Consider the following 53934-nt stretch of genomic DNA (forward strand, 5'->3'; position numbering starts at 1 on the left):
CTGCACCGCTCCCCAGGGCATCCGCACCACGGGCAACCTGAGCATCCAGGCGGTGCAGCCCGACGTGGTGGCGGGGTGCGTGGTGCGGGCGGGAGACTGGATGCTCCTCAAGGGCAACACCTTTGGCAGCCAGGCGGACTGGGATGCGGGCACCAACTACGCCCTCTTCCCCCCGGACCTCCCCGCGGAAGACCCCGAGATCACCCAGGCGGAAAACCCCGCCACCCTGATGTTCCGGGTGCCCCAGGGGGCGCAAAGCGGGATCCTGCGCGTGCACGTGGAAGGCGTAGGGGATGCGGAAATCCCGGTCAACGTCCAGGCCCTGGGGGTGCAGATGGCCGTCCCGGGGTGCGAGGTACCCGCACCCCCGCCGCAGCCCAACTAAGGCCGTAGGGCCCACCCTCCCCGCCAGGGCGGGGAGGGTTTACTTGAGGTGGCTTAAGAACTCTTCCCGGGTCTTCTGGCTTTCGCGGAAGACCCCCAGCATGGCGCTGGTGATGGTCCGGGAGTGCTGCTTCTCCACCCCCCGCATCATCATGCACAGGTGGACCCCTTCCACCACCACCCCCACCCCTTGGGGTTCCAGGACCTCCTGGATGGCCTCGGCCACCTGGACCGCCAGGCGCTCCTGCACCTGGAGCCTGCGGGCAAACATGTCCACGATGCGGGCGAACTTGGAAAGGCCCAGGATCTTGCCGTTGGGGATGTAGCCGATGTGCACCTGGCCGAAGAAGGGGAGGAGGTGGTGCTCGCACAAGGAGTAGAACTCCACGCCCTTCACCACCACCATCTCGCTCCCCTCGGCCTGGAAGACCGCCCCGTTCACGATCTCCTTCAGGTCCTGGCGGTAGCCCCGGGTGAGGAAGGCCCAGGCCTTGGCCACCCGTTCGGGGGTTTTCCGGAGGCCCTCCCGGGCGGGGTCCTCGCCGATGACGGCCAACCACTCGGCGGAAAGGTGCTGGAGGCGCTCCAGGTCCACCTCGGTTGCGAAGCTCAGACCAGTTTCTTCGATCTCCACCATCTTGCGGCTCATGGTACTCCCCCCTGGATCCGCCACCTGTATCCCCACCCTCATTCCGGCTGGAGGAGGCCCTGGGCGAGCAGGAAAGCGGCCTCCTCCTCCGCAAGGGGAAACCCCTGGGCCACGCGCCGGAGGGCCTCGAGGGCCTCCTTCCGCCCCCGCTTGAGGCTGAGGTGGAGCTCGCTAAAGGGGTTCAGGGCATCCTGCCCCCGGAGGGTGAGGCGGTAGCGCCTCGGGGGCTCCACGGGAGAAAGCCCCTTGCGGTACCGCTCCGCCAGGGCCTGGTACCGCGGGGCGTTGCCGGGAGGGGTGGCCGGGCCCTTCACCCGGGCGGGTACCCCCAAGGCCAGCATCCCCTCCGGCACCTCCATCCCCGGGGGAACCACCGCCCCCGCCCCCACCACGGCCCCCTTGCCGATCCGGGCCCCGTTCAGCACCACCGCCCCCATGCCGATCAGGGCCCCCTCCTCCACCACCGCCCCGTGGACCACCGCCCGGTGGCCCACGGTGACGCCCGGGCCCAAAAGGCAGGGGAAGCCGGGGTCGGCGTGGAGCACGGCCCCGTCTTGGACGTTCGTCCCCGGGCCCACCACCACCCGCTCCAAATCCCCCCGCACCACGGCCCCGAACCAGATGGAAGCCCCCTCCCCCACCTCCACCTCCCCCACCAGGTAGGCCCCGGGGGCCAGGAAGGCGGTGGGGTGGACCCTGGGGGTCTTCTCCTCAAAACGGTAGACGCTCAAGGGCCACCTCCAAAAGCCGTAGGTCCTCGGGGAAGGCGAGGAGGCCCCTGGCCTCCTCGGGGGCAAACCAGCCCACCCCGGTCATGCCCCCTTCCAGACGGGGCTCCCCTTCCCCCCGCATGAGGAACCAGTGCACCTCCCGCTCCACCCCCTTGGCGTTCACGTAGCGGGTGGGGAAAAGGGGACCAAGGACCTGGGCCTCCACCCCGGTTTCCTCCAGGACCTCCCGCACCGCCGCCGTTTCCAGGGCCTCGCCCGCCTCGGGGTGCCCCTTGGGGAAGACCCAGAAGCCCATGCGATCCCGGAGGAGGAGGACCTCCCGCCTGGCGTTGAAGACCACGCCCCCCGCCCCTAGCTCCATCCGTACCTCCCCTTGAGGTAGGCCAGGGTGGCCTCGTCCACCTCCGGCCCCCCCCGGTAGCGCTCCTCCAGGTTCTCCATGCCGATCAGGGCCCAAAGGGCCCGTTCGGTCTCGGGGTCAAAAATCCCGTGGGCCTCCCCCGAGTAGAGGCCCAGCCCCCTCAGCACCCCCTGGAGCCAGCGCACCTCCTCCGCGGTGAGGGGGCGCCTCTCCTTGGGGCGCTCAAAAAGAAGGCGGTGAAGGGCGAGGAGGCGGAAGAGCTCCTCCACCGGCTCCGGGTGGTCGTCCGCCCGGAGGTCCACGTACCGGTCCCAAAGCCCGCCGTACCCCTTCCCCTCCCCCACCACCAAAAGGGCGGCGGACTGCTTGCCCCGCCTGTCCCCCCCAGCCCTCTCCCCTGCCCTCAAGGCCAGGAGAAGCCGCTCGGGAAAGGGGGCCTTTTCCCGCAAGAAGGTTTCCACCATGGCCTCCACCACCTGGGGGCCGGTGAGGAGGTTCCCCTGGGCGGCGAATCCCTCCCCCGCCACCCCCCCGGCCCAGGGATGGCAGTCCGCCCCCGTGAAGGTGAGGGCCTCCCCCCGGGCGCTCACCAGGCCGAACTGGCGCCGTTCCAGCTCGGGGTCGGTGCGGCGGAAGGCCTCCAGAACCCCTTGGGGGCTGGCCCCGGCCTCCAGCAAGGCCAGACCCTGGGGCCCGAAGCGGGGGTTGGCGTAAGACTGGGTGGCCACCGCCCCCACCCCCGCCCGGGCATGGGGGACCACGGCCCCCACCGCCAAGAACTTGCTGGCCACGGCCACGCCCAGGTCGCCCGTATCCGGGTCCCGGGCCACCAGGGAGAAGGTGGCCACCACCATGCCCTTATCCTACGCCCCTCCCCGTGGTAAAGTGGGGGGATTGGGTGCGCCCATGGAGATTAGAAACATTGCCATCATAGCCCACGTGGACCACGGCAAGACCACCCTGGTGGACGCCATGCTTCGCCAGGCCAAGGCCCTGGCCAAGGCCGAGGGGGAGCGGATCCTGGACTCCCATGACCTGGAACGGGAGCGGGGCATCACCATCCTGGCCAAGAACACCGCGGTGGAGTGGCAGGGGGTCAAGGTGAACATCGTGGACACCCCGGGCCACGCGGACTTCGGGGGGGAGGTGGAGCGGGCCCTTTCCCTGGTGGATGGGGTCCTGCTCCTGGTGGACGCCGCCGAGGGGCCCATGCCCCAGACCCGCTTCGTGCTGCGCAAGGCCCTGGAGGCCGGCCTCAAGCCCATCGTGGTCCTCAACAAGGTGGACAAGAAGGAGGCCCGCCCCGACGAGGTGCTGAACCTGACCTTTGACCTGATGGTGGAGCTGGGGGCCACGGAAGCCCAGCTGGACTTTCCCTTCCTCTACGCCGTGGGCCGCGAGGGCCGGGCCTGGCGGGAAACCCCCCGGGAGGACCTGGCGGAGCTTTTCGCCACCATCCTGGAGCACGTGCCCCCACCCCGTTGGCAGGAAGGCCCCTTCCAGCTCCTGGTGGCCAACCTGGACCACTCCCCCTACCTGGGGCGGGTGGCCATCGGCAAGGTGACCCGGGGGCGGGTGCGCAAGGGGGAAACCCTGGCCATCCTGAAGGAAGGGCAGGAGCTCCTGGCCAAGGTGGCCGCGGTCTACACCCACCGGGGGCTGGAGCGGGTGGAGGTGGCGGAGAGCCTGCCTGGGGACCTCGTGGCCCTGGCGGGCCTCGAGGGGGCGGAGATCGGGGACACCCTGGCCTCCCCCGAGGCCCCCGAACCCCTCCCCCGCCTCCGGGTGGACGAGCCCACGGTGGCCCTCACCCTCACCGCCAACACCTCCCCCTTCGCCGGGCGGGAGGGGAAGCACGTGACGGGGCAGAAGCTGAAGGAGCGCCTGGGGCGGGAGCTGCGCACCAACGTGGCCCTGCAGGTGGAGGAGGTGGCCCCGGAGGTCTTTGAGCTCCGGGGCCGGGGGGAGCTGCACCTGGCCGTGCTCCTGGAGACCATGCGCCGTGAGGGGTACGAGTTCAGCGTGGGCCAGCCCCGGGTGCTCCTCAAGGACGGCCTCGAGCCCTACGAGCTCCTGGTGGTGGAGGTACCCCAGGAACGCTTTGGGGCGGTGATGGAAGCCCTGGGGGCCAGGCGGGCGGAGATGGCCCACATGGAGGTGGGGGAACGGGTGCGGGCGGAGTTCGTGGTGCCGGCCCGGGCCCTTTTCGGCTTCCGCAGCCTTTTCCTCTCCCTTACCGGGGGGGAGGGGCTCATGAGCCACACCTTCCACGGCTACGGCCCCGAGGCCGGCCCCATTCCTAGCCGCACCACGGGCAGCGCCGTGGCCATGGAGGCCGGGGTGGCCACCGCCTACAGCCTGAACCGCCTGCAGGAGCGGGTGCAGTTTTTCATTGAGCCGGGAACCGAGGTCTACGTGGGGATGATCGTGGGGGAGCACGTGCGGGAAAACGACCTGGACGTAAACGTCACCATCGGCAAGAAGCTCACCAACGTCCGGGCCGCAGGCTCGGACGAGAACATCCGCCTCATCCCCCCGCGGAAGCTCTCCCTGGAGGAGGCCTTGGGCTTCCTGGCCGAGGACGAGCTCCTGGAGGTAACCCCCAGGAGCCTGCGCCTGCGCAAAAAGGTCCTGGACCCCTCGCAGCGCAAGCGCCTGGTTGGCAAATGAGGGCGGAGGGGCCTAGGCCCCTCCGCCCTTACCCTATCCCTTACTCCTCCTCCCGCTCCCCGTAGGTTTCCAGGGCCTCTTTCCACGCCTGGCTGATCTCCTTGGCCTGCTCCTGACCCATGGTGGACCTCCTTAGCTTCCAGGCTAGGGGGAAACCCGGGGTTTTCGTCCGGGCTAAAGCCCAGACCCCTACACCCGCGGGCGGTGTAGGGAGGGAAAGGGTACACCGGTCAGGTCTGGAGCAGGGCCTCGGCCTCGAGGCGGGCCAGAACCCGCTCCAGCCTCCCCCCCCGCCAGCGCTCCACGGCGTAGGCGGCCAAGGGAAAGCGCTCCCTTAGCCGGCGGATCAGCCCCGCGGCGTCCTCAGGCCGCCCCCCCTGGAGGACCAGGAGGTACCCGCCCTCTAGGCGGAAGGCCAGGTCCCCCCGGCGGAGCTCCTCCTGCAGGCGCTCCGGGGGAACGGCCAGGCTGAGGTACACCAGGACCAGGGGCCGCCTCAGGGCCAGGCCCTCCAGGGCCCCCGCCAGCCGGAGGAGGTCCTCCCGCCCCCCCACCCCTTCCAGGGCCGGAAGCAGGGGGGCTTCCTTCCCCGTGCCCAGGAAGAAAGCCCCGCCCAAGGCCAAGGCCCCCAGCACCCCCCCTAGGGCGGTGTAGGCCGGGGCCTCCCCCCCGGTGAGGGCAAGGGCGCTTTCTAAGGAGAGCTGGAAGGCGAGCAGGCCCAGGCCCAGGACCAGGGCCAGCTGCACCCCGTAGGCCACGGGGAAGCGGGAGTACAGGCTCCCCGCCCCCGCCAGGAGGAGGGCGGCCAGGAGAAGCCCCAGCCCCCGGTCCACCTGGCCCAAGGGCTCCCCGCCGACCAGGGGCCAAAGCCCCAGGAGGAAGAGGCCCCAAGGCAGCAAGAAAAGCCCGCGCATGCTCGCCTAAAGCCTACCATGCCTCCCCTTACCCTGGGCTTAGCATGGAAGGGATGGAGCCCCTGGCGGAGCGCCTCCGCCCGCAAAGCCTGGAGGAGGTCCTGGGCCAGCCCCACCTCACCGGGGAGAAGGGCCTCCTAAGGCGGATGCTGGCCGGGAAGCGCCTGGCCTCCATGGTCCTCTTCGGCCCTCCCGGCACGGGCAAGACCACCCTGGCCCGCCTCCTGGCCCAGGGGGTGGGGCGGCCCTTCCTCCACCTCTCCGCGGTGGAGGCGGGGCTCAAGGAGGTGCGGCTGGCGGTGGAGCGCGCGCGGCAGGAGGGGGGTCTAGTCCTCTTCCTGGACGAGGTCCATCGCTTTAACCGGGCCCAGCAGGACGCCCTCCTGCCCCACCTGGAGTCGGGCCTCCTCACCCTGATCGGGGCCACCGCGGAAAACCCCGCCTTTGAGCTCACCCCCGCCCTGCGCTCCCGCCTGCGCTTCTTCCCCCTAAAGCCCCTGGGGGAGGAGGACCTCCTCATCCTCCTCCGGCGGGCCCTCCAGGACCCACGGGGCCTTCCCGGCACCCCCTACGAGGAAGGGGCCCTCCGCCTCCTGGCCCAGGCCGCGGGTGGGGATGCCCGCTTCGCCCTGAACACCCTGGAGCTGGCGGCGGCCTTTGGCCGGGTGGACGGGGAAACCGTGCGCCTAGCTCTAGGCAGCGAGCGCTTCGCCATGGACCGGGGTGGGGACGGGTTTTATGACCTGGTCTCCGCCTTGCACAAAAGCCTAAGGGGAAGCCACGTGGACGCCGCCCTCTACTACCTGGCCCGGCTCCTAAGGGGCGGGGCCGACCCCCTTTACCTGGCCCGCCGCCTCATCCGGGTGGCGGCCGAGGACGTGGGCCTGGCCGACCCCCTGGCCCTGCGCCTGGCGGTGGCGGCCAAGGAGGCCTACGAGGCCCTGGGAAGCCCAGAAGGGGAGCTGGCCTTGGTGGAGGCCGCAGTCTACCTGGCCCTGGCCCCCAAGTCCAACAGCCTCTACGCCGCCTGGAAGCGGGCCGTGGAGGCCGCCGAGGCCCACCCAGAGGCCCCGGTGCCCAACCATCTCAAAAACGCGCCCACGGCCCTGGCCAAGGCCCTGGGCCACGGCCAGGGGTACGCCTACTACCACGAGGACAAGGAGGGGAGCTTCGCCCAGAGGTACCTGCCGGAGGGCCTCGAGGACCTCCGCCTCTTCCAGGCCACGGGGGAGGGCTGGGAGGAAAGGGTGCGGGAACGGCTAAAGGCCCTCAGGGAGCGGTTTGCCCGTGGAAACCCAGGGCCAGATAAGGCCCCCTAGGGCCATAGCCCCCCTCGAGGGCCCACCCCTCCCCCCAGTACCCCAGGGTGAGCTGGGGGGAAAAGGCCCCCCAGGGCAGGAGGTGAAGGCGGGGAGAGAGATAGAAACCCTCCCCCAGCCGCCAGAGCAGCCCCGCATCGGCCGAGGTTTCCGTCAGGCCCTGTTGCAAGTCCCCCCAAAGGGAAAGCCCTCCCTCCAGGCTCACCCCCTCGGCCAGCCTCACTTTCATCCCCAAGCGGAGGGGCAACTGGAAGGCCAGGCTGAACTCCCGCTCCCCATCCCCTATGGCATAGCCCAGGTAGGGAAGCCCCCACACGGGGTAGGGGCTCTGCGTGGGGGCTGGGAAAAGGCTTCCCCCCAGGGTAAACCGCTGCCCCCGCACCGGCTCCGGGGGCTGGAGCACCGCCATGGGCACGCACCCGACCAGGAAGGCGGCTAGGCCTAGGACCCATACCCTCATCCTTCACCCCCTAGAGGCGCACCGCCGCCGAAAGGCTGAAAAGGGCGGCCCCTTGCCCGCCCCCCCGGGGGTTGAAAAGCACCCCCACCTCTCCCAAGAACCCTTCCCCCGCATAGCCCAGGGTGGCCTGGTAGATAAAGCCAGAAATGTTTAGCTCCTGGTAGGCAAAGCCCAACCAGTGCACCCGCGGGGAGAAGTAAAACCCCCCTAGGCCCAGGAGGAGGCCTGCGTCCGCGGCCAGGGGCAACCCTTCCTGTCCGACAAAGGGGGGTAGGGTGAGGCCCAGGTCCAGGGAAACCCCTGGGAAGAGGGCCTGCTTGAGGCCCGCCCTAAGGCCGAGCTGAACGGAAAAGCTGTACTCGGTGCTCCCATCCCCTTGGGCATAGGCGGCGTAGGGCACCAACAAGGCTCCCCCCTCTGCCCCCACAGCGCTCAGGCCCAAGGCCAGGCTCCGCCCCGCCACGGGCTCCGGGCTCCGCAACACCGCCACGGGGAGGCACCCGGCCAAGAGCCATGCCAAGGCCACCCAAAGGAAGCGCATGCCCTTTCACCCCCTTTGGCCCCAGTATAGCCCTTCAGCCCTTAAGCCCCTCCTCAAAGGTGGCCACCACCCGCCTTTCAAAGGCCAGGTACAGGAGGGCGATGGGCAGGACGGAGAAAAGGGCCGCCGCGGAAAGCAGGCCCCAGTCCGTGGGGTGTTTGCGCTGGAGGTCGGTAAGCCAGGTCTGCAGGGTCCAGAAGCGGGGGTCGGAAACCACCACCCGGGGGTAGAGGACCAGGTTCCAGTGGGCGGCAAAGGCCAAGACCCCGGCCGCCACCAGGGTGGGGCGGACCAGGGGAAAGAGGATGCGGAAAAGCAGGACCCGGTGCCCCGCCCCATCCAGCCTGGCCGCCTCCAAAAGCTCCTCCGGCACGCCCCGCATGGCCTGGTACACCAGGTAGACGATGAAGGGGCTGGCGGCAAAGGGGAGGACCAGGGCCCAGAGGGTATCCAGGAGGGAAAGCTCCTTCAGGATGCCGTAAAGGGGCACCAGGAGGAGCTCCGCCGGCACGGCCATGAGCACCAGGTAAAAGGGCAAAAGCCCCAGGCCAGCCCGGAGGGCGTAGGCCCCTAGAAGGGCGGTGATAAGCTGCAAGAAGACCACCCCCGAGGAAAGGGCCAAGGAGAAGAGGAGGCGGTCCCAAAACCCCTCCTTGCCCAGGGCGCGCACGTGCTCCAGGCTGAAGCCCACCCGGGAGAAAAGCTCTCCCGAGTAGACCGCCTCCTTGGGCATGAAGGCGGCGTAGGCCATCCAAATAAAGGGTAGGGCGATGAAGAGGAGGACGGCGAAGACCAGGAGGTGCCGCACAAACCGGCCCACGCCCCCACTATACCGGCGTAAGATGCCCCCATGAAGCCCCTCGCTGGCCTCAAGGTCCTGGACCTTTCCCGGGTGCTGGCCGGGCCCCTCTGCACCATGATCCTGGCCGACCTGGGGGCGGAGGTGGTCAAGGTGGAACCCCCCTGGGGGGACGAGACCCGGGGCTGGGGACCGCCCTTTGTGGCAGGGGAAAGCGCCTACTTCCTCTCGGTGAACCGGGGCAAAAAGAGCCTGGCCCTGGACCTCAAGGCCAAAGAGGGCCAGGAGGCGGTGCGGCGGCTGGCGGCGAGGGCCGACGTTCTGGTGGAGAACTTCAAGACCGGGGACCTGGCCCGCTTCGGCCTGGACTACGGGAGCCTGAAGGCCCTCAACCCCCGCCTGGTCTACCTTTCCCTCACCGGCTTTGGCCAGACCGGCCCCCGGGCCAAGGAACCCGGTTACGACGCCGCCCTGCAGGGCTATACCGGGATCATGTCCGTCACCGGGGAGCCCCATGGCCCCCCCATGAAGGTGGGGGTGGCCTGGATCGACGTGATGACGGGGATGATGGGGGCGGTGGCGGTCCTGGCAGCCCTCTGGGAGCGGGAGCGGAGCGGACTTGGCCAGCACGTGGACCTCTCCCTCTTTGACGTGGGCCTCTTCGCCCTGGTGAACCTGGGGGAAAGCTACCTGCTCACGGGAAGGCCCCCTGCCAGGCTGGGGAACGCCCACGCCCAGATCGTGCCCTACGGGGCCTTCCCCGCCGCGGACGGGTGGCTGGTGCTGGCGGTGGGCAACGACGAGCAGTTCGCCCGGCTTTGCGGGGCCTTGGGGCTAGGGGAGCTGGTCGAGCGCTTTCCCACCAACGCCAGCCGGGTGGAACACCGGGAAGCCGTGGTGGAGGCCCTGTCCCAGGTCCTCCGGACCCGCCCCCGGGCCTACTGGCTGGAGAAGTTTCAGGGCATAGGCGTACCCGCCGCCCCGGTGAACGACCTAAAGGAGGCCTTCCAAGACCCCCAGGCCCAGGCCCGGGAGGCGGTCTGGACCCTACCCCATCCCCTCCTGGGGAGCCTCCCCACCCTGGCCAACCCCTTGCGCTTCCTCTCTCGCACCCCCGCCTCCCCCTCCCTGCCTCCGCCCCTCCTGGGGGAGCACACGGAGGAGGTCCTCCTCGAGGCCGGCTTCACCCCGGAGGAGGTGCGGGCCCTTGTGGAAAAGGGGGTGGCGCGCAGGCGCTAAGGTGGGGAGGGAGGGAAGAAAAAGCCCTCTGGAGAGGGCCTTTGGCCCCTACGGCCCTCTGGGGCCAGGGGCCTCCCCTTGTGGATAACCTTGTGGATAACGCCCCCGGCTACCCAGCGGCACCCGACCCGTGGCGCTTAGGGCTGCTTCCTTCCGGACCTGACCCGGTTCACGCCCGGACCGCCGCGCTGGACCGGGGGCTTGGGTAGTATAGCACCCATGGAAGCCCTGAGGCTAGAGGGCATCGGCAAGCGCTACGGCCGCAAGCCCATCCTGGAAGGGGTGAGCCTCTCCGTGCGCCCGGGGGAGGTCTACGCCCTGGCCGGGCCCAACGGTTCGGGGAAGACCACCCTGATCCGGCTCGTCACCGGCCTGGCCTTTCCCAGCCAGGGACGGGCCCTCCTCCTGGGGGAGGACGTGCACAAGACCCCCAGCGCCAGGCGCCACCTGGGGGCGGTGGTGGAGGCCCCAGCCGCCTTCTACCCCTACCTGACGGGGCGGGAAAACCTAAGGATGCACGCCTACCTGGCCGGGGTGAAGGAGGAGGGGCGGTTGGCCGAGGTCCTGGCCCGGCTCCGGCTCCTGGCCGTGGCCGACCAGAAGGTGGGGGGCTACTCCCTAGGGCAGAGGCAGCGCCTGGGCCTGGCGGCGGCCATCCTGCACCGGCCCAAGGTCCTGGTCCTGGACGAGCCCACCAGCGGCCTGGACCCCGAGGGGGTGGAGCTGGTCCATGGCCTTCTCAAGGAGCAGGCCCAGGAAGGGGTGGCGGTCCTCCTTTCCACCCACCACCTGCAGGAGGTGGCCCGGTACGCCCACCGGGTGGGCATCCTGGGGGGTGGGCGCCTCCTGGACGAGGTGGCCTTAAGCGGGCGGGAAGCCTACCGCCTCGAGGCCGAACCCCTAGAAGGGGCCCTGGCTCTCCTCAAGACCCTACCCCAGGTGGCCGCGGTGCGGCTCCAGGGCGGGGCCATCCTCTTTGAGGGCAGCCCCGAAGGGGTGCTCCAGGCCCTGTTGCGGGAGGGGTATAGGGTGCGGGCCCTGCACCCCCAGCGGTTTGATCTCATGGCCTACTACCAGGAACGGGTGAAACATGCTTAGGCTTTGGCGCTTTGAGGTGTACAAGCTCTTCCGGCTGCGCTCGGTGGCCCTGGGGCTCCTGGCCGCCTTCCTCCTGCCCTTCCTTTGGGCGTTGGCCCCTGGGCTTAAGGAGGTCTACGGCCTGGTCCTGGCCTCGGGCTGGCAGGTGGTTTCCCTAAGCCTCCTGGCGGGGATGGAGTTTCTCTTCCCCTTCCTGGTGGTCATGGCCGCCAGCGAGTCCTTGGGAAGCGAGGTGGCCCAGGGAACCTTGAAAAGCCTCCTCCTCCGCCCCCTGCCCCGGACGGGCCTCCTCCTGGCCAAGCTGCTGGCCATCCTCCTCTACCCCTTTGTCCTCCTGGCCACCAGCTTTCTCGGCGGCCTCCTGGCGGGCCTTCCCCACGGCCTGGGCCCCTTCTTCGGCGGCACCGGCCTGGGAGAGGGAGGGTTTGCCGGGGTGGGGCTCCTGGGGCCCGGGCAGGCCCTGGCCGAACTCCTTAGGGCCCACCTCCTGGCGGGGGCGGTCCTCCTCCCCTTGGCCGCCCTGGCCCTCCTCTACGGCACCCTTTTCCTCTCCACCACGGCCAGCGCCCTGGCCGCCGTGGCCACCCTGCTCCTCATGCGCCTCCTGGTGGCCTTCCCCGCCCTCACCCCCTTCCTCCTCACCACCTACCTGGACCTCCACCTGAGGCCCGGGGCGGCGGGGCTGGGCCTTTCCCTCCTCCTCATCTACACCCTGGGCTTTGCCTTCCTGGCGGCCTTGGTGTTTGAGCGCAAGGACCTTTAGGGCAGTTCGGGAAGACCCAGGAACCGCCCCCCTTGCCAAAGGGGCTCCCCGTCCAAGAGAAGCCTGCCCTCCTCCAGGGAAAGCACCAGGTCCCAGTGGAGGGCGCTCTGGTTTTTGCCCCCGGTTTCCGGGTAGCTCCGGCCCAGGGCCAGGTGGACCGTGCCCCCCATCTTCTCGTCCAAAAGGATCAGGCCCGTGGGGCGGGTGAGGCCGAAGTTGGTGCCGATGCCCACCTCCCCCAGCCTACGGGCCCCCTCGTCGGTTTCCAGGGCCTGGCGCAGGTAGGCCTCCCCTACCTCAGCCCGGGCCTCCACCACCTTCCCCTCCTGGAAGCGGAGGTACACCCCTTCCACCCGTCTGCCCCCCACGAAGGCGGGAAGGTTGAAGCGGACCTCCCCTTGGGCGCTCTCCTCCAGGGGCCCCGTGAACACCTCCCCCGAGGGCATGTTGCGCCGCCCGTCGGAGTTGATCCAGGTCCTCCCGGCCACGGAAAGGCGGAGGTCCGTACCCGGGGCCAGGATCCTGAGCTCCCGGGCCCGGGAAAGCCTGGCGATCAAGGCTTCCTGGAAGCGGGCCAGGGCCCGCCAGGCGGCCACGGGGTCCTCCCGGTCCAGAAAGAGGGCCTGGGCCACATAGGCGCGGAACTCCTCCGTGCCCATCCCCGCCCCCACGGCGTAGCCCACCGTGGGGTAGAGGGTGAGGGTCCAGCGCTTCCGCAGGCGAACCTCAAAAAGGGGACGCCAGGCCCGCTGGTGCCTCAAGGAGGGTTCCGGGTCCAAGGAAGCGCCCTCTAGAGGGTTCTCCGCCGAGAGGATGCGCAAGAACTTGTCCGCCCTCTCGTAAAGGGCCCATTCCACCTCCGGGATCTCCTCCAGCCAGCGCCCGCCGTGGCGCAGGAAGTCCTGGGCCTCCCCAGGGTAGGCCAGCCGCAAAAGGGGGTAGGCACCCCGCTCCAGGAGGACCCGCTTCAAGGGCCGAAGGAGGGGCAGGGCTGGGGTTTCCGCCTCCACCAACACCGTTTCTCCCGGGAGAACTTCCAAGCAGTAGTCGGCCAGGAGTTGAGCAAAGCGCGCTTCCACCCTGCTATCATAGGGCCAGGATGGCCGAACCCAAGATCACGCCCCTGGCCCGGCGGCTGGCCGAGGAAAACGGCATAGACTGGCGCAGGCTCCAGGGCACAGGCCCCGAGGGCACCATCGTGGAGCGGGATATCCTGGCCTTTCTGGCCAAGGTGATGGCCGGGGAGGTGGACCTTCCCCCCATGCCCGAGGAGCCCCCTCCCCTGCTGCCGGAGGAGGAGCTCAAGCGGGCCCAGGCCGCCCTGAGCCGCGAAGGGGTGGACCTGACCGAGCTGATCCCCGAAGGCCCCAAGACCCCCACCCTCGAGGTCCAGGTGGAGGAGACCGCGGAGCTGGACCTGGAGCCGGTCCTCCTGGAGGATCTGGATCTGGACCTGGACCTGGAGGAGGGAAAGCCCTCCCTGGCCCCCGAGCCCCTGGCCGAGGAGTGGGAAGAGGAGCTCCTGCAAACACCCCCACCCCCCCCGGAGGAGGTTCTGGAAAGCTTCCTGGAGGACGCCCCCCAAGGCCCGGCAACCCCCCTTCGGGAGGACCTCCTGTCCGAGGAGGAGCTCCTGGCAGGCCTGGAGGAGGTAGAGGAGCAGGCCCCCCCGAGCCTCCTGGAAGAGCCCCTGGAGGCCGCCCTGGAAGAGCCTCCCCCGGCCCAGGCCGTGCCCCAGACTTCTGGCCTGGCAGCGGTGGCCTCCACCCCTCCCCCCACCCAGCCCCTTTGGGTCTGGCGCCGGCGGGTGGCCCTGGAGGCCCTGGAGGCCGCCCAGGAGGCCTTCCAACGGGTCCATGGCCTCCCCAAGACCCCCCTGCCCTTCCTCCTCAAGGCGGCGGAGCGGGCCTTGGCGGAGCTGGAACTCCCCTACCGGCCCCTTCTGGGCCAGGTGACGGGGGAAGGGGTACGGGGCCTGAGGCCGGCCCCCAGCTTCCTGGCCCTTTTCCGGCAGCGGGAGGGGGAGGCGGGGGAGGGCCTCCTCTGCCTAGCCGGGGAGGAGGAGGTCCACACCGGCCGCCCCAGCCTCTTCCTTTCCCCAGAGGGGGTGCTTTCTGCCTCGGGGCTGGAAGGGGCTGTGGCGAAGAAGCTCCTGGAGCGGGTGGCCCTGTACCTGGAAAACCCCGTCCTGCTCCTGGCCTAGCGCCGCCGCTTGCGGCGGCTTCCGGGCAGGGTCTCCGGGGCCTTTAGGCCTTGGAGGCGGGCCTCGAGGGCCCTTAGCTCATCCCGCAGCCGGGCCGCCCGCTCAAAGTCCAGGGCCTCCGCCGCCTGCCACATGAGGAGCTCCAGCTCCCCAATCCGCTCCTTGAGGTCCTCCTCCGGCACCTCGGCCCCCACCGCCTCGGCGTACCCCTCGGGGCGGATGAGGGGGCGCACCTCCTTGCGCACGGTCTCAGGGGTGATGCCGTGCTCCCGGTTGTAGGCCTCCTGGAGGGCCCGCCGGCGGTGGGTTTCCCGGATGGCTCGCTCCATGGCCTCGGAAACCTGGTCCGCGTAGAGCCAAACCTCCCCCCTGGCGTTCCGCGCCGCCCGGCCGATGGTCTGGATGAGGCTCCGCTCGCTCCTCAAAAAGCCCGTCTTGTCCGCATCCAGGATGGCCACCAGGGAAACCTCAGGGAGGTCTAGCCCCTCCCGCAGGAGGTTGATCCCCACCAGGCAGTCGTAGTGGCCAAGCCGCAGGTCCCGCACCAGGGCCTGGCGCTCAAAGGCGTCCAGCTCATGGTGGAGGTAGCGGGCGCGGATCCCGTGCTCCACCAGGAAGCTCGTAAGCTCCTCGGCCATGCGCACCGTGAGCACCGTGACCAGGGTGCGCTCGCCCCGGGCCGCCCTTTCCCTAATCCCCTCCATGAGGTCCAGGATCTGGTTCTCCGTGGGCTTCACCACCACCAAGGGGTCCAGGAGGCCCGTGGGGCGGATGATCTGCTCCACCATCCTGCCCGAATGGGCCAGCTCAAAGGGCCCCGGGGTGGCGGAGACGAAGACCACCTGGGAGACCCGCTCCAGGAACTCCTCAAAGCGCAAGGGGCGGTTGTCCAGGGCCGAGGGCAGGCGGAAGCCGTAGTCCACCAGGGTCTTCTTGCGCGCATAGTCCCCCCGGTACATGCCCTGGAGCTGGGGCACGGTCACGTGGGACTCGTCCAGGAAGACCAGGAAGTCCTCGGGAAAGTAGTCCAACAGGGTGTAAGGGGGCTCCCCCGGGGCCTTGCCCGTGAAGTAGCGGGCGTAGTTCTCCACCCCCGGGCAGGTGCCCATGACCCTAAGCATCTCCAGGTCGTAAAGGGTGCGCTCCTTGAGGCGCTGGGCGTAGAGGACCTCCCCCAGGGCCTCAAAGTAGCGCACCCTTTCCTCCAGTTCCTTCCGGATCTCCTCCAGGATCCCCTGCAAGCCTTCCGGGGAAAGGTAGTGGGTGGCGGGGAAGAGGACGAAGCCGGGAAGCTCGCGAAGCCTCTCCCCCGTGACGGGGTGGACCTGGAGGATGCGCTCCACCTCGTCGCCAAAAAGCTCCACCCGGATGGGCTCGGTATCGTAGGCGGGGAAGATCTCCAGCACCTCCCCCTTGGCCCGGAAGCGGCCTGGGGAAAGGTCTATATCGTTCCGCTCGTAGCCCAGCTCCAGAAGCCTCTCCAAAAGGGCCTCCCGGGGGTAGAAGGCCCCCCGTTCCACCACCAGGTTGCGCGCCCGGTACTCCCGCGGGTCCCCCAGGCCGTAGATGGCCGAGACCGAGGCCACCACGATCACATCCCGCCGGGTGAGGAGGCTCCGGGTGGTGGAGTGGCGCAGGCGCTCGATCTCGGGGTTGATGGAGGCATCCTTCTCGATGTAAAGGTCCTTCCCCGGCACGTAGGCCTCGGGCTGGTAGTAGTCGTAGTAGCTGATGAAGTACTCCACGGCGTTTTCCGGGAAAAGCTCCCGGAACTCCGCCGCCAGCTGGGCGGCCAGGATCTTGTTGGGGGCGAGGACCAAGGCCGGCCGGCCCAGGGCCTCGATGACCTTGGCCATGGTCACCGTCTTCCCCGTGCCCGTGGCCCCCAGGAGGGTGAGGAAGCGCTCCCCGTCCCTAAGGGCCTCCACCAGCTCCCGGATGGCCTTGGGCTGGTCCCCCTTGGGGGGGGGGCCTAGGTAGCGGAAGGGCATCCCCTTCAGTTTAGGGGGGAGGAAGGGGAAAGGAAAACCCCCGCCCTTCCAGGGCGGGGGCTGACAGGCCAGCAACCTAGAAGTTCACGGTGTACTGGATGCGGAAGACGCTACCGAAGTTACCGGTGAGGTTGCGGTTGAAGACCTCGGAGAGGAGGTTGCCCAGCTCCTGGTCCTTGAAGACCCCGTAGATGAAGGCGAGGTCCCAGTAGTTCCAGGTCACGTAGAGGCCGGAGAGGGTCCTGGTCCCCGCCTGAGTCGCGGTGGTGTAGAGCTGGTCCACAGCTGCGTTGAAGGCGTTGTCCGCATCGGCCGCGTTGTAGAGGGCCAAGCCTTGGGCAGTGTACTGGGCCGCCTTGACCTCCAGCACGCTCTTGTCAAAGAGGAACTGGCCAAACCTTACCCCGAAGCCGTACTTGAGCTCGCTGATATTGGTCTGGCTTTCCCTGTAAGCAAGCTCACCGGTGAGGCTGGGGTTCAAGGGCAGGCCAGCCAGGTTGATGCCGCCCCGGATGCCACCCTTGAGGGTCTGGCCAGCCGCAGCGTTCTGGAGGTTGGAGTCGTTGTAGCGGAAGACCACCCTGTCCACGCTGATGGGACCAAGGGCCAAGCCGCCAAAGTCCCCGAAGGCGGCAAGGCCGTCGTTGGCCCCGCCCAACAGGGTGCGGTTGGTGTAGGAGAGGGTCAAATTGAGGCCCTGGATGAAGGCGTCCTTGGCCTTGCCGTCGTGGCTCAGGGTAGCCACGATGGCCGTGGCGTAGTCGGTGGCGGAGGCAGGGCCAGGAACACCGGTGAAGTTGTAGGTGCTGGGGAACCATTCGCCAGCGGTGTTGCTGGCCAAGGTCCCCCGGGCGCTCAGCTTGAAGCCAGCGGGCAGACCCAGGTCGGCGCTAGCCCGGAAGGCGCTGGCGCTGGGGGTACCGAAAGCGGTGTCCATCTGAGCGTTGTAGAGTAAGCCCAGGTTGAGGCCCAGGATGGGGAGCCCAGCCTCCACGGTGAAGCCGCGCTGGCCCCAGCGGAAGGGGTTATCATTGTCCAAGCTAAGCCCGGCGGGGTCTGGTGCTGCCCCAGCATCAAAGCCCCGGACGTTGGCCTTAACCGGACCCAGCTCCGCCCGCAGGTAAGCCCCTTCCTTATATGTAGCGGAGAAGATGTTAGCCCCGTAGCGGAAGTACTCGCCGGAGAGCTTGGCAAAGCCAAGGTCCAGGCTACCATCCGCCCCGGCCACTTCCTCAAAGGCTACGTCATGCTGGGCGTAAGAAAGCCCGAAGGAGAGGCCTTGCAGGGGAGAAAGGGCCAGCCGGAGGGCCTTGAAGTAATCGAAGTCCGCCGTAACGGGATTCCTCTCGCCGTAAGCCGCGGTAAGGGTACCTCCCAGGGGCAGGCCCCTCAGGGTGGCCACGAAGCCGTGGCCGAGGCTGTTGGACTCGTTATCCATCACGTACTCGGTGAACTTGGTGTTCACCGAACGGCCGAAGACGAAGGTCAGAGGCTGGTCTTCCGCAACCCTCAGGGTGGTGGAAACCCTATCCACCACTAGGTTGAATGTGGAAGCAGCAGCACCAGAAGAGGGGTTGGTCCAGCTACCCCTAATGCTGAACTGCACCAGGCCTGGGTAGGCATTAGCCCCACCAGAGGAGCGGGCATCTAGGGTCCCTGTCTGGAGCCTGAGGCTCAGTTCAGCATTCGTAGCACCAGAAACAGGCGCCTTGGGGAAGGGAGCCGTTAGGTCTGCCTGTTCGACCACGTTTCCGTCATTATCGGCGTCGCCAGTGCTGAGGATGGTTCCCGGGATCAAGCGGTCAACATCGTAGTCGCTGCCCCCGTTGAGGTTGAAGTTGCCGTCCCTAGCCTCATAGCGCAGGCCCAAGCTCCCGCTGATGGTGAGGCGGTTCCGCTCCAGGGTGGAAACCCGGCCAGAGACCCCATTCAGGTCGGTCTGGAGCTTGCCAACGGTGCCCTCGAGCCTGGACACCTTATCGGCCAGGTTGACCAGGTCGGAGCGCAGGGCGGCCACGAACTCCTGCACCGCGGCCACGTCCTCCCGGGTGGCGAACTCCTCAAAGTCAATGGCCTGGAACTGGGCCCGCAGGTCCGCTAGCCCCTTCTCCAAGGCCGTGGCCCGGTCCTGCAAGGTGAGGACATCCTGGTTGAGGAGGACGGCCAGCTCGTTCAGGGCCTGGATGGCCTGGGTGTTCCCCTCCACCAGGCTGGAGAGCACCGCCAGGTCCCCCTTCACCCCCTCCACGTCCTGGGCCAGGGCATCCAGCTGCTCCGCCAGCTGCTGGGCCTGGGCCAAGGCGGTGTCGGCGGCGATGGAGGCGGCCTCCACCCGGTCGGCCAGGTCTTGGAGGGCGGCGGCGTCCATGCCGGGCTCAGGGGCCGGCTGGGCCTTGAGCTCGGCGATCAGGGCCTCGAGGCGGGCGATGTCCTCCTTGGTGGCGGCGCTGTCCTCCAGGGCCGAGACCCGCACGCCCAGGGCAGCCAGCTCCGCAGCCAGCTCCTGCACGGCGTTCTTCAGGGCTTCAAGCTCCTCGGCGGAGAGGGCCTCCATGGTGGGGGACTCGCCCTTGGCCTTCAGCTCCTCCTGGATCTGCTGCAGGAGGCGGTAGATGATGAGGGCGGCCTGGTAGCGGGTGAGCCCCTCGTTACCCCGGAACGTACCATCCGGGAAACCCACAATAATACCCTTGGCCGCCAGGGCCTCCACGGCCTCCTTGGCCCAGTGCCCGGCGGGCACGTCAGAGAACTGGGCCAGACCGAAGCCCATGGAGAGCACGGTCAAGAGCCCGGCCAACAGCATGACTAGCTTTTTCTTCATATGCCTTAGCACCCCCTTCAGGGTCGGGAGGGGCGGCTGGGGGCGAGTTGCCGCGTTTCCTCTTCCCGCCGGACCCTTCCCGGGATGCAAGGGGGGTTTCCGCCCCAAAGGGCCAGGTTTTCCCTTGCATCCGCCGGTATCATAAAAGGCTCACGCGCAGGCTGTCAAGCCCTAAGGGCTTGGGTTTGCTATACTCGCCCAGGGGGTGGGAGCCTGCCAGGATAAGGTCTAGGCCGGAAGGCGGGAAGCGCAGGGGGCCCCATGGGGGCCCGACGAGGTGGCGGACCCCAGGAAGGGGATTACCGGCCCAAGCCGGGAAAGGTCGAGGGTATCCGCGGATGCCGCCCGGGGTGTGCCCGCCCCGCCCGCCTGCGAAAAGCCCGGAGGGAAAGCCCCAGAGGAGGGGACAACCGAAGGGCAGGGCGCTGCCAAGGGGAAGGCGCTTTGGAGCCCCAGGGGCTCTTATGGGGAATATATGTGCGGAATCGTCGGGTACGTGGGCTTTCGCAACGCCACGGATGTGCTGGTGGATGGCCTTAGGCGGCTGGAGTACCGGGGGTACGACTCCGCGGGGGTGGCGGTGAGGACCCCGGCGGGGCTTGGGGTGGTGAAGCGCTCGGGGAAGCTTTCCGCCCTGGAGGAGGCCTTGAAGGCCCAGCATCTGGAAGGGCCCTTGGGCGTCGGCCATACCCGCTGGGCCACCCACGGGGCCCCCACGGACCCCAACGCCCACCCCCACACCACGGAGGACGGGAAGATCGCCGTCATCCACAACGGCATCATCGAGAACTACCTGGAGCTCAAGGAGGCCCTCCTGGCCCGGGGCCACCGTTTCGCCTCCGAGACGGACAGCGAGGTGCTGGCCCACCTGGTGGAGGAGAAGTACCGGGGGGACCTCCTCGAGGCCCTGCGGGAAGCCCTGAAGGAGGTGCGGGGGGCCTACGCGGTGGTGGTGGTCCACGAGGACCGGGAGGAGATTGTCGCTGCCCGCACGGTAAGCCCCCTGGTGATCGGCTTAGGGGAAGGGGAAAACCTCCTGGCCTCGGACGTGCCCGCCCTTCTCCCCTACACCCGCCGGGTGATCTTCCTGCACGACGGGGACCTGGTCCGCCTCACCCGGGAAAGGGTGGAGATCCAAAACCTGGCCGGCGAGCCCCTGGAGCGCCCGGTGGTGGAGATCGACTGGACCCTCGAGGCCGCGGAAAAGGGCGGCTTCCCCCACTACATGCTCAAGGAGATCTACGAGCAGCCCTGGGTCCTGGAAAACACCCTGGGGGGCCGCCTGCGGGAGGAGGATGGGGACGTGGACCTGGGCCTGGCGCTGGACCCCAAAGGGGTGGAGCGGGTCCACTTCGTGGCCTGCGGCACCGCCGCCTACGCGGGGTGGTACGGCAAGTACCTCATGGAGATCCTGGCCCGCGTCCCCGCGGAGTGGGAGGTGGCCAGCGAATACCGCTACCGCGACCCGGTGGTGGACGGGAAAACCCTGGCCGTGGCCATCAGCCAGTCCGGGGAAACCATCGACACCCTGGAGGGGATCCGCGAGGCCAAGGCCAAGGGGGCCAGGACCCTGGGGGTCATCAACGCCAAGGGCTCCAGCCTCACCCGGGAGGTGGAGGACGTCCTCTACATCCACGCCGGGCCGGAGATCGGGGTGGCCTCCACCAAGGCCTACACGGCCATGCTGGCGGCCATGGCCCTCCTGGCGGTGCGCTTTGGCCGGGCCCGGGGCACCCTGAGCCGGGAGGCGGCCCAAGGGCTCATCCGGGAGATGCGCAAACTCCCCCGCCTGGTGGAGGAGGTGCTGGAGAAGCGGCCCCTGGTGGCCCACATCGCCGAGAAATACCACCAGGCCCAGGACTTCCTCTTCCTGGGGCGGCACGTCCAGGCCCCCACCGCCTACGAGGGGGCCCTGAAGCTCAAGGAGATCAGCTACATCCACGCCGAGGCCTACCCCGCCGGGGAGATGAAGCACGGGCCCATCGCCCTCATCGACGAGCACCTGCCCGTGGTGGTCCTGGCCACCCAGGGCCCCCTCTACGAAAAAACCCTGGCCAACATCCAGGAGGTGCGGGCCCGGGGCGGGAAGGTGATCGCCCTGGCCACCGAGGGGGATAGGGAGATAGGCAAGCTGGCCCAGGACGTGATCTACCTCCCCGAGGTCCATCCCCTCCTCTACCCCATCGTGAGCGTGGTGCCCCTGCAGCTTTTGGCCTACGAGGTGGCCGCCCTCCTGGGCCGGGACGTGGACCAGCCCCGGAACCTGGCCAAGAGCGTGACGGTGGAGTAAAGGCTAGATTAGTTCCAGGAAAGCTCCCACCAGCTCCGGGTCCAGGGCCTTGCCGGCCAGGGCCCGGAGCTCGGCCTTGGCCTCCTCCTCCGTCCAGGCCCGCTTGTAAGGGCGGGGAGAGATCAGGGCGTCGTAGACGTCCACCACGGCAAAGATGCGGGCCTCGAAGGGGATGGCCTCCCCCTTGAGCCCCCGGGGGTAGCCGGAACCGTCCCAGCGCTCATGATGGTACAGGACCACGTTCAGGGCGGTCTTGGGCAGGAAGGGGAGGCTTTTCAGGATCTCCAGGCCCACCTCGGGGTGGGTCCGCACCACCCGCCACTCGGCGGTGGAAAGGGAGGCGGGCTTGCGCAGGATCTCGTCGGGAAGGGCCAGCTTGCCCAGGTCGTGGAAGTAAGCTCCCAGGCGCAGGCCCTCGAGGTCAGGAAAGCCCACGCGCTCCCCCAGGCGCAAGGAGAGCTCCGCCACCCGCTCGGTATGCCCCTGGGTTTCCAGGTCCCGGTACTCCAACACCCGGGAAAGGGCCTTCAGGGCCGCTTCCCGGGTGGCCTTCAGGGTCCTCAGGTGGAAAAGGCGCTCCAAGGCCTCCTCCAGCCGCCGGGCCACCAGCTTGAGAAGGGCCTCGTCCTCCGGGCGGTAGGCCACCGCCTCCCCAAAGGAACCCAGGGCCAGGACCCCGTACCGCCGCCCCTCCGGCCGGAGAGGGACCAAGAGGGCCGAGCGGAGGCCCCTTTCCGCATAGGGCTTCAGGGCCCCGGGAAAGCGGGCGTAGTCTTCCACGTACACCGGCCCCTCCCAGAGCCGGGGATGGCCCAGAAGCCCCTCCCCAAAACGCACGGGGTGCTCCACGTAGAGCCGGGGAAACTCCGGCGGGTAGCGGCCGGAAAAAACCGCCGGTCGCACCGTACCCTCCTGGAAAAGGTACAGGGCCCCCCCGTGGTACGGGGTGAGGCGGAGGAGGGTTTCCAAGGCCTCCTGGGCCATGACCAGGGGGTCCCGGGCGGCCTCGAGGGAAAGGGAAAGCTGCAGCAGGGCCTGGGCCCGGGCAGCCTCGGCCTGGGCCCGGCCCAGGGCCTCAATCCGGTCCAGCACCACCCCCGCGGCCTCGGCCAGGGCCTGGATCCAGAAGCGCTCCTCGGGGAGGATCTCCCCCACCCCCCCGGCGGTATCCATGGAAAGGACGCCGATGGGCTGCCCCGCGGCGTTGCGCAGGGGCACCCCCAGGTAGACCCCCGACTGGGGGTGTCCCGAGAGAAAGACCACCCGAGGGTCCTGGCGCACATCGGCCAGGTACACGGGCTCCCCCCCTTCCAGGACCGCCCAGGAAATCCCCCGGCCCCGGGGAAGCCGGAGGCCCACCTTGTCCCGGCTAAGCCCCGCGGCCGCCACCAGCTCCAGGGCGTCCTCCAGGGGGCGGTAGAGGAAGAGAAGGACGGAAACCGCCCGGGTGGAGGCCTTGGCGGCCTCCACCACCGCCTGGTAGACGGCCTGGGGGCGTTCCAGGGGAGCCAGCAAGCGCCAGGCCTGGACCAGGGCCTGCAAGCGCCTTAGCTCCAAAACCTCGGGGGTCATGACGCTCCCTACTCTACCAGACGGGAAGGCGCAGAAAGGGGGTGGAGGCGCAAGCGGCCTTGGGCCTCAAAAGCCCGGCGCCAGGGAAAGCCCAGGCCCTCCAGGTCTACCCGATAGCCCTCCAGCGCCCAGTAGGGCCATAAGGCCACCACCCCCTGGGCCTCCTCCGGCAGGGGTTCGGCGAAGCGGGCCCGCACGTGGGGCCGGCCCACCTCCCCCCACCAGTAGGCGAAGTAGGCCTCGGCCAGCCGCTCCAGACGGCCCTGGCTTTGGGAAAGGAAAAGCCCCCCTTGGGCCAGGGCGCTTCCCAGGTTGTTGGCCGGGGTGCCCCAGCTGGCGTAGGCCGCCAAGCGGCCATAAAGGCCGAGGTCCTGCAGGTAGGCCATGAGGCCCGGGTCCCCCCGGTTCACCCGGGCGAGGTCCGCCAGGGCCACGGGGAAGCGGGCCATGAGGCCCAGGAGTTCCCGGGCCGCCCCCCGGGGATCCTGGCCCCCATAGGCGTAAAGGACCAGGTCCGGTCCCTCGGCCAAGGCCACCTCCTGGGCCCCCGCGCTCCGGAGGAGGCCGGCCACGGTTTCCCGCAGGGGCAGGGCCTCGTAAGGGGTGACCCGCTCCGCCCCAACCCCCCTGTAGACCACCCCCACCCGTAGCCCGGGGCGGAGAGCCCGGAGGAGGAGGACCTGCCCCGCCTCGTCCGCCCCAGGGCGGCTCGGGTAGGGAAGTTCCCGGGCTTCCCGCGGGGCGGGGGAGTCCTTGAGGGCATCGTCCCAAACCGCCTCCAGGTACAACCCCTCCAGGAGGGCCCCAGGGGCCAGGCGGCGGAGCACCTCCAGGTTCCGCTCCCTCCGGCTGGCATCCCAACGGGGCACCACCCCGAAGAGGAAGACCTCCCCCCCATGGCGCCCCCTCCAGGAAAGGAGGGGTTCCAGACGGGCCAGGGCCTCCTCGGGGTAAAGAGCCCGGTGGCGGCTTGGGAGGAGCCCGCCATAGGCGAGGGCGTCCAGGCTGGCCACCAGGCGCTCCCCCGGGGTGGCGAGGAGCCAGGCCCTAAGGAGGGCCTCGTCTGCCCCCTCCGGACCCCGGTAGGCCGCCCGTGGGGGGCAGAGGACCAGGCCCCAGGCGCAAGGGGCCCAGTTGGGCGGGCGGTCGTCCAGGGGAAGGTACAGGGTCTGGCCTAAGGCCAGGCCCAGGAGGAGGACCAGGGCAGAAAGCCGGCTGGCCACCGCGCTTAGGGCCGTACAGGTTCGCTGTGCTCCGCCAGGTACTTCTCCGCGGTCATGGCCGCCCGGGTACCGGCCCCCACACTGGTGGTCAGCTGGCGGTAGATGGGGTCGGCTACGTCCCCGGCGGCGAAGATGCCGGGAACCGAGGTGTAGACCTCGTCGCGCACGGCCACATACCCATCCGGCCTGAGCTCCACCACCCCCTTGAGGAAGGCGGTGTTGGGCTCGTGGCCGATGAAGACGAAGACCCCGTCCGTGGGGTAGACGTACTCCTCCCCCGTTTTCAGGTTCTTGAGCCGGACCCCGGTCACGCTCTCCTCCCCCAGGACCTCGGTCACCACGTGGGAGAAGAGAAAGTGCATCTTGGGGTTCTGGAAGGCCCGGGCCTGGGCCACCTTGTTGGCCCTGAGCTCGTCCCGGCGGTGGACCAGGGTCACCTTACGGGCAAACTTGGTGAGGAAAAGCCCCTCCTCCACCGCGGCATCCCCCCCGCCCACCACCACCACCTCCTTATCCCGGTAGAAGAAGCCGTCGCAGGTGGCGCAGGTGGAAACCCCCCGGCCATAAAACCGCTCCTCCCCCGGAACCCCTAGCTTCCTGGGGTTGGCCCCGGTGGCGATGATGACCGCCCGGGCCAGATAGGTGCGCTCAAAGCCCCGCACCAGGAAACCGTTTTCCCCGGGCTCTATCCCCAACACCTCGTCCATGACGATCCGGGCCCCGAACTTCTCCGCCTGCTGGACCATGCGCCCTGCCAGCTCCGGGCCAGAGATGCCTTCGGGGAAACCGGGGTAGTTCTCCACCTCGTCGGTCTGGGCGATCTGGCCCCCGGGCAGGCCCTTTTCCAGGATCACGGTCTTGAGCTGGGCCCGGCCCGCGTAGATGCCAGCGGTGAGCCCGGCGGGGCCACCGCCGATGATGACCACGTCGTAGCGCTCTTCCTTGGCGCCGCTTCCCGCAAGCCCGGTGAGGGTGAACTCCATCTTGGCCTCCTTCCTTTAGGCTACACCCCCTATACCTACCGGGGGTATATGGCCCACCCAGTCTGGGCAAGGCCGCCGCCCCTTGTCAAGGGGCAAAAGCAATCCGAGCCGCTCCTGGTGACCCCAGGGGGATTCGAACCCCCGTCTCGGCCTTGAGAGGGCCGTGTCCTAGGCCTCTAGACGATGGGGCCATGCGCGGCTCGGACTGCTTCTGGTGACCCCAGGGGGATTCGAACCCCCGCCGCCGCCTTGAAAGGGCGGTGACCTAACCACTAGTCGATGGGGCCAAAGTTTGGCTGGGGTGCGTGGACTCGAACCACGACCGGCGGATCCAGAGTCCGCTGTCCTGCCGTTAGACGACACCCCAGCGGCGGGTGCCCGATCCCTCGGGCAGAGGTTATGGTACACTCTGAGGGGCAGATTGGCAAGCCCCTCGGGTGTCCTATGGAGGAAAGCCTTTTGCAAATCCTAAGCCGCTATATCTCCCCCCGGGCGGCGGAAAATCTGGTGCGCCGGGCCGTGGCCCAGCATCCCCCCGCCACCCCGGCGGACTGGGTGCGGCTTTTGGAAGGGGTGCTTTGGCCGGAGCTCAGGAACCTCCTTCCCTTCCGGGAGATGCCCCCTGAGCTGAAGGCCTGGGCCCGGGAGCTCAAGAACCTGGCGGCCTCGAGGGCCCTAGAGGAAGTGGCGGAAGAGGAGGAAGAGGAAGCGGGGGACCTCCTCCAGGAGGCCGTGGACCTGGAAGACCCCTCAGCCCGGCAGGCCCTGGCCCGGCGGCTGGCCCGGCTGGAAGGGGTGGTGGGGGTGGTGGTGGCGGGGCGAAGCGGCAAGGAGGAGCTCTTCGCCGGGGAAGCGGTTTCCCTGGATTTGGCCCATCTCCTTTTGGGCCGCCAGGGTTATGGGGCCTTCTATGCGGTCATGGAGAACACCGTGGTGGTCCTGAGGGCCTTGGGCCAGGGCCATGTGGGACTTCTGGCCCGCAAGGAAAGCAACATTGGCCGCCTGCTCCACGGGCTTAGGCGGCTTGCCCCCAGTGCGGAGGTCAACGGATGAAGCGGAGCCTGTTCCTGCTCTTGTTCGGGCTTTGGACCTTGGCCGCCGGGCTTCCCCAGGCCTACGACCGCTTGGCGGAAGCCTTAGCCCAGGTGCGCCTGGGCAACCCCACCCAGGCCCTGGCCGCCTTGGACCGGGCCCAGGGGATCCTCCGCCAGGAAGCGGAAGGCCTGCCCCCGGTCTTGCGGGATGCCGCCCTGGCCAACCTCCAGGAGGCCCGGCAGGCCGTCCTACGCCGAAGCCAAGTGGACCTCGAGGCCCGCCTCCTCCTGGTGCGCCACCTGGTGGGAAAAGCCCTTTATGACGGCTTCTTCCAGGCCCCACCCCAGGAAAAGCCTCCCTACCTGACCCGCCTGGCCCGGGCCACCGGCCTGCCCGCCGCCTTGGTCCAGGGGATGGGTAACCTTTCCCCCGAGGAAGCCCGGCGCAGGCTGGAGGGCCACTACCTCCAGGGCATGGCCGAGGACCTGGCCCGGGCCCTGGACGCCACCTCCCGCCCCCAAGCCTACCTGGCCCTGGCCCGGGCCTACGCCCGGTACCTGGTGATCCAGGACAGCCCCCAGAGCACCCTCAAGGCCCAGGACTTCGTCCAAACCTTGGCCAAGGTTTCGGGTGGGGAGGCCTTCCGACCCGAGGTAGGGGAGCTGCAAAAGAAGGTGGCCGCTTGGCGGCAGGCCCTTGTCCGCCAGACCCCCCCTGTTTCCGCCGCTCCCGCCTCCCCTACCCCCACCCCCTCCGCGTCCAACCCCACTCCGGCCTCCCCGTCCCCCAGCAGCCCCCCTGCCCCTACGCCGAGCCCCAGCCAGGTCCGGTTGGCGGAAAGCCTATTGCCTCAGGAAATCCGTGAGGAAACCAGCCTGTTGCGGCTGGACCCGGAGATCGCCACCAAGGTGGGGGAAGCCCTTCAGCGGCTGGCCATCCCCAGCCTGGTGAACTGGCTGGACCTCCTGGACGAGGTGCGGAGCAGCCTGGCCCAGGCGCAGCTCTACACCGAAACCGGCCAGTACCAGCGGGCCCGGGCCCAGCTGGCCTACGCCTATAGCCGCTTCCGCCTCAAGGTTTATCCCGTGGTGGGGGCCTACGCTCCCGAGCTGGCGGAGCGCACGGACCGGCTCTTCCTCCGCATGCAAGAAGCCGTAGGGTTGCGCACCGTGGACTTCGCGGTTTTGTTGGGAGAAATCCAGGAAATAGAGGAACGCCTCCTAGGGGGGTCCCTGGGCTTCTGGCACGCCCTGCAGGTGCAGATTCAGCTGTTTCTTTTGGGCATCCCCCGGGCGGTGTTTTTCCTCTTGGCCGCAGCCCTGGCCTTCTTCCCCCTCTACCTGATCCGCCTGACCTTCGGCGGGCGCAACGTGTACTGGAACCTCCTGGGCCTGGCCTTCCTCTTCCTGGTCCTCCCCATCATGACCGAAGGGCTCTCCTACATGGGTTCCATCCTAGCTGAATATGGCGGCCTACCCATCCTAGGCCTTTTGGCCAACCTCTCCATTGCCCAAGCCCTGGTGGCCTACCTGGCCTGGGGGCTTTCCGCCTTCCTGGTGGTGGCCTTCGCCGGGGCAGGCCTTAGGGGCATCGCCGCCCAGTTCGGCCTCCTCAAGGAGCGGGGTGCGGAGGTGGCCGCCAGCGAGGAGCGGCCCGCCACCACCCTCACCAGCGAAACCATCGTGGAGTGGGACGAGGAGTTTTAGGGCCTCACCCAAGACGCGTCCCCGGAACCACCCCGTACCCCCGGGCCCAGTCGGCGGCCGGCATGGGGCGGCGGCCCTCGGGTTGGACCTCGAGGAGGCGGATAAGCCCCTCCCCCACCCCCACCAAAACCCCCTCCCGGTCCACCCCCTGGACCACGCCCGGCTCCCCCTTCCCGGGCTCGGGACGCATCCGGAGCACCTTCACCCGCTTCCCCACGTGGAAAAAGTAGCTTCCCGGCCAGGGCTGCACCCCCCGATGGCGGTTGAAGATGGCCTCGGCGGGATCCTCAAAGCGGATCCGCCCCTCCTCCTTGGTGAGGAGAGGGGCATAGCTGGCCTCCCCCTCCTGGGGGGTGGGGGTGAGGTGGGGCAGGTTTTGCAGCACCCAGAGGAGGAGCTCTATGCCCTTGTCCCGCAGGCGCTCGGCGAGGGCCTGGGCATCCTCCTCGGGGCCGATCTCCGTGCGCCACACCGCGTACAAGGGACCGGTATCCAGCCCTTCCTCGGTCTTCATGATGGCCACCCCGGTTTCCTTCTCCCCCCGGATGAGGGCCCAAGGCACCGGGGCCGGGCCGCGGTACTTGGGGAGCAGGGAGGGGTGGAGGTTGAGGAAACCATAGGGGGGAACCTCGAGGACCTCCTTGGGCAGGATCTTGCCGTAAGCCGCGGTGACGGCCACCTCCGGGGCTGCCTCCCTAAAGGCTTGGACAAAGGCCTCGTTCCCCTTGAGCCTCTTGGGCTTGAGGAGGGGCAGGCCCCGGGCCTCGGCGTACTGGGCCACGGGGCTGGGGGCTGGCCTCAGGCCCCGGCCCTGGGGCTTGTCGGGCTGGGTGACCACCAGCACCACCTGGTGGTGGCGGTCCAGGGCTTGCAAAACCGGCACCGCCCAGCGGGGCGTGCCAAAGAAGGCCACCCTCATCGTCCAGAAAGCTCCTTGAGCAGGGCCTTGGCCTCCCTTTGCAGCCGGGCCAACTCCAGCCGGTTGGCCTCCAGGAAGGCTTCCCGCTTGGGCTGAGGGAGGCGCTCAAAGAAAAAGACCCCGTCCAGGTGGTCAATCTCGTGCTGAAAGACCCGGGCCATGTACCCCTCGAGCTCCACCGTCCGCTCCACCCCCTCCTCGTCCTGGTAGGCCACGCGGATCCGCTCCGCCCGGGGCACCTCCTCGGAGTAAAGGCCCGGGAGGGAGAGGCAGCCCTCCGTACCCTCCACCTCCCCTTCCCGGTGCAGGACCACCGGGTTGGCCACCACGTAGACCCGGCGCACCAGGTCCCTCAGGGGCCTCTCCTCCCCCTCGGGCTCGTCCGCGTACTCCACGGCCACAAAAAGCCGCTGGGAAAGCCCGATCTGTGGGGCCGCCAGGCCCACGCCGTGGGCCTCCAACATGGTTTCCAGCATGTCCTCGGCTAGACGGGGTAGTCCGGAGAAGTCCCGCACGGGAAGGGCCTTCTTGCGGAGCACCGGGTCGCCGTAGAGGCGGATGGGGTAGATCATCCTGGCTATTCTAGCGCAAGCCGCACCCTTCCGGAAACCGGCCCCAGGGTCCGCACCCCTGGGGGCAGGGCCAGGCGGAAGGGCCCCGCCACCTCCCCCGGGCGGAACCCCCCTTGGGGGGAGGCCTCCACCCCTTCCAGGGCTTCCAAAGCCTCCCTCGGCCCTACCACCTCCACGGAACGGGGGGTATACTCCAGAACCCGGAGGCCCGCCGGAGGCTTGAGGACCAAGGGCACCTCCTTGCGGAAAAGGGGGGTTTCCCGGGCCAGGATGCGCACGGCCTTGGGGAAAAGCTCCACCCCAGGGAGGGGCCCCCGGGGGCCGAAGGCACTGAGGGCCACGCTCTCCCCTCCCAGGTCCAGGCCCACCGCGGCCACCGCCTCCTCCACCTGGCTCCTAGGCCCCCTGGCCTGCACAAGGGCGGGCTCGAGGCGCACCCAGGCCCCTTGGGAGAGGACCTCCACGGGCAGGGTGCGGGTGAGGATGGCCTCCACCCGGCCCTCCACCCGGGCCGGGCGCACCTCCCGCACCTCCACCCCCTGGGGCACGGCCACCCGTACCTCCCGGGCAAAGGGGCCCTCCACCCCGGAAAGGTCCAGGTAGGCGGAAACCGGGGGGGTTCCCTCCACCAGGTGGGCGGGGCCGCGGAGGCGGAGGAGGACCTCCTTGGGAACCCCTTCCGCCAGCCACTCCCCTTCCAGGCCCACCACCCGCAGGGGCACGCTCACCACCCGCTCCACCACCGGGGCCCGCTCCCTGAGGGAGTACCAAAGGCCTAGGGCCGCCAGAAGGGCCAGGAGGAAGCCGCCCCACTCACGCACGGAGCACCTCCTTGAGCTTTTCCCGCAGGGCCTCGAGGGCCAGGGGCGGGGAAAGCCGCCCCGCCTCGGCCACGCGGATGGTCCCCGTTTCCTCGCTCACCACCAGGACCAGGGCATCGGAAACCTCGGAAAGGCCCAAGGCCGCCCGGTGGCGGGTGCCCAGGCCCAGGTGGGCTTCGGAAAGGGGAAAGACGCACCCGGCGGCAAAAAGCCGGTCCCCCCGCAGGATGGCCCCCCCGTCGTGCAGGGGGGTCCCGGGGTGGAAGACCGTCTGCAGAAGCCGGGCGGAAAGCCGGGCCTCCAGCACCTCCCCCGTGGCCGCGTACTCCCCCAAGGGGGTGCGCCGCTCCAGGGCGATGAGGGCTCCATAGCGCCGCTCGGAAAGGCGGGCAAGGCCGAGGAGAAGCTCCTCCAGGGCCAAGGAGGGCGCCCTGGGCCCCTGGGCACGGCCCAGCCGTTCCAAAAGCCCCCGCAACTCCGGCTGGAAGACCACGATGAGGGCGAAGGCCCCCAGGGTAGCGGCGTTGCCGAGCAGCCAGGACAGGGTGGAAAGCCCCAGGAGGCTGGCCAAAAACCAGACCAGCAGGTAGACCAAGACCCCCCGGACCAGGTTCAGGGCCCGGGTGCCGGCCATGAGGCGCCAGAGGTAGTAGAAGAGGACGGCCACCAGAAGGATGTCCAGGAGGTCGCGCCAGGTGAGGGGCATGGCCTAAAGGAGGCTCTTTCCGGAGCCATCCCAGGGAAGCCCAAACAGCCTAGCCCAGGTGGCCCCCAGGTCGGCGAAGCTCTCCCGGGTGCCGAGATCCCCCTCCACCCCCGGGCCCACCCAGAGGAGCATCCCGTACTCCCGGGTGTGGTCGGTGCCGAAGAAGGTGGGGTCGTTGCCGTGGTCGGAGACCAGGAAGAGGTGGTCTTCAGGCCCCAAGGCCCCAAGGAGGCGGGGAAGGAAGGCATCCACCTGCGCCAGGGCCTGGGCGTAACCCTGGGGGTCGCGGCGGTGGCCGTACTTGGCGTCAAAGTCCACCAGGTTGGTGAAGACCAGGCCGGAGAAGGGCTCCCCCAGGAGGGCCAGGGTCTTCTCCAGGCCGTCTTGGTTGTCCCGGCTCTTCACCTCGCGGGTGAAACCCCGGTGGGCGTAGATGTCGGGGATCTTCCCCACCCCCACCACCTCGAGGCCCCCCTCCTTGAGCACGTCCAGGACGTTGCGGGGCGGCTCCAAGGCGAAGTCCTTGCGCAGGTCCTCCCGGCGGTAAAACCCCCCCGGGGGCCCGGCAAAGGGCCGGGCGATGACCCGGGCCACCTGGTGCTCTTCAAGGAGCATCGCCCGGGCCACCTGGCACCAGCGGTAAAGCTCCTCCAGGGGAACGCGCTCCAGGTGGGCCGCCACCTGGAAGACGGAGTCGGCGGAGGTGTAGACGATGGGGTAGCCGGTTTCCAGGTGGGCCTCGCCGAAGTCCCGGATGGCCTCGGTGCCGGAGTAGGGGCGGTTCAGGAGCCACCCCCCCACCCCGATGGCCTCGGCCCAGGCGCGAAGGAGTTCCTCAGGGAAGCCCTCGGGGTAGGTGCGGAAGGGCTTTTCCAGGTACACCCCCACGAACTCCCAGTGCCCGGTGGTGGTGTCCTTGCCGGGGTTCACCTCCCGCATGCGGCCAAAGGCCCCCTTGAGGGCCTTGGGCCGGGGCAGGGTGTGGACCCCGGGCACCCAGCCCAGGCCGAGCCCGGCCAAGTGGGGAAGCTCCACTCCCGTTTTCAAGAGGGTGTGGTCCAGGGTGTCCGCCCCCTCGTCGCCGAAGCGGGGGGCGTCGGGCAGGTACCCCAGGCCCACGGAGTCCAGGACCAGGACGATGGCCTTCATCCTACGAGCGCAAGCCCCCTTCCTCCTCCTCGTCCCCCTCCGCTAGGGCCGCAAGCTCCCCGGGGGTCATCTCCGCAAGGGCCCGCACCGCCTGGAACTCCTCCACCAGGCCCTGGATCTCCTCCATGGCCTCCTTTAGGGAAAGCTCCCCGTCTTGGTACTCGTCCAGGACCTCCTCTATGGCCTCGAGGATCCCCACCGCGGCGCTGGCCTGGGAGAGGGCCTGGGCCAGCTCGGAAAGCCGTTCGGCTAGGTCCATGCCCCCATGCTACCCCAAAAGCTCCGCCAGCCGGGAAAGGGCCCGGCCATACTTTTTGGCGAAGGCCCCATGGCGGTAGCTCTCGGGGAAGAGGGCGGAAAGGGGGGCCCCGGAGGCCCGGAGGGCCAGGCCAAGGTTATAAACCTGGTCCACAAAATGCACAAAGCGCAGGGCGTCGTTCTGGTCTTGGATGGGCTCCAGGCCCTCCAGGTACACCGCCTCCACCCCGGTGAGGAGGTAGCGGTAGCGGATGGGGTGGAGGGTGCGCAGGTGGGCCAGAAGCTCGGGGAAGCGGTCCAGGGTCTTGGGCCTATGGTCCTCCCGGTAACGGGCCCAAAGGACCTCGGGGGAAAGGGGCTCAGGGAAGCGGTCGGGGTCACGGTGGCGGTAGTCCTCCCCCTCGATGCGCTCCACGGCAAAGCGCCGGGCCAGGCTCTGGATCTGGTGGCGGAACTGCTCGGCGTTGAACCGCCCTTCCCCCAAGGCCCCGGGGGGGGTGTTGGAGGTGGTGGCCACCCGCAGCCCCCGCTCCATGGTGAGGGCCAGGAAGTGGGTGATCATCTGGGCGTTGCCGGGGTCGTCCAGCTCAAACTCGTCCAGGAAGAGGTAGCGCAGCGCGCCAAAGCGCCTGGCCCCCTCCTTGAGGCCCATGAGGCCCAGGGCATAGGTGAGTTCCTCAAAGGTCAGGAAGGCCTTGGGCGCGGGGGCCTCGAGGTAGGCGGCCACCAGGAGATGGGTCTTCCCCACCCCAAACCCCCCATCCAGATAGATCCCCTGGGGGCCCGGCATCCGGGGGCGGAGGAAGCCCTGGGGACGGTCCTTAACCCATCGCCACAGGCGCTCCTTGGCCAGGGCCTGGGAGGGGTAGCGGGGGTCCGGGAGGTAGGTGGCGAAGGTAGCCCCCCGGAAGCGGGGTGGGGGGGCAAAATCCCCTAGGAGCCTCTCCAGGTCCACCTCGGGATGGCGGTCCACCAAGCGCATGGGGGCATTGTATTCGCGCGCCACCCCTATGGGTACGCCTAGAGAAGAGGTTCCCACCCGGGCCAAAAGTGGGTTTTTACGGGTTCGTGCCCCATCCCCCCAGGATGAGCCTATCGAACCCCCCTGGGGTACCATAAGGGCATGGTGCGGCTCTACGGCATCCCGGGCTGCGGCCCCTGCGAGATCGTGAAGATGTTTCTGGCCCAGAAGGGCGTGCCCTTCACCTTTGTAAACGCCCGCGAGGACCAAGAGGCGGCCCAAAGGATCACGGAGCTTGTGGGAAGCCCCACCGCCGGCGTGGTCCTGGAGTGGGGTGGGCGGGTGGAGGTCATCCGGGGGGTATCCCCGGCCACCCTCCAGGCCTGGTACGCCCGCTACCAGGAGTCCTCAAGTGGGGGAGGCTAACCCCTCGGTGCGGGGCGGAAGCCCCCCTAGGCCTTAGGCTTAGCGTTTCGTTGAGCGAGGCCAAAAGCCGCCTCTCCGAACTTTTGCGCCGCGTGCAAGCCGGGGACCTGGATCGGAGGGTGCCTGTAGCCCGGCTGACCCCGGCTTCGGGAGTGCGGGGAAGCCGTGGTCCGCTTGGAACGCTTGGGCCTCCTGCGCCGGGGGACGGGAAAGCCCCGCCTGGAAGAGCTACCCTTGCCCCTACCCCGGGCCAGCGTCTTAGGAGCCACGGGAGGAAGGGTGAGGTTCTGGGATACCTCCGCCCTAAGCCGGAGGTGGCGGGAAGGCCACCTCAGCGATGAGGAGTTCCCCATAGCCTGGGAGCGGTTGCAGCGGCTCAAGTCTGCCTGGCACGGGATCACGCCCAGCGAGGCCGTGAGGCGAAACGCCCTTAGGCTTGCGCGAACCTATCCCTTGCGCACCCTGGACGCCCCGCATCGGGCTGCCCTTCAGGTCCTGGCTGAGGACAACCCAGTAGGCGTGCCCTTGGTATGTCTGGACCAGGGATGGCCCGGGCCGCGGCCCCAGAGGGGTTTTCCGCGCGCAAACCGGTATAATCCCCCCATGCTCACCCTGGACCTTTCCGGCAAAAAGGCCCTCGTGATGGGGGTCACCAACCAGCGGAGCCTGGGCTACGCCATCGCCGAAAAGCTCCGGGCGGCGGGGGCGGAGGTCGCCTTAAGCTACCAAGGGGAGCGGATCCGCCCTGAGGCCGAAAGGCTGGCCGAGGCCCTTGGGGGGGCCCGGCTCTTTCAGGCCGACGTGACCCAGGACGCCGAGCTGGACGCCCTCTTCGCCGGGGTAGGGGAGGCTTGGAGCGGGCTGGACTACCTGGTCCACGCCATCGCCTTTGCCCCCCGGGAGGCCATGGAAGGGCGCTACCTGGACACGCGGCGGCAGGACTGGCTCCTGGCCCTGGAGGTTTCCGCCTACTCCCTGGTGGCCGTGGCCCAGCGGGCCGAGCCCCTCCTGCGGGCGGGTGGGGGGATCGTCACCCTCACCTACTACGCCAGCGAGAAGGTGGTGCCCAAGTACAACGTGATGGCCATCGCCAAGGCGGCCCTCGAGGCCAGCGTCCGCTACCTGGCCTATGAGCTGGGTCCCAAGGGGGTACGGGTCAACGCCATCTCCGCCGGGCCCGTGCGCACCGTGGCCGCCCGCAGCATCCCCGGCTTCACCAAGATGTACGACCGGGTGGCCCAGGTGGCCCCCCTGGGGCGGAACGTGACCCAGGAGGAGGTAGGGAACCTGGGCCTTTTCCTCCTCTCCCCCCTGGCGTCGGGGATCACGGGGGAGGTGGTCTACGTGGACGCCGGCTACCACATCATGGGCATGGAGGTCTAACCCGGGGCCAGGCTTACACTACATTTTGTAAAGCGCTAGGGTGTAGGCTTAGGGCATGGAGGGCACCCTAGGCCTTCACCACATCACCTGCATCGCCGGCGACCCCCAGGAGAACCTGGACTTTTACGCCGGGGTGCTGGGCCTGCGCCTGGTCAAGCGGAGCGTCAACCAGGACGACCCCACCACCTACCACCTCTTCTACGCCGACCGGGAAGGCACCCCGGGCACCGACCTCACCTTCTTCCCCTGGCCCCACCTGCCCCCGGCCCGCCCGGGGGTGGGGCAGGCGGTGGAGGTGGCCCTGGCCGTTCCCGAAGGGAGCCTCCCCTACTGGGAGGCCCGCCTCGAGGGCTACGGGATAAGGCCGGAAGGGGGCGAGCGCTTCGGCCGGCCCGCCCTCCTCTTCCAGGACCCCCACGGCCTCCCCCTGGCCCTGGCCGAGGCCCCAGGGCCCGGGAGGCCGTGGGAGGGAAGCCCCGTGTCCCAGGAACGCCAGGTCCGGGGCCTCCTGGGCGCCCGGATCCTGGAGCGGGACCCCACCCTCACCCTTTTCTTTCTGGAAGGGGTGCTAGGCTTCCGCCGGCTGGGGGAGGAAGGGGGGTGGGTGCGCCTGGTCCAGGAAGGAAGCTTTCTGGAAGTCCGGGGCCTCCCTGGGGGCCGGCGGGGGGCCTGGGGGGTAGGCGGGGTGCACCACCTGGCCTTTCGCATCCGCGACGAGGCCCACGGCCTTGGGCTTAGGGAAAGGGTCTTGTCCCTAGGCCTACGGCCCACCCCGGTGGTGGACCGCTTCTGGTTCCGCTCCATCTACTTCCTGGAGCCCGGGGGGGTCCTCCTGGAGCTGGCCACGGACGGCCCTGGCTTCGGCGTGGACGAGCCTGGGGAAAGTCTGGGGGAGCGCCTGGTCCTCCCCCCCTGGCTGGAAGGGGAACGCCGGGCCATCGAGGCCTCCTTGCCGCCCCTCCATCCCCCTAGGGGGTAAGGGTGCGCTTCCGCTACCGGGTGGAAGGGGGGCAGGAGCCCCTCACCCTTCTCCTCCTCCACGGCACCGGGGGGGATGAGACCAGCCTCCTGCCCCTGGCCCGAGCCCTCCGCCCCCAGGCCCACCTCCTGAGCCCCCGGGGCCAGAGCGTGGAGGAAGGGGTCCCCCGCTTCTTCCGCCGCCTGGGGGAAGGGGTACTGGACCTGGAAGATCTGCAAAGGAGGGCTCGGGAACTGGCGGAGTTCGTGGAGCATAGCCTTCACGCCCACGCCCTGCCCAGGCCCCTGGTGGCCGTGGGCTACTCCAACGGGGCCAACATGGCCTTGGGCCTCCTCTTCCACCACCCTAGCCTTCTGGATGGCGCCCTCCTCCTCCGGCCCATGGAGCCCTTCGGAGCCCCCTACCCTCCCCTTCCGGGAAAGCCCATCCTGGTCCTGGCGGGGCTACGGGACCCCCTGGTGCCCCAGGAAGCCTTTCAGGCCCTCCTCGCGAGGCTCCAGGAGGCCGGGGCCAGGGTCCAGGCCCACCTTCTCCCCACCGGCCACGCCTTGGTCCAGGGGGAAATGGCCTTAGCCCAGGCTTGGTTGGAAGAAGAGGTTTCCTCCCAGTCTGGCGCAGCCTAGGAAGGCCTGGAGACTCAGATGCCTTGCAGGCCCCCTGGACTTCGGGTTCGTGTTACCCTCAAAAGGGGAGGTTTAAGATGCGCAGACTTTTGTTTGGATTTCTTTTTACCTTGATCCCCGTCCTAGCTCAGGTGGACGAACCTGCCGCTCCTTGGGCCCGCGAGGCAGTGGAGCTTCTGGTGAGCAAAGGGGTCTTCATTGGCTACCCGGACGGCACCTTCCGCTGGCGGGAACCCTTAAGCCGCCAGGAAGCAGCCCTGGCCCTATATCGGCTCTTGGCAGCCTATGGGGTGGACAAGCTCTCTCCCCAGGAAGTCCAGAAGCTCCTCGAGGCCACCCAGGGGCTGCAAAAGGAGCTCGGATCCCAGGGTAAAGCCCTGGAGCAGCTACGCTCGGAGAAAAAGGCTCTGGAAGACCGCCTCCGCGCCCTGGAAAACCAACCCAGAACCGATACCCGCCCCCTCGAAGAAGCCCTGAAAAACCTCCAAGAACGCATTCAGGGCCTAGAGGAAGCCCAAAAGGGGCTGCAAGCCGCCCTAAAAGCCCTAGAAAGTCGCGCTTTAGAGGATGCGCTTAAGGGCATCCAAGAAAGTCTTAGGGCACTGGAGAGTCGGCTAAAAAGCCTGGAAAACCGCCCCCAGGCTGATCCCAGCCAGGTAGAGGCCTTGCGGCGGGAGCAAGAAGCCCTAAAGGCCGCGCAGCAGACCCTAGGAGAGCGGCTCCAAGCCCTAGAGAGGGCCCGCACCGCCCAAGAGGAAACCCTTAGAGGGCTTGCCAACGAGCTCAAAGGGCTTCCTGAGGCCCGTAAGCTAGCGGAAGGCGCCCAAGCCCGGTTACAAAGCCTCGAGCCCCGAACCCGAGCCCTAGAGGAAGGGCTCCAAGCGCAAAAGGAAAGGCTAGCTACCTTGGAGGAACGCCTCAAGGCCCTCGAGGCCCGCCAGGCCCAAGATGACGCCCGCTTGAAAGCCCTGGAAGAGGAGGTGGCCGCCCTGAAGCGCACCCTCACCCCCTTCCGCCTGCCCCTGTACCTGGGCCTTGCCGCCTACCGCGGGGATGTAACCGGGGAGTGGTACGGCCGCTTGATGCTGGGCCACGATGCCCTTTTAGGCCCTTTGGGGTTGCGCCTGGCCTATGAGGCACCCGTATCCCAACCCGACCGTGGTTTGGGCAGCCTGGACCTTACCTTCCGCGCTTCTTACGGAGATCTGGACGGCTACTTTGGAGTGGGAGGCGGCCTCTACTTGGACCAAACCCCCTTTGGTCAGCTCCTCATCGGTGTGGGTGTGCGCTTGGTTCCAAGCCTGAGCATCTTCTTGGAAGGCCACCAGCGTTATCTTTTTGACGGCCAAGCGAGCCAACGCTCCACTTTGGCCTTCGGCTTAGCAACCCGTTTTTAGAAAATAAGTGGGCAGGGGGCCGAGACTCGCCACGAGAAAACCACGTCTGGAAGACCTCGGCTCCCGTCCTCTGCAAAGCTAAGCTGGCCATAGCTGAACTTCAAAATAAGCCCCTGAGCGAAGGGGCCTGCCTCCCGCAAAGGGCCCACGAAGCCATGAACTTCCAACGCCAGAGGTCCCACCCCAAGGATCTCCCAGCGCAAAGCTCCCATGAGGGCTGGACCATAGGAAAAGGGCTCCAAGCCCAGCTGGGGTCCCAAGGGCCAAAGAACACCTCCCCAAACCCTTATTGTTTTCTCCTCCCACCCTCCCCCTAAGAGGAGGCGGGTCCCTCCTGAGCCTAGGAAACGCTCCACCGAGCCCAAGGGAAAGGCAACGGCCCCTATAGCCTTTGTTTGTCCTAGGTTGAGGTCCAAACGTAAATAAGGGTCTCTAGGCCCCCAAACAGAACCCTCCCATCGACGTTCTTCGCCCCCCTTCCGAGCAAAGAGGAGAACTTGGCCCTGAACCAGGTTCCTAGGCAAGCCCAAAACCTGGTGCAAGGGGTCCAAAACATAGTCCATCACGCCCCCATAGTAGAGGCTAAGCGGGAAAAAGAGCCCCAGTCCCCACGCCTCTTCTCGCAACCCTATCCCCAGCTCAGCCCTTATCTCCTCAAGGTCAAACCCCAGTTCTCCCCAGGAACCCGAGGCATAAGAGAGGTGGTTGGCAAGGGCCAATCTCAAATGAAGCCTACACCCCAAATACTCCTCAGGCGGACTCAAAGGCACTAAAAAATTGCCAGGCAAAGGGGAAAAAACCTCCTGAGCCCAACCCACACCCCCAAAAGAGCTGCTGGCAAGAAAGAACCAGAGCAGCCATGAACGCTTCAACATAGCCTCCCTCCTCCTCAGCCATCATAAAGATCAGGGGAAGCTAGGTTACGTTCATGGCGAAGGAAGAACATCCCCCTTCTCGGCTTAAGCCCCTTGGCCACCACTTCAAGGTGTTTTCCGGCCGTACAACCCTCCTCCTCCATTATCCTGCACCACTTAAGCATCCACCTCCAAACGCAGCCCCCTTCTCTGTTTGGTCCGGCCCCACCAGGACCAGACCGCCGCCAGGCTCTGCCGTCCCCTGGGCAAGCTCCACCCGAGGGCTCATTCCCAGGGTTATTCCTCTTGGGATCGCCGGCCAGCATGGGACCAAAGGGGGCTAACCGATCAAAGGGGCCAGGTTGAGCCGCCTCCCCATCTCCCCCCAGGAAAACCCTTCCACGTCTTCTCTTTGCGGAGGTCGCCATGGAAAGAGGGAAGGGCAAAAGGTTAAACCCGCACCCCGCCCTTGGGGTGCGGGCTTCGGCTTATTAGGCTCTACTGAGTAGGCACCGCCTCCATGTGGCCGTAGTTGTTGAAGAGGACGCCGAAGACCCCAGCAGGGTTAGGCAGCACCAGCTTGTAAGGCAGGGTATTGACCACCTGGAGCAGATTGTAGACCGTGGCGTTGGCAGGAGCAGCCAGATAGGACGGGAGGTCGTAGGGGTTGTTGGGATCGTCGTAGGGGAGAAGAGTGTTGTCCTGCCCATAGAAGCCGGCGTACTTCACAAGGTTGGGAAGGGTGGTGGAGCGAGCAGCCGTACGGAAAGCCCCGCTGAAGGTGGCATCCGAAATGGGCACAGGCTGGATTTCATGCTCGCCGGCGATGGGGAAGTTAACACGGAGGCGAGCAGCCGATCCGTCCACACCATTGTCCAGCTCGTCCGTGTGGCGTACTTGGACGCGGCGGAAGGAGGCATTGGCGTTGCCTGCACGGTCGGAAACGATGACGAGGATGTCGGCAGGGGAGTTGGGAGCAACGGTGCTTTCGTTGGTAGGATCCAGCACGGGGACCAGGACATCCCCCACACCACCCCTGATCTCGGCAGTGTAGGTGTTGTTGTTGCCCTGGATGGGGAGCTGGATAAGCCCTATGGTACCCAGGTTTGCGTTCCAGAAGGGCAGGCGAACAGTATTAGTACGAGCCTGTGCGTCGGAACCCATGTAGAAGCGCACGAAGCGCACGCCGCTCAGGGTGTCGGTAGCGGCCACCCGAACGCCCAACTGGCTACCTGCCAGGACCACATCCGGATCGGTCTGGCTGGGTTGGCTGGGGAGGTAGAGCTTGAGGAGGTCCACCTCAGGGCGACGGTTATCTACCGTAACCTGAACCTGGGCCTGGCTCTCGTTGCCCAAGCGGTCCTTGGCCTTGAGGACAAAGGCCACGGGGCCGTTCACATCGTTGACGTTGATGTTGTAAGTGATGTTGGTGCCTCCGGGCACAAAGACGGCAGCGGCAGCCCAAGATAGCTCCGCGCTCCCGTTACCCAGACCAACGCCGGTATCCCCAGCAGAGTAGGTCACGCTGGCACAGCCGGAAACAAAGCCGCTTTCGGCCGGGAAGATGTCGATCCGACCATCTCCCCACGTGTAGGTCGGGTTGTCGCAGAGGTAGTAACCAAGCCCAGACTGGTTGGTATTGAAGGCCCGGCCAACGTCACCGACACCCCTATCCTGCACCCTGATGAGATCAATGCTAGGGGCAGTGTTGTCTACGTTGACGTAGAAGCCGGCCAGAGGGGCTGCACCCAGCGTACCGGGATGGGGATGGTAGTTGCCCATCCAGTCTTCAGCCACCGCGTAGACGTAGTACTTGCCGTCGGGCCAGTTGCCATCGCGGGTGTTCCACTCCACTTGGTAGGGACGGGCACGAGCAGTGCCGATCAAACGGCCCTCGCCAATCCTCGGTTCAGCCCGGTAACCACCCACCCTGTAGGCGAAGAAGCGGACCTCCTTGATGCCGGAAGCCAGGAGATTGGGGTTGGCAGGGTTGTCCACCAGGTCCTGGTTTTCCAGGGTGAGGGTTACCCTGTGGCTAGCGGGACCACCGATCCAGCGCTCCGGCTGAGGCCCAGGAGCTTCCACAGGGTCAATGGCGCTCACTGGGCGGACATCGGGAACCTGAGGTGGGAGGTTGTCAGGAACGATCTCCCAGACCTGGTCCCGGATGTCGTTGCCTCCCCGCTGGTACTTCACAATCAAGCGCTGGGGCACACCCTGGATCTGCTGGTTGCGGGTGTCTAGGGTCGCTACGAAGTAGCTCCCCTGCCACCTGTGAGGGATAACCTGAGTAGCCTGGGGGTTATCGGAGCTAACCAGGATCACCTGGAGGTTGTTTTCCTCACCCTGACCCAAGTAGATGCGAAGCTCCAGCTCACCAACGGCAAAGCAGTAGGTGCCTGCCCTTTGCCCCGTGATCTGGATGCTCTTGATGCCCGCAGGTTTGCTGCCCGCAGCCGCTACCAGCTCCGTACGGTAAGAGGTATCCCCAGAGGGCCGGCACACGCCAGGGCCAGGGGCAGGCGCCTGGGGCTGAAGCCGGATGGTACGGGTCGTCGTCTGACCAGCCACAACGGGAACCGCAACGGGTTCAGAGGGGGTGACGAAGCCGGTGGCGCTGGCGTTGACGTTGTACGTACCAGGGGTCAGGGAAGCGCTAACCTTACCCTGGTTGTTGGTAACGCCAATCTGCGCACCATTCACCGTGACCGTGGCTCCCTGGATGGGCTGGCCATTGGCGTCGTTCAAGACGGTAACCTCCAGGGTGCCGGTTTGGGAGCCACCCCCACCACTGCCCCCACCGTTGGAGGGGGGCGGCTGCTGGCCGCAGCTGGCGAGGAAAAGGGCCAGCGCCCCCACAATCGAGAAACCTAGCGTCCTAAGCCGATTTCCTTTCATAGCCTTGCACCTCCTACATCTACTGTGCTTCCAAAGGGTTTCCGTGTTTCCCCTTTGGTTCGGCGCCAGGCGGTAGCTTTTCCACTTAGCTTGTGGCAAACCCTACCGCCTGACATCCGAGGCTAATCTTACGCAGAAGCCCTTCTCATGTCAAGCTAAGACGTGATCGCGGTAGGACTTTATCAGGGCAGGATTCCGATCCCCACTTGAGGCTCTAAGCTTGATCTTAAACCACGCGTCATTTTAACGGCCTTTAAGATCTGCGATGGGATAGCCCTAACGAAAAATTGGGCATGAAAGCAAACTTGCTTTTGTCAAGACCCTTCTAAGTACTACACAGCCAAAAATAGCGAGTAGTAATATTTTATAGGTGATGAGGCGACCTACCCCCACGGTCTGGGTGGGGCGCGTGCCCTTAGGGAGCGCCCATCCGGTGGCCGTGCAGTCCATGACCAACACCCCCACGGCGGACGTGGAGGCCACCTTGGCCCAGGTCCTGGCCCTCCACCGGGCGGGGAGCGAGATCGTGCGCATCACGGTGAACGACGAGGCCGCGGCCCGGGCCGTGCCCGAGCTCAAGGCCCGCCTCCAGGGCGAGGGGGCAGAGGTGCCCTTGGTGGGGGATTTCCACTTCAACGGCCACCTCCTCCTGCGCCGCTACCCGGCCATGGCCGAGGCCCTGGACAAGTTCCGCATCAACCCCGGCACCCTGGGCCGGGGGCGGCACAAGGACGAGAACTTCGCCGAGATGATCCGCATCGCCCAGGACCTGGGCAAACCCGTGCGCATCGGGGCCAACTGGGGAAGCCTGGACCCCGCCCTCCTCACCGAGCTCATGGACCAAAACGCCCGCCGCCCCGAACCCAAGGAGGCCCACGAGGTGGTGCTGGAGGCCCTGGTGGAAAGCGCGGTGCGCTCCTACGAGGCCGCCTTGGAGATGGGCCTGGGTGAGGACAAGATCGTCCTTTCCGCCAAGGTGTCCAAGGCCCGGGACCTGGTGTGGGTCTACCGGGAACTGGCCCGGCGCACCCGGGCCCCCCTGCACCTGGGCCTCACCGAGGCGGGGATGGGGGTGAAGGGGATCGTGGCCAGCGCCGCCGCCCTGGCCCCCCTTCTCCTGGAGGGGATTGGGGATACCATCCGGGTCTCCCTCACCCCCGCCCCCGGGGAGCCCCGCACCAAGGAGGTGGAGGTGGCCCAGGAGATCCTCCAGGCCTTGGGCCTGCGCACCTTCGCCCCCGAGGTGACCAGCTGTCCCGGGTGCGGCCGCACCACCAGCACCTTCTTCCAAGAGTTGGCCGAGGCCGTGAGCGCCAGGCTCAAGGCCAAGCTCCCCGAGTGGCGCAAGGCGTACCCCGGGGTGGAGGGGCTGAAGGTGGCGGTGATGGGGTGCGTGGTCAACGGCCCCGGGGAGAGCAAACACGCCCACATCGGCATCTCCCTGCCGGGGGCTGGGGAGGAGCCCAAGGCCCCGGTCTACGCCGACGGCCAGCTCCTCACCATCCTCAAGGGGGAGGGCATCGCGGAGGCGTTTTTGGCCCTGGTGGAAGACTACGTGAAAAGGCGCTTTGGCCCAAGCTGATGGAAGCCTTTCGCTTCACCGTCCTTGCCCGTTCGGGCCGGGCCCGGGCGGGCTTGTTCCACACCCCCCACGGCCCGGTGCAGACCCCCCTCTTCATGCCCGTGGGCACCCAGGGCTCGGTGAAGGGGCTTTTGCCCAAAGACCTCGAGGCCATCGGGAGCCAGGTCCTCCTGGCCAACACCTACCACCTGCTCCTCCGCCCTGGGCCCGAGCGGGTGCGGGCCCTGGGGGGGCTTCACGGCTTTGCCGGCTGGAAGGGTCCCTGGCTCACGGACTCCGGGGGGTTCCAGGTGATGAGCCTGGGCCACCTAAGGCGCATCGACGAGGAAGGGGTGGTCTTCCAAAGCCACCTGGACGGAAGCCCCCTGCGGCTCACCCCGGAGGAAAGCCTAAAGGTCCAGGAAGCCCTAGGGGCGGACATCGTCATGGCCTTTGACGAGTGCCCCCCCTACCCCTCCCCCCGGGCCTACCTGAAGGCCTCCCTGGAGCGCACCCTGCGCTGGCTGGAGCGGAGCCTAAGGGCCAAGACCCGCCCGGACCAGGCCCTTTTCGGCATCGCCCAAGGGGGGACGGACCCGGAGCTCCGGGCCCTCTCCACCCGGGAGACCGTGCGCTTCCGCCTGCCGGGGTACGCCATCGGCGGCCTGGCGGTGGGGGAGCCCAAGGAGGCCATGTTCCCCATGGTGGCCCTCTCCACGGAGATCCTCCCCGAGGACCGCCCCCGCTACCTCATGGGGGTGGGCCACCCCGAGGACCTGGTGGCGGCCATCGGCTTGGGGGTGGACCTCTTTGACTCCGTCTACCCCACCCGCACGGGCCGCTTCGGCAGCGCCCTCACCCTCGAGGGGCGGATCAACCTAAAAAACGCCCGCTTCCTGGAAGACCCGAGACCCCTAGAGGAGGGCTGCGACTGCTACACCTGCCAGACCTTCAGCCGGGCCTACCTGGCCCACCTGGTACGGACGGGGGAGATGCTGGGAGGGATCCTGCTCTCCCTGCACAACCTGCGCCACCTCCACCGCCTGACCGAGGCCGCCCGGGAGGCCATCCTGCGGGGGGAGTATGGGGCTTTTGCCCAGGCCTTCGCCCAAAGGCGCTTCGGCAAGGAGGTGCCCCGCTGGTTCCAAGAGGCCCTGGCCGCAGGGGGGCACGCCTAGGCCCAGGAGCCCGTAGAATGGGCCCGGTATGACGCCAAGACACCTTATCCTGGGCCTACAGCACACGGTGGCCATGTTCGGGGCCACGGTGCTGGTCCCTCTCCTCACGGGCTTGAACCCCGCGGTGGCCCTCTTCACCGCCGGGCTTGGCACCCTGGTCTTCCACCTGGTCACGGGGCGGGTGGTGCCCGTGTTCCTGGGCTCCAGCTTTGCCTTCATCGCCCCCATCCTGGCCGCCAAGGAGGCGGGCTTCTCCCTAGCCGCGGTGGGGGGCGGGATCGCGGCGGCGGGGCTGGTCTACGCCCTCTTCGCCCTCCTGGTGCGCCTCATCGGCTCGGAAAGGGTGCGCTGGGTCTTTCCCCCCGTGGTCACCGGCCCGGTCATCGTGGTCATCGGGCTTACCCTGGCCCCGGTGGCGGTGCAGATGGCCAGCAAGGACTGGCTCCTGGCCAGCTTCACCTTCCTGAGCGCCGTGGTGAGCGCCGTCTTCTTCCGGGGGCTTTTCCAGATGATCCCCGTCCTCCTGGGGGTGGGGGCGGGCTACCTCCTGGCCCTGGCCCTGGGCCGGGTGGACCTGAAGCCCTTGGCCGAAGCCCCCTGGTGGGGCCTGCCCGCCTTCACCCCGGCCACGCTGGAGTGGGGGGCCATCCTCCTCATCGCCCCAGTGGCCTTCGTCACGGTGATGGAGCACATCGGGGACATCCTTACCAACGGCCGGGTGGTGGGCAAGGACTTCTTCCAGAAGCCTGGCCTCCACCGCACCCTCCTGGGGGATGGCCTGGCCACCAGCCTGGCCGGGCTTCTGGGGGGCCCGGCCAACACCACTTACTCCGAGAACACCGGGGTCCTGGCGGTGACCAAGGTGTACGACCCCCTGGTGCTCCGCATCGCCGCAGTTTTCGCCATCCTGCTCTCCTTCTCCCCCAAGCTGGCGGCCCTTTTGCAAACCCTGCCCCAGGGGGTCTTGGGGGGGGTTTCCATGCTCCTTTTCGGCATGATCGCCTCCATCGGCATCCGCACCCTGGCCGAGGCGGAGATCGATTTCACCCATAGCCGGAACCTCATCGTGGTGTCCGCCATCCTGGTCCTGGGCCTGGGCGGGGCGGTGGCCCAGCTGGGCACCCTCCAGGTGGCAGGGGCCAGCGTACCCCTCAAGGTGAGCGGCATGGCCCTGGCGGCCCTGGTGGGGGTGGTCCTGAACCTTCTCCTGCCCCGGCAGCTAGAGCCCAAGGAGCTGGCTATGGAGGAGGAGCGCCTCCCCTAGCCTTCCCGGTAGAGGCGGCTTCCCTTGTAGTAGTCCTCCAGGAGGACCTTCAGGAAGGCCGCAGCCGGCACCCCCAAAAGGGCCCCCCATAGGCCCATGAGGCTTGCCCCCACCAGGATGGCGGCGATGGCCGTCACCGGGTGGAGCCGGGTGGCCCGGCCCACGATGAGGGGGCCCAGGAGGTTGCCTTCGATCTGGTTGGCCAGCCAGAGGACGAGGAGGGCCAGAACGACCTTCAGCCACCCCCCCGTGGCCGCCAGGAGGAGGGCCGGCACCCCGGAGACGATCACCCCCACGAAGGGGATGAGGTTGAAGACCCCGGCCAGGAAGCCCAGGCTGGCCGCCAGGGGCACCCCCACCAGGGAAAGCCCCACCCCCACCAGAAGGCCCACCAGAAAGGCCACCAGGAGCTGGCCCCGCACGTACCCGCCCACGCTCCGGTCCAGCTTGGCCGCCAGCTCGGCCACCAGGGGCTGGTAGGGCTCGGGGAAGAGCAAAAGGGCGGCCCGCCCCAGGCGGGGAAGATCGTAGAGGAAGTAGATGGAAAGGGTAAGGGCGGTGAGGAGCTGGAAGACCCCGCCCAGCAAGGAGGTGAAAAAGCCCAGGAGGTTCCCTCCCTGGGCCAGAAGGCCCTGGAACCAGCGCAGCAGGGTGTCCAAAAAACCCTGCAAGAGGCTTTGCAGGTTGCGGCTGGCCTCGGCCAGGACGGGCTCTAGGCCCTCGGGGATGGGCACAGCCTGCACCCGGTCGGGAAGGGCCAGGAGCCAGGCCACCAGGGGGTCCAGGAGGCGGGGAAGCTCCCGGGCCAGCTGGGAGAGCTCCCGCACCGTCTGGGCGGTGAGGAAGGAGGCCAGCCCCAGGAAAAGCCCCAGGAAGAGGTAAACGAGGCCCACCCCTAAGGCCCGGGGTAGCCTTCGCCTTTCCAGGAAGCGCACCACGGGGTGGGCCAGGTAGGCGAAGGCGAAGGCGGTGAGGAGGACGGAAAGGGCTGGCCAGGCCCGCTGGAGGAGGCGGTAGAGGAGGAAGAGGAGGAGGAGGTAGACGGCCACCCGCAGGTAGGGGTTCTCCCAAACCCGGGCGAAGGCCTCGCGCATGGGGCTATTCTAAGCGGAAGAAGGCCTTGGCCTGGCGGAGGACTTCCTCTGGGGGAAGCCCCTGGAAGAGGAAGCGGCCCCGGTCGGGCTCCCCCTCCCAGACCTCAAAGAGGAGGCGGGGGGCACCCCCTTGGAGGCCGGTGTTCCCCAGGTAGCCCAAGGGGTCCCCCCGGTGGACCCGCTGCCCCACCCTTAGGCCCCGGTAGGGGGCCTGGAGGTGGGCGTAGACCGTGGTGCGGCCATCGGGGTGGCGGAGCCAGACCTCGAGGCCCCGCAAGGCATCCATATCCTCCGGGCCCGCCCCTTGCCGCACCCGCTCCAAGAGGGCCCGGTAGGCCTCCGGGGTGGGTTCTTGGTAGTCCGCCTCCACCCGCACCACCTCCCCGGCCATGGCCGCCACCACCCCCATCCCCTGGACCACGGGGACGCAGGCATCCCCTTGCTGGAAGACGAAGCCGGCGCTCACCCCCTTGCGGTAGGGGCGGGGGGCGTTGGGAAGGTGCTCGGGACGGGTGGGCAGGCAGGCCCCAGGGAGGGGCAGGAGGTAGCCCTCCGGGACCTTCTGGGCCTTCTGGGCTAGGGCCGCCACCTCCTGGCGCAAGGCCCAAAGCTGCCGCCCCCGGGAGGCGAAGCCCAGGGTGACCACCAGGGCGTAAAGGCCCAGGGCCAGAAGCAGGTAATGCCCCGGCTTCCAGACCATGGGCCCATGCTACAAAAAGCCCCCCGGTCTGGGGGGCCCAGGGGAGCCAAGGAAGCCTAGAGGAGCTTCAGGAGGCGCTCCTTGATCTCCTTGGCGCTCAGGCCTTCCAGCTTCAGGCCCTTGGCCCTTTCCAGGAGCTCGTACACCTTGGGGATGTGGCTGGTGGCCACCCGGAAGGTGATCTCCTGGCCCGCCACCCGCACCCGCACCTTCTGCAGGTTGGGGTACTGGCGGCGCTTGGAGATGCCGGTGGTCTTCCGCCCCACACCCCCTTCCCGCTTGGCCTTACCCCGCCTTTGGATGCTGTTGGCCACGATGGGCCGCTTCCCGCTGATCTCGCACACCTTGGACATCGCACCCTCCCGTGCCCGAAGGCAAACCCTATGGAGTATAGCACAAGGGGGAGCATCCGGTAGACTCTTGGGGATGCCCGTGGTGCTCGTTCCCCTGCTTTTGGCCCTGGACCAGATCCTCAAGCTCTGGGCCCTGGAAAACCTCTCCCCGGTGCCTAGGCCCCTGGTGGAGGGCCTCCTCTACCTGACCCTGGTGCGGAACACCGGGGCGGGGTTTGGGCTCTTAGGGGGTCAGGCCTTCCTCTTGGGCTGGCTCAGCCTCCTGGTGGGGACGGTCCTCCTCTACCTCCTGGCCCAGAAGCGCTACCCCACCGGCAAGGCCTTGGCCCTCTCCCTTCTGGCGGCGGGCGCCCTGGGCAACGGGATCGACCGCCTGGGACGGGGCTGGGTGGTGGACTACCTGGACCTGGGCACCTCCATCCCCCTCATCGCCCACTTCCCCGTCTTCAACCTGGCGGACGTGTGCGTGACCCTGGGGGCTGCCCTCCTCCTCCTTGCCCCCCGGGGAAGGCGGTACTAAGCCCTAGACCTGGGCGCGGCTCAGGGCCTCGGCGAAGCGCTCCAGGGCCTTTTGCAGCTGGGCCTCGCTGGTGGCGTAGGAGAGGCGTACGTGCCCGTAGGCGGCGAAATCCGTGCCCGGGACCACCGCCACCCCCGCCTCCAGGAGGCGCTCGGCGGCCCGGATCTCGTCCGGGGCGAAGGGGGAGGTGTCCAGGAGGACGTAGAAGGCCCCGCTGGGGCGGACGGCCTTGAGCCCCAAGGAGGCCAAACCGGAAAGGAGGAGGTCCCGCCGCCTGCGGTAGGCCTCCCGGGCCATGGCGATGAAGGCCTGGCTGGACTCCCGGTTGGTGAGGGCCTCGAGGGTGGCCCACTGGGCGATGGTGTCCGGGCTGGTGGTGGACTGGCTGGAAACGTTGGCCATGGCCTGGATGACCGCCTTGGGCCCGCAGGCGTAGCCGATGCGCCAGCCGGTCATGGCGAAGGCCTTGGCGGCCCCGTTCACGGTGATGGTGTGCTCCGGGGCCAAGGTGCCCGGGGAGAAGTGTTCCCCCTCGTAGATCAGGTGCTCGTAGATCTCGTCGGAGACCAGGTAGAAATCGTGCTCCAGGGCCAGCCGGGCCAGGGCCTCCAGAACCTCCTTGGGGTAGACGGCCCCCGTGGGGTTGTTGGGGGAGTTGACCACCAGGGCCTTGGTGCGGGGGGTGATGGCCCTTTGCACCCGCTCGGGATCGGGGATGAAACCCTCCTCGGGACGGGTTTCCACCTCCACCGGCACCCCGCCGGCAAAGCGCACCATCTCCGGGTAGCTCACCCAGTAGGGGGCCAGGACGATGACCTCGTCCCCAGGGTCCAGGATGGCCTGGAAAAGGTTGAACAGGGCCTGCTTCCCCCCCACGGTGACCAGGGTTTCCTCGGGCTTCACCCCTAGGCCGTTTTCCCGGCGGAACTTCTCCGCCAAGGCCTCGCGGAGCTCGGGGATGCCCGCAGGGGGGGCGTACTTGGTCTTCCCCGCCAGGAGGGCCCGCCGGGCCGCCTCCTTCACGTGCTCCGGGGTGTCAAAGTCCGGCTCCCCGGCGGTAAGGGCCACCAGGTCCACCCCCTGGCGCCGGAGCTCCAGGGCGCGGGCGTTCACCGCCACCGTGGCCGAGGGCTTCATGGCCTGGACCCGTTGGGAAAGGCCGCGCATGGCATAAGTATACGGGAAGGGCGAGAACGGGCACCGGGCAGGGGAGCGGTCCCCGGCTACGAAGCCCCTGCGGGGCGCAAGAGGGGCTCCGCCCCCCGGGCCGCAGCCCGGCCCCCCACCACCTTGAGGCCCAGGGGCCGCACCTCCGCCCGGTACAGGGCCGCCTCGGGGAGGAGTTCCCCGTCGGCGTGGGCCGGCACGGGGTGGGGAAAGGCCACCTTCACCTCCCGCCCGGCGTAGGCCACCACCTGGGGGTGGGAGAGGTGCCGGCCCAGGAGGAGGCGGGGCAGGATGAGGACCACCCCGGGCCGGGTGAAGGCGCGGGCCAGGACCACGGAGAGGAGGCCGTCCCGGGGATCGGCCATGGGGGCGATGGGGATGCCCCCCCCGTAGGCGGGCCCGTTCATGGCCGCCAGGAGGAGGAGGGGCCCCCGGTGGACCTCCTCCCCGTCCACCCACACCCGCCCCTCGGGGAGGCGCAGGTCCTTGAGGACGCCGAAGAGGGCGTAAAGGTAGCGGGGCATGCCCCGCAGGAAAGGGGGGGCGGCGAAGGCCTTCTTGGCCACCAGGGCATCAAAGCCAACGCCCAAGGAGGCCCCGAAGGGCTCCCCGTTCACCAGGCCCAGGTCAATGGCCTCCTCCGGGGCGAGGAGGGCCCGTTCCAGGGCCTCCGGCCAGGGAAGCCCCCTAAGGCCCAGCATGCGGGCGAAATCGTTGCCGCTGCCGATGGGCACCACCCCCAGGACCTTGTCCGTGCCCGCCAGGCCCTTTAGGACCTCGTGCACCGTGCCGTCCCCGCCCACGGCCACCACCCGGGCCCCCTCGGGGGCGCTTTGGGCCAGCTCCGTGGCGTGGCCTGGGCCCTCGGTGAGGAAGGCCCGGGCCCCCTTCTTCCGCGCCGCCTGGAGGATGGCCCCCGAGAGCCGGCCCACCTTGCCGCGGCCCGCCGCCGGGTTCACGATCACCCACCTTTCCACCCCCGTATTCTAGGGGCATGGGCCTCCTGGGCCACTTCCTCAAGGGGCCCCACCCCAAGACCACCCTCCTCCTCACCCGCGCCGGACCGGTGGAAAACCCCGGGCACCGCCTCTACAGCCACCCGGGCCTACCCCTGGCCGAGGAGGGCCGGCAACGCCTTAGGGCCCTGGCGGGCCTCCTCAGGCGCTACCCGGTGGCGGCGGTCTACGCCCCGGACAGCCTGGCCGAGGCCGAGGGGGGAAGGCTTCTGGCCGGGGCCCTGGGGGTCCCCTTGCGGCTACGCCCGGAGCTGCGGGAAAGGTCCTGGGGGCTTTGGGAGGGGCTTTCCTTCGCCGAGGTGGAGGCCCGGTTTCCCCAGGAGGTGGCGGCCTGGGTGGCGGACGAGGCGGGCTTTGCCCCTCCGGGGGGGGAGAGCGTGCGGGAGGCCTGGGCAAGGGGAAAGGAGGCGGTGCAGTCCCTCCTTAAGGCCCACCTGGGGCAGGCGGTCCTGGTGGTGGGGAACTGCACCCTGAACCGGGCCGCCCTCAGCCTGGCCCTGCCCCTACCCCCCGAGGAGGGCCTAAGGCTGGAACAGGACTACGCCCGGCTCACGGTGCTGGACTTCTACGGGGGAGAAGGGGTGGTGAAGGCCCTGAACCTGGACCCTTGTCCCTAGCGGCGGGCGGGGCTTCCGGCGTACACTTAGGGCATGATCCGGCCCGTGGCCCGCAAGGACCTTCCGGGGCTTCTCAAGCTCCTCCGCCACATGGACGAGAGCCCCGCCCGCGGGGTCCTGGCCCCGGAGGCCCGGGACCTGGAAGGCCTGGCCGAGGAGCTGGAGGACGGGCTGGTCCTCCTGCGCGAGGGGGAGGTGGTGGGGTACGTGGGCCTCTACCCCTTCTGGGACGGGGCCGCCCTGGAAGGCCCCCTGGCCTACCAGGCGGAGGACCTGCCCCACCTCCTTCTGGCGGCGGAGGCCCGGGGGAAGGAGCTCTCGGTGGAAAGGCTTTACGCCTTCCCCCGGGAGGAGAACCGCACCCTGCGCCGGGCCCTCGAGGCCGCCGACTTTGGCCTCCTCCACCTCACCTACTTCTTCGTCAAGAACCCGGAGGGCCTGGACTACCCGCCCCCCGAGGGGGTGGTGGTCCGGAAGGGCTTCCCCGGAGCCCAGGTCTACCGGGAGGTCTACCGGGAAAGCGAGGAGGGCTGGGCCCTCCGCCTCAAGTGGACGGACGAGGAACTGCTGGAACACTTCCAGGACCCCCAGGTCCACCTCCTGGTGGCCTACCGGGGGGAGGTCCCCGTGGGCATGGCCGAGGTGGAGCTGGAAGGGGGGGAGGCCAGCGTGGCCTACATCGGGGTCATCCCCGAGGCCCGGGGCAAGGGCATTGGCCGGGCCCTCCTGGCCGAGGCCGCCCGCCTGGCCAAGGCCAAGGGGGCCCACCTCCTCCGGGTGCGGGCCCACGACCACGAGACCGGGGCCCTGGAACTCTACCGCGCCCTGGGCTTCAGCCTGGAGGAGGCGGTGGCCACCTACGCCAAGGAGCTCACGGCCAGGCGGTAGGTCTCCGCGTGGGCGGCCACGGTGAGGGCGGGGTCGCGGTTGTACCCTCCCCCCATGACCACCACCAGGGGCACCCCCAGGGCCTTCACGAAGCGGTAAACCCGCAGGTCCCGCGCCCTTACCCCCTCTGGGGAAAGGGCCAGGCGGCCAAACCGGTCCCCCCGGAGGACGTCCACCCCGGCGTTGTAGAAGACGAGCTCTGGCCGGAAGGCCTGGGCCACCTCCAGGGCTTCCTCGAGGGCCCGCAGGTAGGCCCCATCCTCGGTGCCGTCGGGGAGGCCCACGTCTAGGTCGCTCCGCTCCTTTTTCAGAGGATAGTTCCGCTCCCCGTGCAGGGAGAGGGTGAAGACCGTGGGGTCTTCCCCGAAGAAGACCGCGGTGCCGTTGCCCTGGTGGGCGTCCAGGTCCAGGACCAAGGCCCGGCCCCCAAACCCCCTCTTGGCCCGCAGCCAGGCCAGGGCCACGGCCACGTCGTTGAAGAGGCTGTACCCCTCGGCCCGGTCGGGGAAGGCGTGGTGGGTACCCCCGGAGAGGTTGAGGCCAAGGCCCGTGTCCAGGGCGTCCTCCGCCGCGGCCAGGGTGCCGCCGGCGGCGTGGAGGGCCCGCCGCAGGAGGGCCGGGTGGAAGGGAAGGCCCAGGCGCAAGGACTCCTCCCGGGTGAGGCCCTGGGTGAAAAGCCGCTCCAGGTAAGCCCCCTGGTGGGCCAGGTAGAGGGCCTCCCGGGGCACCTCGGGGGCGGGCAGGATGGGCAGGAGGCCCCGGAGGGCCTCCGCCACCCCCCGGTACTTGTAAAGGGGAAAGGGGTGGCCCGGGGGCAGGTCCAGGGGGAGGTGGGCGGTGGAATAGGCCCGCACGCTTCCATCATGCCCCCTTTCTGCCACAATGGAGGTGGGCTTGCGCTTCCTTCTCCTTTCCGACCAGGTCCACCCCCATGTCCACTCCCCCCGCTTCCCCCAGAACCTGCCCCCCTTTGACCTGGTCCTGGCCGCGGGGGACCTGCCGGGGGAGTACCTGGAGTACGTGGCCAGCAAGGTGGCGGTGCCCGTGCTCTTCGTGCCCGGGAACCACGGGGAGGAGTGGGTCGGGGAAGGAAACCTGAGGCAACGCCCAGGAGGGGCGGTCAACCTCCACGGAAGGCTCTTCCGCCACGGCCCCCTCCTCTTCTACGGCATCGGCGGGGTGCCCCGGTACCGGGAAGGGGAGGGGCAGCTCTCCCCGGGGGAGCTCTACCGCCTGGTCCTCAAGCCCCTGCCCCTCCTCCCCCGCAGGCTCCTCCGGGGCCACGGGGTGGACGTCCTCCTCACCCACGCCCCGCCCCCCGGGCCCACCGCGGGGGAGGACTTCGCCCACCGGGGTAGCCCGGCCTTCCTCCTCTTCCACCGCCTCTTCCGCCCCCGGCTCCACGTCCACGGCCACACCCCCCTCCTGGGGGCCAACCCCACCCGGAGGTACCGCACCCCCTTGGGGGTGGAGGTGGTGCACGCCCAGGGCTACGCCCTGGTCCACCTCTAGCGCACCTGCCGGTAGGCCTCGTAGGCCGCCACCCCCACGGCCACCGCCAGGTTCAGGGAGCGCACCGGCCCCGGCATGGGGATGCGCAGGCTGGGGAAGCGGAGGAGGATCTCTGGGGGAAGGCCCCGGGTTTCGGGGCCGAAGAGGAGGTAGTCCCCTGGCCGGAAGGAGGCCTCGTAAAGCTCCTTTGTACCCCGGGCGCTGAAGGCCCAGACCCGGGCCCCAGGGGGGAGGGCTTCCAGGAAAGCCTCCCAGGTATCCCAGACCCTGAGGTCCACGTGGGGCCAGTAGTCCAGGCCGGCCCGCTTGAGCCTGGGGTCCCCCAGGCGGAAGCCCAAGGGGCGGATGAGGTGCAGGGGAAAGCCG

The 53934-nt window shown here is 68.5% G+C and carries 51 protein-coding genes, 3 tRNA genes and 1 other RNA gene (2 of these 55 running past the window's edge); 22 read left to right on the forward strand and 33 right to left on the reverse strand.

From position 1 onward, the window contains the following. On the forward strand, nucleotides 1-385 hold the 3' portion of the coding sequence (locus tag TCCBUS3UF1_RS10820) for a hypothetical protein (protein WP_014516543.1). 38 nt of this gene lie to the left of the window's left edge; the window shows 385 of its 423 coding nt (coding positions 39-423); its start codon lies off the left edge, out of view; the stop codon is at nucleotides 383-385. 39 nt (nucleotides 386-424) lie between these two features. On the opposite strand, the gene folE is transcribed toward TCCBUS3UF1_RS10820, so the two are convergent. The 4 genes from folE to TCCBUS3UF1_RS10840 are packed head-to-tail and all read right to left on the reverse strand — an operon-like array spanning nucleotide 425 to nucleotide 2979. Next, nucleotides 425-1033, reverse strand: a complete 609-nt coding sequence (gene folE / locus TCCBUS3UF1_RS10825) for a GTP cyclohydrolase I FolE (RefSeq protein ID WP_014516544.1) — start codon at nucleotides 1031-1033, stop codon at nucleotides 425-427. 38 nt (nucleotides 1034-1071) lie between these two features. Further along, entirely contained in the window at nucleotides 1072-1764 is a 693-nt protein-coding gene (locus TCCBUS3UF1_RS10830) for a gamma carbonic anhydrase family protein (protein ID WP_014516545.1), read from the reverse strand. After that, complete coding sequence (locus TCCBUS3UF1_RS10835; protein WP_014516546.1) at nucleotides 1745-2125, reverse strand: NUDIX hydrolase; 381 nt, start codon at nucleotides 2123-2125, stop codon at nucleotides 1745-1747. The genes TCCBUS3UF1_RS10830 and TCCBUS3UF1_RS10835 overlap by 20 nt, the downstream gene beginning before the upstream one ends. Next, on the reverse strand, nucleotides 2116-2979 hold the full coding sequence (locus TCCBUS3UF1_RS10840) for a DUF1028 domain-containing protein (RefSeq protein ID WP_014516547.1): 864 nt from the start codon (nucleotides 2977-2979) through the stop codon (nucleotides 2116-2118). Before TCCBUS3UF1_RS10840 ends, TCCBUS3UF1_RS10835 begins: the two co-directional genes overlap by 10 nt. A 52-nt stretch (nucleotides 2980-3031) precedes the next feature. On the opposite strand from TCCBUS3UF1_RS10840, the gene typA reads away from it, so the two are divergent. Next, nucleotides 3032-4795 carry a translational GTPase TypA gene (typA, locus tag TCCBUS3UF1_RS10845; RefSeq protein ID WP_041433896.1) on the forward strand — a complete coding sequence of 588 codons (1764 nt, stop codon included), beginning with the start codon at nucleotides 3032-3034 and terminating at the stop codon, nucleotides 4793-4795. Between the two features lie 230 nt (nucleotides 4796-5025). On the opposite strand, the gene TCCBUS3UF1_RS10850 is transcribed toward typA, so the two are convergent. Further along, on the reverse strand, nucleotides 5026-5709 hold the full coding sequence (locus TCCBUS3UF1_RS10850) for a hypothetical protein (protein WP_014516549.1): 684 nt from the start codon (nucleotides 5707-5709) through the stop codon (nucleotides 5026-5028). A 44-nt stretch (nucleotides 5710-5753) separates the two neighbouring features. Here TCCBUS3UF1_RS10850 and TCCBUS3UF1_RS10855 point away from each other — a divergent pair, with 44 nt between their 5' ends. Next, nucleotides 5754-7028, forward strand: a complete 1275-nt coding sequence (locus TCCBUS3UF1_RS10855) for a replication-associated recombination protein A (protein ID WP_014516550.1) — start codon at nucleotides 5754-5756, stop codon at nucleotides 7026-7028. Here TCCBUS3UF1_RS10855 and TCCBUS3UF1_RS10860 read toward each other — a convergent pair. From TCCBUS3UF1_RS10860 to TCCBUS3UF1_RS10870, 3 genes are read right to left on the reverse strand one after another with little or no spacing between them, the layout of a single operon-like run. Continuing rightward, nucleotides 6979-7488, reverse strand: coding sequence for a hypothetical protein (locus tag TCCBUS3UF1_RS10860; RefSeq protein WP_014516551.1), 510 nt, complete (start codon nucleotides 7486-7488; stop codon nucleotides 6979-6981). The genes TCCBUS3UF1_RS10855 and TCCBUS3UF1_RS10860 overlap by 50 nt on opposite strands. A gap of 10 nt (nucleotides 7489-7498) precedes the next feature. Then, nucleotides 7499-8029, reverse strand: coding sequence for a hypothetical protein (locus TCCBUS3UF1_RS10865; protein ID WP_014516552.1), 531 nt, complete (start codon nucleotides 8027-8029; stop codon nucleotides 7499-7501). A 34-nt stretch (nucleotides 8030-8063) separates the two neighbouring features. Beyond that, nucleotides 8064-8849 carry a carbohydrate ABC transporter permease gene (locus tag TCCBUS3UF1_RS10870; RefSeq protein WP_014516553.1) on the reverse strand — a complete coding sequence of 262 codons (786 nt, stop codon included), beginning with the start codon at nucleotides 8847-8849 and terminating at the stop codon, nucleotides 8064-8066. A 30-nt stretch (nucleotides 8850-8879) separates the two neighbouring features. Here TCCBUS3UF1_RS10870 and TCCBUS3UF1_RS10875 point away from each other — a divergent pair, with 30 nt between their 5' ends. Beyond that, nucleotides 8880-10067 (forward strand): CaiB/BaiF CoA-transferase family protein, encoded by a 1188-nt coding sequence (locus TCCBUS3UF1_RS10875; RefSeq protein WP_014516554.1) that lies wholly within the window; start codon nucleotides 8880-8882, stop codon nucleotides 10065-10067. A 99-nt stretch (nucleotides 10068-10166) separates the two neighbouring features. Here the strand turns inward: TCCBUS3UF1_RS10875 and ffs are convergent. Continuing rightward, nucleotides 10167-10267, reverse strand: an RNA gene (gene ffs / locus TCCBUS3UF1_RS11675) — signal recognition particle sRNA small type. A gap of 19 nt (nucleotides 10268-10286) precedes the next feature. On the opposite strand from ffs, the gene TCCBUS3UF1_RS10880 reads away from it, so the two are divergent. Together TCCBUS3UF1_RS10880 and TCCBUS3UF1_RS10885 are read left to right on the forward strand one after the other, a co-directional pair. After that, nucleotides 10287-11165, forward strand: a complete 879-nt coding sequence (locus TCCBUS3UF1_RS10880) for an ABC transporter ATP-binding protein (protein WP_014516555.1) — start codon at nucleotides 10287-10289, stop codon at nucleotides 11163-11165. Then, nucleotides 11158-11928 (forward strand): ABC transporter permease, encoded by a 771-nt coding sequence (locus TCCBUS3UF1_RS10885; RefSeq protein WP_014516556.1) that lies wholly within the window; start codon nucleotides 11158-11160, stop codon nucleotides 11926-11928. The genes TCCBUS3UF1_RS10880 and TCCBUS3UF1_RS10885 overlap by 8 nt, the downstream gene beginning before the upstream one ends. On the opposite strand, the gene TCCBUS3UF1_RS10890 is transcribed toward TCCBUS3UF1_RS10885, so the two are convergent. Continuing rightward, a complete protein-coding gene (locus TCCBUS3UF1_RS10890) occupies nucleotides 11925-13007 on the reverse strand; it encodes an aminopeptidase (RefSeq protein ID WP_014516557.1) in 1083 nt (360 codons plus the stop codon). The genes TCCBUS3UF1_RS10885 and TCCBUS3UF1_RS10890 overlap by 4 nt on opposite strands. A gap of 20 nt (nucleotides 13008-13027) precedes the next feature. Between TCCBUS3UF1_RS10890 and TCCBUS3UF1_RS10895 the strand changes: the two genes are divergently transcribed. Then, a complete protein-coding gene (locus TCCBUS3UF1_RS10895) occupies nucleotides 13028-14131 on the forward strand; it encodes an E3 binding domain-containing protein (RefSeq protein ID WP_014516558.1) in 1104 nt (367 codons plus the stop codon). On the opposite strand, the gene uvrB is transcribed toward TCCBUS3UF1_RS10895, so the two are convergent. Next, a complete protein-coding gene (uvrB, locus tag TCCBUS3UF1_RS10900) occupies nucleotides 14128-16122 on the reverse strand; it encodes an excinuclease ABC subunit UvrB (protein ID WP_041433897.1) in 1995 nt (664 codons plus the stop codon). The genes TCCBUS3UF1_RS10895 and uvrB overlap by 4 nt on opposite strands. Before the next feature lie 76 nt (nucleotides 16123-16198). Continuing rightward, complete coding sequence (locus tag TCCBUS3UF1_RS10905) at nucleotides 16199-18943, reverse strand: S-layer homology domain-containing protein (RefSeq protein ID WP_041433898.1); 2745 nt, start codon at nucleotides 18941-18943, stop codon at nucleotides 16199-16201. Between the two features lie 475 nt (nucleotides 18944-19418). Here TCCBUS3UF1_RS10905 and glmS point away from each other — a divergent pair, with 475 nt between their 5' ends. Further along, nucleotides 19419-21233, forward strand: coding sequence for a glutamine--fructose-6-phosphate transaminase (isomerizing) (gene glmS, locus TCCBUS3UF1_RS10910; RefSeq protein WP_014516562.1), 1815 nt, complete (start codon nucleotides 19419-19421; stop codon nucleotides 21231-21233). Nucleotides 21234-21236: 3 nt separating this feature from the next. On the opposite strand, the gene TCCBUS3UF1_RS10915 is transcribed toward glmS, so the two are convergent. The 6 genes from TCCBUS3UF1_RS10915 to TCCBUS3UF1_RS10940 all read right to left on the reverse strand — a co-directional run bounded on the left by TCCBUS3UF1_RS10915 (nucleotide 21237) and on the right by TCCBUS3UF1_RS10940 (nucleotide 25378). Continuing rightward, nucleotides 21237-22805, reverse strand: a complete 1569-nt coding sequence (locus TCCBUS3UF1_RS10915; protein ID WP_014516563.1) for an HD domain-containing phosphohydrolase — start codon at nucleotides 22803-22805, stop codon at nucleotides 21237-21239. 8 nt (nucleotides 22806-22813) lie between these two features. Further along, entirely contained in the window at nucleotides 22814-24028 is a 1215-nt protein-coding gene (locus tag TCCBUS3UF1_RS10920) for a DUF4127 family protein (RefSeq protein ID WP_014516564.1), read from the reverse strand. A 5-nt stretch (nucleotides 24029-24033) separates the two neighbouring features. Continuing rightward, on the reverse strand, nucleotides 24034-25011 hold the full coding sequence (trxB, locus tag TCCBUS3UF1_RS10925) for a thioredoxin-disulfide reductase (RefSeq protein WP_014516565.1): 978 nt from the start codon (nucleotides 25009-25011) through the stop codon (nucleotides 24034-24036). 115 nt (nucleotides 25012-25126) lie between these two features. Beyond that, a tRNA-Glu gene (locus TCCBUS3UF1_RS10930) sits at nucleotides 25127-25202 on the reverse strand. A 21-nt stretch (nucleotides 25203-25223) separates the two neighbouring features. Further along, a tRNA-Glu gene (locus TCCBUS3UF1_RS10935) sits at nucleotides 25224-25298 on the reverse strand. A gap of 6 nt (nucleotides 25299-25304) precedes the next feature. Continuing rightward, nucleotides 25305-25378, reverse strand: a tRNA-Gln gene (locus TCCBUS3UF1_RS10940). A gap of 77 nt (nucleotides 25379-25455) precedes the next feature. Between TCCBUS3UF1_RS10940 and TCCBUS3UF1_RS10945 the strand changes: the two genes are divergently transcribed. Both TCCBUS3UF1_RS10945 and TCCBUS3UF1_RS10950 read left to right on the forward strand, forming a co-directional pair. Next, on the forward strand, nucleotides 25456-26064 hold the full coding sequence (locus TCCBUS3UF1_RS10945; RefSeq protein WP_014516566.1) for a hypothetical protein: 609 nt from the start codon (nucleotides 25456-25458) through the stop codon (nucleotides 26062-26064). After that, the gene (locus tag TCCBUS3UF1_RS10950; RefSeq protein WP_014516567.1) at nucleotides 26061-27752 is read left to right on the forward strand and encodes a hypothetical protein; all 1692 of its coding nucleotides are present in this window, start codon (nucleotides 26061-26063) and stop codon (nucleotides 27750-27752) included. The genes TCCBUS3UF1_RS10945 and TCCBUS3UF1_RS10950 overlap by 4 nt, the downstream gene beginning before the upstream one ends. A gap of 4 nt (nucleotides 27753-27756) precedes the next feature. Here the strand turns inward: TCCBUS3UF1_RS10950 and fmt are convergent, their stop codons facing one another. The 7 genes from fmt to zapE are packed head-to-tail and all read right to left on the reverse strand — an operon-like array spanning nucleotide 27757 to nucleotide 33159. Beyond that, complete coding sequence (gene fmt, locus TCCBUS3UF1_RS10955; protein ID WP_014516568.1) at nucleotides 27757-28671, reverse strand: methionyl-tRNA formyltransferase; 915 nt, start codon at nucleotides 28669-28671, stop codon at nucleotides 27757-27759. After that, nucleotides 28668-29243: a peptide deformylase gene (gene def, locus TCCBUS3UF1_RS10960; RefSeq protein ID WP_014516569.1), complete on the reverse strand. Its 576-nt coding sequence runs from the start codon at nucleotides 29241-29243 to the stop codon at nucleotides 28668-28670. The genes fmt and def overlap by 4 nt, the downstream gene beginning before the upstream one ends. A 5-nt stretch (nucleotides 29244-29248) precedes the next feature. Next, on the reverse strand, nucleotides 29249-30064 hold the full coding sequence (locus tag TCCBUS3UF1_RS10965; protein ID WP_014516570.1) for a YbbR-like domain-containing protein: 816 nt from the start codon (nucleotides 30062-30064) through the stop codon (nucleotides 29249-29251). Continuing rightward, the gene (cdaA, locus tag TCCBUS3UF1_RS10970; protein ID WP_014516571.1) at nucleotides 30057-30770 is read right to left on the reverse strand and encodes a diadenylate cyclase CdaA; all 714 of its coding nucleotides are present in this window, start codon (nucleotides 30768-30770) and stop codon (nucleotides 30057-30059) included. Before cdaA ends, TCCBUS3UF1_RS10965 begins: the two co-directional genes overlap by 8 nt. Before the next feature lie 3 nt (nucleotides 30771-30773). Further along, nucleotides 30774-31919 carry a phosphopentomutase gene (locus TCCBUS3UF1_RS10975; RefSeq protein ID WP_014516572.1) on the reverse strand — a complete coding sequence of 382 codons (1146 nt, stop codon included), beginning with the start codon at nucleotides 31917-31919 and terminating at the stop codon, nucleotides 30774-30776. Between the two features lies 1 nt (nucleotide 31920). Further along, complete coding sequence (locus TCCBUS3UF1_RS10980; RefSeq protein ID WP_014516573.1) at nucleotides 31921-32178, reverse strand: hypothetical protein; 258 nt, start codon at nucleotides 32176-32178, stop codon at nucleotides 31921-31923. A gap of 9 nt (nucleotides 32179-32187) precedes the next feature. Next, on the reverse strand, nucleotides 32188-33159 hold the full coding sequence (gene zapE / locus TCCBUS3UF1_RS10985) for a cell division protein ZapE (RefSeq protein WP_014516574.1): 972 nt from the start codon (nucleotides 33157-33159) through the stop codon (nucleotides 32188-32190). Nucleotides 33160-33300: 141 nt separating this feature from the next. Between zapE and TCCBUS3UF1_RS10990 the strand changes: the two genes are divergently transcribed. From TCCBUS3UF1_RS10990 to TCCBUS3UF1_RS11010, 5 genes are all read left to right on the forward strand, one after another. Further along, complete coding sequence (locus TCCBUS3UF1_RS10990) at nucleotides 33301-33564, forward strand: glutaredoxin family protein (RefSeq protein ID WP_041433899.1); 264 nt, start codon at nucleotides 33301-33303, stop codon at nucleotides 33562-33564. 603 nt (nucleotides 33565-34167) lie between these two features. Further along, nucleotides 34168-34947 (forward strand): enoyl-ACP reductase, encoded by a 780-nt coding sequence (locus tag TCCBUS3UF1_RS10995; protein ID WP_041433900.1) that lies wholly within the window; start codon nucleotides 34168-34170, stop codon nucleotides 34945-34947. A 55-nt stretch (nucleotides 34948-35002) separates the two neighbouring features. Beyond that, nucleotides 35003-35926, forward strand: coding sequence for a ring-cleaving dioxygenase (locus tag TCCBUS3UF1_RS11000; protein WP_014516577.1), 924 nt, complete (start codon nucleotides 35003-35005; stop codon nucleotides 35924-35926). A 2-nt stretch (nucleotides 35927-35928) separates the two neighbouring features. Continuing rightward, nucleotides 35929-36549 carry an alpha/beta hydrolase gene (locus tag TCCBUS3UF1_RS11005; RefSeq protein ID WP_014516578.1) on the forward strand — a complete coding sequence of 207 codons (621 nt, stop codon included), beginning with the start codon at nucleotides 35929-35931 and terminating at the stop codon, nucleotides 36547-36549. A 131-nt stretch (nucleotides 36550-36680) separates the two neighbouring features. Beyond that, entirely contained in the window at nucleotides 36681-37946 is a 1266-nt protein-coding gene (locus tag TCCBUS3UF1_RS11010) for an S-layer homology domain-containing protein (RefSeq protein WP_231291394.1), read from the forward strand. A 1352-nt stretch (nucleotides 37947-39298) separates the two neighbouring features. Here TCCBUS3UF1_RS11010 and TCCBUS3UF1_RS11015 read toward each other — a convergent pair. Continuing rightward, a complete protein-coding gene (locus tag TCCBUS3UF1_RS11015) occupies nucleotides 39299-41698 on the reverse strand; it encodes a carboxypeptidase-like regulatory domain-containing protein (protein ID WP_014516582.1) in 2400 nt (799 codons plus the stop codon). 373 nt (nucleotides 41699-42071) lie between these two features. Here TCCBUS3UF1_RS11015 and ispG point away from each other — a divergent pair, with 373 nt between their 5' ends. Genes ispG through TCCBUS3UF1_RS11030 form a run of 3 tightly spaced genes read left to right on the forward strand, consistent with a single transcriptional unit; the run spans nucleotide 42072 to nucleotide 45701 of the window. Further along, a complete protein-coding gene (gene ispG, locus TCCBUS3UF1_RS11020; RefSeq protein ID WP_041433901.1) occupies nucleotides 42072-43280 on the forward strand; it encodes a flavodoxin-dependent (E)-4-hydroxy-3-methylbut-2-enyl-diphosphate synthase in 1209 nt (402 codons plus the stop codon). After that, a complete protein-coding gene (gene tgt, locus TCCBUS3UF1_RS11025) occupies nucleotides 43280-44437 on the forward strand; it encodes a tRNA guanosine(34) transglycosylase Tgt (RefSeq protein ID WP_014516584.1) in 1158 nt (385 codons plus the stop codon). Before ispG ends, tgt begins: the two co-directional genes overlap by 1 nt. 28 nt (nucleotides 44438-44465) lie before the next feature. Then, a complete protein-coding gene (locus TCCBUS3UF1_RS11030; protein WP_014516585.1) occupies nucleotides 44466-45701 on the forward strand; it encodes a uracil-xanthine permease family protein in 1236 nt (411 codons plus the stop codon). On the opposite strand, the gene TCCBUS3UF1_RS11035 is transcribed toward TCCBUS3UF1_RS11030, so the two are convergent. The 3 genes from TCCBUS3UF1_RS11035 to rpmB are packed head-to-tail and all read right to left on the reverse strand — an operon-like array spanning nucleotide 45698 to nucleotide 47848. Next, entirely contained in the window at nucleotides 45698-46795 is a 1098-nt protein-coding gene (locus tag TCCBUS3UF1_RS11035) for an AI-2E family transporter (protein WP_014516586.1), read from the reverse strand. The genes TCCBUS3UF1_RS11030 and TCCBUS3UF1_RS11035 overlap by 4 nt on opposite strands. A 4-nt stretch (nucleotides 46796-46799) precedes the next feature. Beyond that, a complete protein-coding gene (locus tag TCCBUS3UF1_RS11040; RefSeq protein ID WP_014516587.1) occupies nucleotides 46800-47495 on the reverse strand; it encodes a M23 family metallopeptidase in 696 nt (231 codons plus the stop codon). A gap of 56 nt (nucleotides 47496-47551) precedes the next feature. Next, entirely contained in the window at nucleotides 47552-47848 is a 297-nt protein-coding gene (gene rpmB, locus TCCBUS3UF1_RS11045; RefSeq protein WP_014516588.1) for a 50S ribosomal protein L28, read from the reverse strand. A gap of 73 nt (nucleotides 47849-47921) precedes the next feature. On the opposite strand from rpmB, the gene lspA reads away from it, so the two are divergent. After that, on the forward strand, nucleotides 47922-48368 hold the full coding sequence (gene lspA / locus TCCBUS3UF1_RS11050) for a signal peptidase II (protein ID WP_041433902.1): 447 nt from the start codon (nucleotides 47922-47924) through the stop codon (nucleotides 48366-48368). Nucleotides 48369-48371: 3 nt separating this feature from the next. Here lspA and aspC read toward each other — a convergent pair whose 3' ends face one another. Both aspC and TCCBUS3UF1_RS11060 read right to left on the reverse strand, forming a co-directional pair. Beyond that, nucleotides 48372-49535 (reverse strand): aspartate/prephenate aminotransferase, encoded by a 1164-nt coding sequence (aspC, locus tag TCCBUS3UF1_RS11055; protein WP_014516590.1) that lies wholly within the window; start codon nucleotides 49533-49535, stop codon nucleotides 48372-48374. A gap of 56 nt (nucleotides 49536-49591) precedes the next feature. Further along, nucleotides 49592-50512 (reverse strand): diacylglycerol kinase family protein, encoded by a 921-nt coding sequence (locus tag TCCBUS3UF1_RS11060; RefSeq protein ID WP_014516591.1) that lies wholly within the window; start codon nucleotides 50510-50512, stop codon nucleotides 49592-49594. 17 nt (nucleotides 50513-50529) lie between these two features. Between TCCBUS3UF1_RS11060 and TCCBUS3UF1_RS11065 the strand changes: the two genes are divergently transcribed. Together TCCBUS3UF1_RS11065 and TCCBUS3UF1_RS11070 are read left to right on the forward strand one after the other, a co-directional pair. Then, nucleotides 50530-51168 (forward strand): histidine phosphatase family protein, encoded by a 639-nt coding sequence (locus TCCBUS3UF1_RS11065; protein ID WP_014516592.1) that lies wholly within the window; start codon nucleotides 50530-50532, stop codon nucleotides 51166-51168. A gap of 33 nt (nucleotides 51169-51201) precedes the next feature. After that, the gene (locus TCCBUS3UF1_RS11070) at nucleotides 51202-52056 is read left to right on the forward strand and encodes a GNAT family N-acetyltransferase (protein ID WP_014516593.1); all 855 of its coding nucleotides are present in this window, start codon (nucleotides 51202-51204) and stop codon (nucleotides 52054-52056) included. Here TCCBUS3UF1_RS11070 and TCCBUS3UF1_RS11075 read toward each other — a convergent pair. Beyond that, nucleotides 52026-52910, reverse strand: a complete 885-nt coding sequence (locus TCCBUS3UF1_RS11075; protein ID WP_014516594.1) for a histone deacetylase — start codon at nucleotides 52908-52910, stop codon at nucleotides 52026-52028. The two genes, TCCBUS3UF1_RS11070 and TCCBUS3UF1_RS11075, sit on opposite strands and share 31 nt — an antisense overlap. A gap of 28 nt (nucleotides 52911-52938) precedes the next feature. Here TCCBUS3UF1_RS11075 and TCCBUS3UF1_RS11080 point away from each other — a divergent pair, with 28 nt between their 5' ends. After that, nucleotides 52939-53568 carry a metallophosphoesterase gene (locus tag TCCBUS3UF1_RS11080; protein ID WP_014516595.1) on the forward strand — a complete coding sequence of 210 codons (630 nt, stop codon included), beginning with the start codon at nucleotides 52939-52941 and terminating at the stop codon, nucleotides 53566-53568. On the opposite strand, the gene TCCBUS3UF1_RS11085 is transcribed toward TCCBUS3UF1_RS11080, so the two are convergent. Further along, nucleotides 53565-53934, reverse strand: partial view of a tRNA (cytidine(34)-2'-O)-methyltransferase gene (locus TCCBUS3UF1_RS11085; RefSeq protein ID WP_014516596.1) — the 3' portion only. The gene runs 74 nt beyond the window's last position; 370 of the gene's 444 nt are visible here — the last part of the coding sequence; the start codon falls outside the window, past its right edge — the gene reads right to left on this strand; the stop codon is at nucleotides 53565-53567. The two genes, TCCBUS3UF1_RS11080 and TCCBUS3UF1_RS11085, sit on opposite strands and share 4 nt — an antisense overlap.

The sequence above is a fragment of the Thermus sp. CCB_US3_UF1 genome (genome assembly GCF_000236585.1).
Lineage (GTDB): Bacteria > Deinococcota > Deinococci > Deinococcales > Thermaceae > Thermus.

Coding starts and splice junctions, on each gene's coding strand:
- TCCBUS3UF1_RS10980 (WP_014516573.1), bottom strand. CDS start 32,178: ATGGACCTAGCCGAACGGCTTTCCGAGCTGGCCCAGGCCCTCTCCCAG.
- fmt (WP_014516568.1), bottom strand. CDS start 28,671: ATGAGGGTGGCCTTCTTTGGCACGCCCCGCTGGGCGGTGCCGGTTTTG.
- TCCBUS3UF1_RS10950 (WP_014516567.1), top strand. CDS start 26,061: ATGAAGCGGAGCCTGTTCCTGCTCTTGTTCGGGCTTTGGACCTTGGCC.
- glmS (WP_014516562.1), top strand. CDS start 19,419: ATGTGCGGAATCGTCGGGTACGTGGGCTTTCGCAACGCCACGGATGTG.
- TCCBUS3UF1_RS10895 (WP_014516558.1), top strand. CDS start 13,028: ATGGCCGAACCCAAGATCACGCCCCTGGCCCGGCGGCTGGCCGAGGAA.
- TCCBUS3UF1_RS11015 (WP_014516582.1), bottom strand. CDS start 41,698: ATGAAAGGAAATCGGCTTAGGACGCTAGGTTTCTCGATTGTGGGGGCG.
- TCCBUS3UF1_RS11070 (WP_014516593.1), top strand. CDS start 51,202: ATGATCCGGCCCGTGGCCCGCAAGGACCTTCCGGGGCTTCTCAAGCTC.
- TCCBUS3UF1_RS10855 (WP_014516550.1), top strand. CDS start 5,754: ATGGAAGGGATGGAGCCCCTGGCGGAGCGCCTCCGCCCGCAAAGCCTG.
- TCCBUS3UF1_RS10905 (WP_041433898.1), bottom strand. CDS start 18,943: ATGAAGAAAAAGCTAGTCATGCTGTTGGCCGGGCTCTTGACCGTGCTC.
- rpmB (WP_014516588.1), bottom strand. CDS start 47,848: ATGTCCAAGGTGTGCGAGATCAGCGGGAAGCGGCCCATCGTGGCCAAC.
- TCCBUS3UF1_RS11035 (WP_014516586.1), bottom strand. CDS start 46,795: ATGCGCGAGGCCTTCGCCCGGGTTTGGGAGAACCCCTACCTGCGGGTG.
- uvrB (WP_041433897.1), bottom strand. CDS start 16,122: ATGCCCTTCCGCTACCTAGGCCCCCCCCCCAAGGGGGACCAGCCCAAG.
- TCCBUS3UF1_RS11040 (WP_014516587.1), bottom strand. CDS start 47,495: ATGGTCTGGAAGCCGGGGCATTACCTGCTTCTGGCCCTGGGCCTTTAC.
- TCCBUS3UF1_RS11080 (WP_014516595.1), top strand. CDS start 52,939: ATGGAGGTGGGCTTGCGCTTCCTTCTCCTTTCCGACCAGGTCCACCCC.
- TCCBUS3UF1_RS10880 (WP_014516555.1), top strand. CDS start 10,287: ATGGAAGCCCTGAGGCTAGAGGGCATCGGCAAGCGCTACGGCCGCAAG.
- TCCBUS3UF1_RS10865 (WP_014516552.1), bottom strand. CDS start 8,029: ATGCGCTTCCTTTGGGTGGCCTTGGCATGGCTCTTGGCCGGGTGCCTC.
- TCCBUS3UF1_RS10915 (WP_014516563.1), bottom strand. CDS start 22,805: ATGACCCCCGAGGTTTTGGAGCTAAGGCGCTTGCAGGCCCTGGTCCAG.
- TCCBUS3UF1_RS10850 (WP_014516549.1), bottom strand. CDS start 5,709: ATGCGCGGGCTTTTCTTGCTGCCTTGGGGCCTCTTCCTCCTGGGGCTT.
- trxB (WP_014516565.1), bottom strand. CDS start 25,011: ATGGAGTTCACCCTCACCGGGCTTGCGGGAAGCGGCGCCAAGGAAGAG.
- TCCBUS3UF1_RS10840 (WP_014516547.1), bottom strand. CDS start 2,979: ATGGTGGTGGCCACCTTCTCCCTGGTGGCCCGGGACCCGGATACGGGC.
- TCCBUS3UF1_RS10860 (WP_014516551.1), bottom strand. CDS start 7,488: ATGAGGGTATGGGTCCTAGGCCTAGCCGCCTTCCTGGTCGGGTGCGTG.
- tgt (WP_014516584.1), top strand. CDS start 43,280: ATGGAAGCCTTTCGCTTCACCGTCCTTGCCCGTTCGGGCCGGGCCCGG.
- TCCBUS3UF1_RS10885 (WP_014516556.1), top strand. CDS start 11,158: ATGCTTAGGCTTTGGCGCTTTGAGGTGTACAAGCTCTTCCGGCTGCGC.
- cdaA (WP_014516571.1), bottom strand. CDS start 30,770: ATGCCCCTCACCTGGCGCGACCTCCTGGACATCCTTCTGGTGGCCGTC.
- TCCBUS3UF1_RS10975 (WP_014516572.1), bottom strand. CDS start 31,919: ATGAAGGCCATCGTCCTGGTCCTGGACTCCGTGGGCCTGGGGTACCTG.
- folE (WP_014516544.1), bottom strand. CDS start 1,033: ATGAGCCGCAAGATGGTGGAGATCGAAGAAACTGGTCTGAGCTTCGCA.
- TCCBUS3UF1_RS11000 (WP_014516577.1), top strand. CDS start 35,003: ATGGAGGGCACCCTAGGCCTTCACCACATCACCTGCATCGCCGGCGAC.
- typA (WP_041433896.1), top strand. CDS start 3,032: ATGGAGATTAGAAACATTGCCATCATAGCCCACGTGGACCACGGCAAG.
- ispG (WP_041433901.1), top strand. CDS start 42,072: ATGAGGCGACCTACCCCCACGGTCTGGGTGGGGCGCGTGCCCTTAGGG.
- aspC (WP_014516590.1), bottom strand. CDS start 49,535: ATGCGCGGCCTTTCCCAACGGGTCCAGGCCATGAAGCCCTCGGCCACG.
- TCCBUS3UF1_RS11030 (WP_014516585.1), top strand. CDS start 44,466: ATGACGCCAAGACACCTTATCCTGGGCCTACAGCACACGGTGGCCATG.
- TCCBUS3UF1_RS10990 (WP_041433899.1), top strand. CDS start 33,301: ATGGTGCGGCTCTACGGCATCCCGGGCTGCGGCCCCTGCGAGATCGTG.
- lspA (WP_041433902.1), top strand. CDS start 47,922: ATGCCCGTGGTGCTCGTTCCCCTGCTTTTGGCCCTGGACCAGATCCTC.
- TCCBUS3UF1_RS10945 (WP_014516566.1), top strand. CDS start 25,456: ATGGAGGAAAGCCTTTTGCAAATCCTAAGCCGCTATATCTCCCCCCGG.
- TCCBUS3UF1_RS11065 (WP_014516592.1), top strand. CDS start 50,530: ATGGGCCTCCTGGGCCACTTCCTCAAGGGGCCCCACCCCAAGACCACC.
- def (WP_014516569.1), bottom strand. CDS start 29,243: ATGATCTACCCCATCCGCCTCTACGGCGACCCGGTGCTCCGCAAGAAG.
- TCCBUS3UF1_RS10995 (WP_041433900.1), top strand. CDS start 34,168: ATGCTCACCCTGGACCTTTCCGGCAAAAAGGCCCTCGTGATGGGGGTC.
- zapE (WP_014516574.1), bottom strand. CDS start 33,159: ATGCGCTTGGTGGACCGCCATCCCGAGGTGGACCTGGAGAGGCTCCTA.
- TCCBUS3UF1_RS10875 (WP_014516554.1), top strand. CDS start 8,880: ATGAAGCCCCTCGCTGGCCTCAAGGTCCTGGACCTTTCCCGGGTGCTG.
- TCCBUS3UF1_RS10835 (WP_014516546.1), bottom strand. CDS start 2,125: ATGGAGCTAGGGGCGGGGGGCGTGGTCTTCAACGCCAGGCGGGAGGTC.